The sequence below is a fragment of the Cryobacterium sp. M23 genome, from assembly GCF_002929655.1.
GTDB lineage: Bacteria > Actinomycetota > Actinomycetes > Actinomycetales > Microbacteriaceae > Cryobacterium > Cryobacterium sandaracinum.
In genome coordinates this window covers 56,293-113,963 of record NZ_PJJV01000080.1, presented here as the reverse complement: position 1 = coordinate 113,963, position 57,671 = coordinate 56,293, and the positions used below count along the sequence as shown (strand labels likewise).

General features: G+C 68.7%; 46 protein-coding genes and 1 riboswitch (2 of these 47 only partly in view). Of the genes, 25 read left to right on the top strand and 21 right to left on the bottom strand.

Annotated elements, in window-relative coordinates; genetic code table 11:
- Window positions 1–1,134 carry the 3' portion of a stealth family protein gene (locus CXY82_RS14375; RefSeq protein WP_104171521.1) on the top strand. It extends 597 nt beyond the left edge of the window, so 1,134 of the gene's 1,731 nt are visible here — the last part of the coding sequence; its start codon lies off the left edge, out of view; its stop codon occupies window positions 1,132–1,134.
- On the opposite strand, the gene CXY82_RS14370 is transcribed toward CXY82_RS14375, so the two are convergent.
- Window positions 1,064–2,002, bottom strand: coding sequence for a phosphodiesterase (locus tag CXY82_RS14370; protein ID WP_199180978.1), 939 nt, complete (start codon window positions 2,000–2,002; stop codon window positions 1,064–1,066). The two genes, CXY82_RS14375 and CXY82_RS14370, sit on opposite strands and share 71 nt — an antisense overlap.
- A gap of 283 nt (window positions 2,003–2,285) precedes the next feature.
- On the opposite strand from CXY82_RS14370, the gene CXY82_RS14365 reads away from it, so the two are divergent.
- Genes CXY82_RS14365 through CXY82_RS18140 form a run of 3 tightly spaced genes read left to right on the top strand, consistent with a single transcriptional unit; the run spans window position 2,286 to window position 6,710 of the window.
- Window positions 2,286–3,137 (top strand): phosphatase PAP2 family protein, encoded by an 852-nt coding sequence (locus tag CXY82_RS14365; protein ID WP_104171520.1) that lies wholly within the window; start codon window positions 2,286–2,288, stop codon window positions 3,135–3,137.
- A 55-nt stretch (window positions 3,138–3,192) separates the two neighbouring features.
- Window positions 3,193–4,446 carry a type III polyketide synthase gene (locus CXY82_RS14360; protein WP_233193928.1) on the top strand — a complete coding sequence of 418 codons (1,254 nt, stop codon included), beginning with the start codon at window positions 3,193–3,195 and terminating at the stop codon, window positions 4,444–4,446.
- A gap of 20 nt (window positions 4,447–4,466) precedes the next feature.
- The gene (locus tag CXY82_RS18140) at window positions 4,467–6,710 is read left to right on the top strand and encodes an FAD-dependent monooxygenase (RefSeq protein ID WP_233199359.1); all 2,244 of its coding nucleotides are present in this window, start codon (window positions 4,467–4,469) and stop codon (window positions 6,708–6,710) included.
- Window positions 6,711–7,265: 555 nt separating this feature from the next.
- Here the strand turns inward: CXY82_RS18140 and CXY82_RS14340 are convergent.
- The 4 genes from CXY82_RS14340 to CXY82_RS14325 all read right to left on the bottom strand — a co-directional run bounded on the left by CXY82_RS14340 (window position 7,266) and on the right by CXY82_RS14325 (window position 12,720).
- Window positions 7,266–9,317: a glycogen debranching N-terminal domain-containing protein gene (locus CXY82_RS14340; protein ID WP_104171519.1), complete on the bottom strand. Its 2,052-nt coding sequence runs from the start codon at window positions 9,315–9,317 to the stop codon at window positions 7,266–7,268.
- Window positions 9,318–9,454: 137 nt separating this feature from the next.
- Window positions 9,455–10,363, bottom strand: a complete 909-nt coding sequence (locus tag CXY82_RS14335; RefSeq protein WP_104171518.1) for a carbohydrate ABC transporter permease — start codon at window positions 10,361–10,363, stop codon at window positions 9,455–9,457.
- Window positions 10,360–11,454 (bottom strand): carbohydrate ABC transporter permease, encoded by a 1,095-nt coding sequence (locus tag CXY82_RS14330; protein ID WP_104171517.1) that lies wholly within the window; start codon window positions 11,452–11,454, stop codon window positions 10,360–10,362. Before CXY82_RS14330 ends, CXY82_RS14335 begins: the two co-directional genes overlap by 4 nt.
- A 6-nt stretch (window positions 11,455–11,460) precedes the next feature.
- Window positions 11,461–12,720, bottom strand: coding sequence for an extracellular solute-binding protein (locus CXY82_RS14325; protein WP_104171516.1), 1,260 nt, complete (start codon window positions 12,718–12,720; stop codon window positions 11,461–11,463).
- A gap of 212 nt (window positions 12,721–12,932) precedes the next feature.
- Here CXY82_RS14325 and CXY82_RS14320 point away from each other — a divergent pair, with 212 nt between their 5' ends.
- The 4 genes from CXY82_RS14320 (at window position 12,933) to CXY82_RS14305 (ending at window position 18,592) form a co-directional block, all read left to right on the top strand.
- Window positions 12,933–13,982 carry a LacI family DNA-binding transcriptional regulator gene (locus tag CXY82_RS14320; RefSeq protein WP_104171515.1) on the top strand — a complete coding sequence of 350 codons (1,050 nt, stop codon included), beginning with the start codon at window positions 12,933–12,935 and terminating at the stop codon, window positions 13,980–13,982.
- A gap of 16 nt (window positions 13,983–13,998) precedes the next feature.
- Entirely contained in the window at window positions 13,999–14,847 is an 849-nt protein-coding gene (locus CXY82_RS14315) for an SDR family NAD(P)-dependent oxidoreductase (RefSeq protein WP_104171514.1), read from the top strand.
- Between the two features lie 63 nt (window positions 14,848–14,910).
- Window positions 14,911–16,824: a methyltransferase gene (locus CXY82_RS18135; RefSeq protein ID WP_233199358.1), complete on the top strand. Its 1,914-nt coding sequence runs from the start codon at window positions 14,911–14,913 to the stop codon at window positions 16,822–16,824.
- A gap of 316 nt (window positions 16,825–17,140) precedes the next feature.
- Window positions 17,141–18,592 (top strand): NAD(P)/FAD-dependent oxidoreductase, encoded by a 1,452-nt coding sequence (locus tag CXY82_RS14305; RefSeq protein ID WP_104171513.1) that lies wholly within the window; start codon window positions 17,141–17,143, stop codon window positions 18,590–18,592.
- A 556-nt stretch (window positions 18,593–19,148) separates the two neighbouring features.
- Here CXY82_RS14305 and CXY82_RS14300 read toward each other — a convergent pair.
- The 3 genes from CXY82_RS14300 to CXY82_RS14290 form a co-directional block, all read right to left on the bottom strand.
- Complete coding sequence (locus tag CXY82_RS14300; RefSeq protein WP_134542476.1) at window positions 19,149–19,865, bottom strand: Pr6Pr family membrane protein; 717 nt, start codon at window positions 19,863–19,865, stop codon at window positions 19,149–19,151.
- A gap of 155 nt (window positions 19,866–20,020) precedes the next feature.
- A complete protein-coding gene (locus CXY82_RS14295) occupies window positions 20,021–20,290 on the bottom strand; it encodes an acylphosphatase (protein ID WP_104171511.1) in 270 nt (89 codons plus the stop codon).
- 317 nt (window positions 20,291–20,607) lie between these two features.
- The gene (locus tag CXY82_RS14290) at window positions 20,608–21,630 is read right to left on the bottom strand and encodes a LacI family DNA-binding transcriptional regulator (RefSeq protein WP_104171510.1); all 1,023 of its coding nucleotides are present in this window, start codon (window positions 21,628–21,630) and stop codon (window positions 20,608–20,610) included.
- Window positions 21,631–21,836: 206 nt separating this feature from the next.
- On the opposite strand from CXY82_RS14290, the gene CXY82_RS14285 reads away from it, so the two are divergent.
- The 7 genes from CXY82_RS14285 to rraA all read left to right on the top strand — a co-directional run bounded on the left by CXY82_RS14285 (window position 21,837) and on the right by rraA (window position 31,366).
- On the top strand, window positions 21,837–23,873 hold the full coding sequence (locus tag CXY82_RS14285; protein ID WP_104171509.1) for a beta-galactosidase: 2,037 nt from the start codon (window positions 21,837–21,839) through the stop codon (window positions 23,871–23,873).
- Window positions 23,870–24,832 carry a carbohydrate ABC transporter permease gene (locus CXY82_RS14280; RefSeq protein ID WP_104171508.1) on the top strand — a complete coding sequence of 321 codons (963 nt, stop codon included), beginning with the start codon at window positions 23,870–23,872 and terminating at the stop codon, window positions 24,830–24,832. The genes CXY82_RS14285 and CXY82_RS14280 overlap by 4 nt, the downstream gene beginning before the upstream one ends.
- A complete protein-coding gene (locus tag CXY82_RS14275; protein WP_369827914.1) occupies window positions 24,829–25,746 on the top strand; it encodes a carbohydrate ABC transporter permease in 918 nt (305 codons plus the stop codon). Before CXY82_RS14280 ends, CXY82_RS14275 begins: the two co-directional genes overlap by 4 nt.
- 54 nt (window positions 25,747–25,800) lie before the next feature.
- On the top strand, window positions 25,801–27,132 hold the full coding sequence (locus CXY82_RS14270) for an extracellular solute-binding protein (protein ID WP_104099344.1): 1,332 nt from the start codon (window positions 25,801–25,803) through the stop codon (window positions 27,130–27,132).
- Window positions 27,133–27,145: 13 nt separating this feature from the next.
- The gene (locus tag CXY82_RS14265) at window positions 27,146–29,494 is read left to right on the top strand and encodes an alpha-galactosidase (RefSeq protein ID WP_104171507.1); all 2,349 of its coding nucleotides are present in this window, start codon (window positions 27,146–27,148) and stop codon (window positions 29,492–29,494) included.
- A 186-nt stretch (window positions 29,495–29,680) separates the two neighbouring features.
- On the top strand, window positions 29,681–30,796 hold the full coding sequence (gene menC, locus CXY82_RS14260) for an o-succinylbenzoate synthase (protein ID WP_104171506.1): 1,116 nt from the start codon (window positions 29,681–29,683) through the stop codon (window positions 30,794–30,796).
- Between the two features lie 105 nt (window positions 30,797–30,901).
- Entirely contained in the window at window positions 30,902–31,366 is a 465-nt protein-coding gene (gene rraA / locus CXY82_RS14255) for a ribonuclease E activity regulator RraA (protein ID WP_104171505.1), read from the top strand.
- 246 nt (window positions 31,367–31,612) lie between these two features.
- Here the strand turns inward: rraA and CXY82_RS14250 are convergent, their stop codons facing one another.
- Complete coding sequence (locus CXY82_RS14250) at window positions 31,613–32,212, bottom strand: hypothetical protein (protein ID WP_146069143.1); 600 nt, start codon at window positions 32,210–32,212, stop codon at window positions 31,613–31,615.
- Window positions 32,213–32,380: 168 nt separating this feature from the next.
- Between CXY82_RS14250 and CXY82_RS14245 the strand changes: the two genes are divergently transcribed.
- From CXY82_RS14245 to CXY82_RS14235, 3 genes are all read left to right on the top strand, one after another.
- On the top strand, window positions 32,381–32,818 hold the full coding sequence (locus CXY82_RS14245) for an NAD(P)H-binding protein (protein ID WP_104171503.1): 438 nt from the start codon (window positions 32,381–32,383) through the stop codon (window positions 32,816–32,818).
- A 99-nt stretch (window positions 32,819–32,917) separates the two neighbouring features.
- Window positions 32,918–33,238, top strand: a complete 321-nt coding sequence (locus CXY82_RS14240) for a hypothetical protein (protein WP_104171502.1) — start codon at window positions 32,918–32,920, stop codon at window positions 33,236–33,238.
- A 138-nt stretch (window positions 33,239–33,376) separates the two neighbouring features.
- Entirely contained in the window at window positions 33,377–34,177 is an 801-nt protein-coding gene (locus CXY82_RS14235) for a nuclease-related domain-containing protein (protein WP_104171501.1), read from the top strand.
- Window positions 34,178–34,206: 29 nt separating this feature from the next.
- On the opposite strand, the gene CXY82_RS17410 is transcribed toward CXY82_RS14235, so the two are convergent.
- Window positions 34,207–34,377, bottom strand: a complete 171-nt coding sequence (locus CXY82_RS17410) for a hypothetical protein (protein ID WP_158251979.1) — start codon at window positions 34,375–34,377, stop codon at window positions 34,207–34,209.
- 116 nt (window positions 34,378–34,493) lie between these two features.
- On the opposite strand from CXY82_RS17410, the gene CXY82_RS14230 reads away from it, so the two are divergent.
- Window positions 34,494–35,285: a nuclease-related domain-containing protein gene (locus CXY82_RS14230; RefSeq protein ID WP_158252202.1), complete on the top strand. Its 792-nt coding sequence runs from the start codon at window positions 34,494–34,496 to the stop codon at window positions 35,283–35,285.
- Window positions 35,286–35,443: 158 nt separating this feature from the next.
- Entirely contained in the window at window positions 35,444–37,405 is a 1,962-nt protein-coding gene (locus tag CXY82_RS14225) for a hypothetical protein (protein WP_104171499.1), read from the top strand.
- Between the two features lie 220 nt (window positions 37,406–37,625).
- Here the strand turns inward: CXY82_RS14225 and CXY82_RS14220 are convergent, their stop codons facing one another.
- The 3 genes from CXY82_RS14220 to CXY82_RS14210 form a co-directional block, all read right to left on the bottom strand.
- The gene (locus tag CXY82_RS14220; protein ID WP_104171498.1) at window positions 37,626–38,063 is read right to left on the bottom strand and encodes a phosphohydrolase; all 438 of its coding nucleotides are present in this window, start codon (window positions 38,061–38,063) and stop codon (window positions 37,626–37,628) included.
- 272 nt (window positions 38,064–38,335) lie between these two features.
- Window positions 38,336–38,409, top strand: a riboswitch (cyclic di-GMP riboswitch).
- An 843-nt stretch (window positions 38,410–39,252) separates the two neighbouring features.
- Window positions 39,253–40,056 (bottom strand): ice-binding family protein, encoded by an 804-nt coding sequence (locus tag CXY82_RS14215; RefSeq protein WP_104171497.1) that lies wholly within the window; start codon window positions 40,054–40,056, stop codon window positions 39,253–39,255.
- A 296-nt stretch (window positions 40,057–40,352) separates the two neighbouring features.
- Window positions 40,353–40,985 carry a vWA domain-containing protein gene (locus tag CXY82_RS14210; RefSeq protein ID WP_104171496.1) on the bottom strand — a complete coding sequence of 211 codons (633 nt, stop codon included), beginning with the start codon at window positions 40,983–40,985 and terminating at the stop codon, window positions 40,353–40,355.
- Between the two features lie 507 nt (window positions 40,986–41,492).
- Here CXY82_RS14210 and ppsA point away from each other — a divergent pair.
- Complete coding sequence (gene ppsA, locus CXY82_RS14205) at window positions 41,493–43,883, top strand: phosphoenolpyruvate synthase (RefSeq protein ID WP_104171495.1); 2,391 nt, start codon at window positions 41,493–41,495, stop codon at window positions 43,881–43,883.
- Between the two features lie 135 nt (window positions 43,884–44,018).
- Here ppsA and CXY82_RS14200 read toward each other — a convergent pair whose 3' ends face one another.
- The 5 genes from CXY82_RS14200 to CXY82_RS14180 all read right to left on the bottom strand — a co-directional run bounded on the left by CXY82_RS14200 (window position 44,019) and on the right by CXY82_RS14180 (window position 49,259).
- Window positions 44,019–44,405, bottom strand: a complete 387-nt coding sequence (locus CXY82_RS14200; protein ID WP_104171494.1) for a hypothetical protein — start codon at window positions 44,403–44,405, stop codon at window positions 44,019–44,021.
- Window positions 44,406–44,738: 333 nt separating this feature from the next.
- Window positions 44,739–46,043 carry a maleylacetate reductase gene (locus tag CXY82_RS14195; protein ID WP_233199357.1) on the bottom strand — a complete coding sequence of 435 codons (1,305 nt, stop codon included), beginning with the start codon at window positions 46,041–46,043 and terminating at the stop codon, window positions 44,739–44,741.
- Between the two features lie 7 nt (window positions 46,044–46,050).
- The gene (locus CXY82_RS14190) at window positions 46,051–46,755 is read right to left on the bottom strand and encodes an alpha/beta hydrolase (protein ID WP_104171493.1); all 705 of its coding nucleotides are present in this window, start codon (window positions 46,753–46,755) and stop codon (window positions 46,051–46,053) included.
- 8 nt (window positions 46,756–46,763) lie between these two features.
- Window positions 46,764–47,738, bottom strand: a complete 975-nt coding sequence (locus CXY82_RS14185) for a ring-cleaving dioxygenase (protein WP_104099468.1) — start codon at window positions 47,736–47,738, stop codon at window positions 46,764–46,766.
- 474 nt (window positions 47,739–48,212) lie between these two features.
- Complete coding sequence (locus CXY82_RS14180) at window positions 48,213–49,259, bottom strand: sigma-70 family RNA polymerase sigma factor (RefSeq protein ID WP_104171492.1); 1,047 nt, start codon at window positions 49,257–49,259, stop codon at window positions 48,213–48,215.
- A 185-nt stretch (window positions 49,260–49,444) separates the two neighbouring features.
- Here CXY82_RS14180 and CXY82_RS14175 point away from each other — a divergent pair, with 185 nt between their 5' ends.
- Entirely contained in the window at window positions 49,445–50,296 is an 852-nt protein-coding gene (locus CXY82_RS14175; RefSeq protein WP_104171491.1) for a hypothetical protein, read from the top strand.
- A gap of 62 nt (window positions 50,297–50,358) precedes the next feature.
- On the opposite strand, the gene CXY82_RS14170 is transcribed toward CXY82_RS14175, so the two are convergent.
- Window positions 50,359–50,643, bottom strand: coding sequence for a glutaredoxin family protein (locus CXY82_RS14170; RefSeq protein WP_104171490.1), 285 nt, complete (start codon window positions 50,641–50,643; stop codon window positions 50,359–50,361).
- A gap of 269 nt (window positions 50,644–50,912) precedes the next feature.
- Between CXY82_RS14170 and CXY82_RS14165 the strand changes: the two genes are divergently transcribed.
- Both CXY82_RS14165 and CXY82_RS18130 read left to right on the top strand, forming a co-directional pair.
- Window positions 50,913–52,538 (top strand): diguanylate cyclase, encoded by a 1,626-nt coding sequence (locus CXY82_RS14165; RefSeq protein WP_158252201.1) that lies wholly within the window; start codon window positions 50,913–50,915, stop codon window positions 52,536–52,538.
- Window positions 52,539–52,888: 350 nt separating this feature from the next.
- Window positions 52,889–54,553 carry an ADP-ribosylglycohydrolase family protein gene (locus CXY82_RS18130; protein ID WP_233199356.1) on the top strand — a complete coding sequence of 555 codons (1,665 nt, stop codon included), beginning with the start codon at window positions 52,889–52,891 and terminating at the stop codon, window positions 54,551–54,553.
- Window positions 54,554–54,581: 28 nt separating this feature from the next.
- Here CXY82_RS18130 and CXY82_RS14155 read toward each other — a convergent pair whose 3' ends face one another.
- The gene (locus CXY82_RS14155; protein ID WP_104171488.1) at window positions 54,582–56,291 is read right to left on the bottom strand and encodes a BCCT family transporter; all 1,710 of its coding nucleotides are present in this window, start codon (window positions 56,289–56,291) and stop codon (window positions 54,582–54,584) included.
- Between the two features lie 137 nt (window positions 56,292–56,428).
- Here CXY82_RS14155 and CXY82_RS14150 point away from each other — a divergent pair, with 137 nt between their 5' ends.
- Window positions 56,429–57,079 carry a cob(I)yrinic acid a,c-diamide adenosyltransferase gene (locus CXY82_RS14150; RefSeq protein ID WP_104171487.1) on the top strand — a complete coding sequence of 217 codons (651 nt, stop codon included), beginning with the start codon at window positions 56,429–56,431 and terminating at the stop codon, window positions 57,077–57,079.
- A 164-nt stretch (window positions 57,080–57,243) separates the two neighbouring features.
- On the opposite strand, the gene CXY82_RS14145 is transcribed toward CXY82_RS14150, so the two are convergent.
- Window positions 57,244–57,671, bottom strand: the 3' portion of a protein-coding gene (locus tag CXY82_RS14145; RefSeq protein ID WP_104171486.1) for a PTS glucose transporter subunit IIA. It continues 73 nt past the right edge of the window; only the last 428 of its 501 coding nucleotides appear in the window; its start codon lies off the right edge, out of view; its stop codon occupies window positions 57,244–57,246.

The following is a 57,671-nucleotide window of genomic DNA, read 5'->3' as shown; positions in this document are numbered from 1 at the left end:
GCGGAGGCCCGCGAGACCACAATCGATCTCTTCGGGCGCAGCTGGCGCACCCTGCAACACATGTTCGACGACCTGGCCAGCGACGTCAGTTTCGACATCGACATGGTCTTCTCCTGGGTCGACGGCTCGTCCAGTGATTTTCAGCGTGAACGGGCCAAGCGCATGCAGGCCTATGTTGTCGGCGACGGCGACGATTCGGATGCCCGTTTCCGCCAGATCGATGAGCTCAAGTACGCCCTCCGCAGCGTCTACATGTTCGCGCCCTGGGTGCGCCGCATCTTCATCGCCACGGATTCGCCGGCTCCGGTGTGGCTGGCGGAGCACCCGCGCGTCACCATCATGCGCAGCGAGGATTTCTTCCCTGACCTGAGTGTTCTGCCCACGCACAACTCGCACGCCGTTGAGAGCCAGCTGCACCGCATCCCCGGACTGGCCGAGCATTTCCTCTATTCCAACGACGACATGTTCTTCGGCCGCCCTATCGGACCGGAACTGTTCTTCTCTCCGGGCGGCGTGACCAAGTTCATCGAGGCATCCACCCGGATCGGCCTCGGCGAGAACAACACCAGCCGCAGCGGCTTCGAGAACGGCGCCCGGGTCAACCGCGCCCTGCTGCGCGATCGGTTCGGCAAGGTCACCACGCGGCACCTCGAGCACACTGCGGCGCCGCTCCGCAGGAGTGTGATGCAGGAACTCGAAGCGGAGTTCCCCGGCGATTTCGCCCGCACCGCGGCCAGCCAGTTCCGCTCAGCGACTGATATCTCGGTCACGAACTCGCTGTACCACTACTACGCGCTGATGACCGGGCGGGCGGTCGAGCAGACCCAGGCGCGCTCGCTGTACATCGAAACCACGCTGAAGCTGGCACTGCGTCAGATGAACGCCCTGCGCAAGCGCCGCGACCAGGACATGTTCTGCCTGAACGACGGCAGCAACCCGGAGATCTCCGACGAGGTTCGCCGCGCGGCCGTGACCGACTTCCTCGAACGTTACTTCCCGATAGTCGCCCCGTGGGAACGCGAGAACCAGCTCGTTCCCGGCCAGGCCGGGCACACGCCGCCGTCTAGTGCAGAACCGGGATCGGTGTGGTCATCGGGGGTTCGCGGAACGTTGGCAGAGTACCCGCGGGCATGATCCGGATGTTGTCGCCGGCGAGCCGTCGCGCACTTTCCGTCGCGTCGACGTAGTCCAGCGCCGGGTAGTCACCCAGCGGAACGACCGAGTGCAGCACCGTGTCAGCGAACACATGCACGAGGTTGAAGGTGCGTGCCCCGTCGCGGCCGCGCGTGCCGCCGACCGGAACATTCAGGTCCTGGGTGTAGCAGGTGGCCGACGCCACCGACACCGGAATGCCCGCGAACGTCGCGGTCGAGGAGTAGTGCAGGTGCCCGGCGAGGATGCTGCGCACATCCGAGCCGCGCAACACCTGTGCAAGACGGGCCTGGCCGCGCAACTCGACCGACACGGCCAGGTCGAGCACGCTCGGCACGGGCGGGTGGTGCATGGCCAGAATGGTGCCGTCCGGCGCCGGAACGCTCAGCTGGCCGGCCAGCCAGCGCAGTTGGTCGTCGGTCACGGCGCCGTGGTGGTGGCCGGGAACGGAGGTGTCGAGCGTGATCAGGCGCAGGCCGCCGATGTAGTCGACGTGGTCGATCGGCTCGGTGGTCGCCGGCTCGTTCAGCAGCGTGCTGCGGAACGCCGCCCGATCGTCGTGGTTGCCCATCACCCAGAAGACGCGGGCACCGAGCCGCGCCGCGGCCGGCTCGACGATCCGTTGAGCGGCCCGGTAGGCATCCGGTTCGCCCTTGTCGGCCAGGTCGCCCGTGATGATGATGGCGTCGGGTCGGCCGGAGGAGGCTTCGACCTCCGCGAACAGCTGCGCGAGATGGGCGGTGCTGTCGACCTGGTCGTACAGGCGCCCGCCGTTCGCAAGCAGGTGGGTGTCGCTGAGGTGGAGTAGAAAATGATCCGGCTTGGGGTATTCGGCCGTTCGAATGTTCACGGAGCATCCATTCGTTGGGGCTAAGAGCTCTTCGAAGAGTTGGCTGACTCTACCCTGATTATTTGAGCAGCATGAGCTGAACCTTAGGTGAATGCCAGGCGAACACAGTGAAGAGCCCGGGTGTTTCGCCTTCGGGCCCGTCGTCACCGCGAGATCAGGACGTGGTCTCCTTCGTACCCTCTCGAGCCTGCAACGGCTGCTCGGCCGAGGTGGCTCACCGAGGGATGGGTCAGGCCCGAGGTCCGAACGGAGTCAACCGCGCCGCCGCGTGCGAAGCTAGAGCGTGCGCACCTCTTCGTCGATCAGCCCCGTTCGCTACCTGGTGGGGGCGTTCGTCGCAATCATCCTGTTCGCCGGGCTCTACCTCTACTTCGTGCGCACCCTCTCCGGCCAGACCATGGACCAGCTCGCCTTCGACGGCGCGGAGTTCGGACGCCGCAGCGTCACCCCGCTCGCGCAGGAGTTGCTGGATGCCGTTCCGCTGGTCTCCGTCATCGCCGGACTGCTGCTCACCGGGGTCGTGACCGTCGTTCGGCGCAACGGCAGGACCCTGATCGTGGCCTGTGGGGTAGCGCTGGCCGCCGTGTTGAGCACTCAGCTGCTGAAGATCATGCTCCTGACCCGGCCGGACCTCGGGGTGGAGGGCTACGACGGCAACTCGTTCCCCTCGGGACATACAACGGTGGCGGCGGCATCCGCTCTCGCCGTCTTCCTGGTCGCGAGTCCACGTGCCCGCGGCCTCGCCGCCCTCGGCGGTTCCGGCTTCGCCATCCTGGCCGGGGTCGCCACGCTGGCGAACGGCTGGCATCGGCCCAGCGATGTCATCGCGGCTCTGCTCGTCGTGGCGGTCTGGGGTTGCGTGGCCGGTCTGGTGCTGACCCGCGGCCCGTGGTCGATGGGCGGTGCACCGCGCGGCGGGACGAACGCCCGCCCGCCCAGAGTCGACCGCCTGCAGCTGCGCATCCTGATCCCGTTCGCCGCGGTCGCGGTCGCCGCGTTCCTGGTCACGTACTTCCGCGCGTTCGGCGATACCCCGGGAACCCTCATCGCGTACATCGGCGGCGTCACCGCGATCGTTGCCGCGGGGCTCGGGATCGGGCTCACGGGCATCCGTCTGTTCGCCCCGCTGCCCTGATCTGACGGCATTTACGGGGGTGTGCCGGGCCGTGCCCACGTGTAACACTGGGGCTATGCCCGTCACTCTTAGAGCGCTCCAGACCGTGGTCCCCCCGACAGTACTGATCCAGGATCAGGTGCGCGACATCTTCGCCGCCCAGCCGGGACTCAGCCGCCTGGCCCAGCGCCTGGTGACCGCGTCGTTCAACCTGTCCGGGATCGACACCCGGCACACCGTCATTGACGAGCTCACCCTCGACGGGGCGTCGTCCGATCCCCAGTTCTTCGACGCCGCCACGCAGGAGCTGCTCAAGCCGAGCACCCGGGTGCGCAACGAGCTCTACATCGTGGAGGCGACGAAGCTGTTCGTCGAGGCCGGGCGGCGGGCCCTCGAGGCGTGCCCCGGCATCGAGGCCTCGGACATCACGCATGTGGTTACCGTGTCGTGCACCGGGTTCTACGCTCCGGGACCCGACTACATGCTCGTGCGCGAGCTGGGCCTGAACCCCGCGACCCAGCGCTACCACCTCGGCTTCATGGGCTGCTACGCGTCGATGCCCGCCCTGCGCACGGCGAAGCAGTTCGTCGACGCCGACCCGAACGCCGTCGTGCTCGTCGTCAGCGCCGAGCTGTGTTCGCTGCACCTGCGCGCCTCGGACGACCCGGACACGATCGTCGCCTCCTCGCTGTTCTCGGATGGAGCTGCGGCTGGGATCGTCAGCTCCCGCGCCCCCGCGGCGGGCGAGAAGGCCCTCAACCTCGACCTGTTCGAGACCGTGATCACGCCTATCGGCGAGGGGGACATGGCCTGGAAGATCGGCGACGAAGGGTTCGAGATGATCCTCAGCACCTACGTGCCGCACATCATCGACCAGCACATCGAGGGGGCGCTGGCACCCCTCTTCGCGCGGGACGTCGCGCTCAGCGCAGTGTTGGCGCCGGCGCTTGTGCCTTCCAGGGTGCCGTCGCTCCTGCCTGCCGGGGTGCCGGAGGGTGTCTCGGCCGGGTCGGTCGCAACCCTGGTCGCACCGGTTGACGTCGCGCCGGTCACCACACCGGCCACCGCGATCGCGCACTGGGCGATCCACCCGGGCGGGCGCAGCATCCTGGACAAGACCGAGGCGAAGCTCGGGCTGAGCGAGGCGCAGCTCGTGCCCTCGCGGGAGACTCTCCGCACCTACGGCAACATGAGCAGCGCGACGATCCTGTTCGTGCTCAAGGCCATCCTCGACTCCCCGGCCACGGATGACGGCGAGCGGGTCTGCGCGATGGCGTTCGGCCCGGGGCTCACGGTCGAATCCGGGCTGATGACCGTCACCGCCGGGTAGCGGAAGTGGGCATCCCGTCGATGCATTTCCCTTCGGCGCGCCGATCGTCGCGGAGTCGTCCCTTCCTGGGCGTCTCGTCGCTGCGCGTTCCGTCGCTGCGCCGGCGCGCGAGTGACGCCGTCGAGCTCATGGACGACCCCGACTGCGACCCCGACAAACTCGCCAGCACCTACGCGAACTTCCGGTTTGTGAACGCCGTGGTGTCGGGGTGGCGCGGGATGTACCGCCGCGATATCCGGCCATTGCTGTCGAGCACTCGGGAGAGCACCCTGCTCGATGTCGGCTGCGGCGGCGGCGACGTGGCGCGGGCGCTGGCCCGCTGGGCCGCCCGGGACGGCCTGCGCCTGCGCATCACGGCCGTTGACCCGGATGCCCGCGCCCACGCCTACGCGACGAGCCTGCCCCCACTGCCCGGACTGACGTTTCGGCGGGCGCTCAGTTCCGATCTCGTCGCAGAAAGGCGCCGGTTCGACATCGTCGTCTCCAACCATGTGTTGCACCACCTCACCGGCGAACAGCTCGGCGGACTGCTCGCCGACTCGGAACGGCTCGCCGCGCACCGGGTGCTGCACGCCGACATCGAACGCAGCCGGTTCGCGTACCTCGGCTTCGGGCTCGGCACCTGGCCGCTCTTTCGCCGGTCGTTCATCCGCGACGACGGGCTCACCTCCATTCGCCGCAGTTTTACGGCGGCCGAGCTGCGCGAGGTGGTGCCGCCCGGGTGGCAGGTGACGCGGGAACATCCGTCGCGCCTTGTGCTGCGCCGGGTGGTGCCGGCCGGACCGGCGTCTGCCGGGCTCGCGTCGGCTGTGTCGGCGTCTGTGTCGGCTGGGTCGGCGTTGGCTGGGTCGGTTCTTGCTGACACGGTGCCTGCTGGGTCGGTTCTTGCTGAGTCGGTGCCTGCTGGGTCGGTTCTTGCTGAGTCGGTGCCTGCGAGCGTGTCCTTTCCGGTCAGGAGTGACCGGCGCAACGGGCACTCTCGACCGGAAAGGGAACCTGAACGCGTGCACGTGCACGAGCGGGGGCAGGCGAACGCCAGCGGGGCACGGGTTCGGGACGTGATCGTGGTCGGCGGGGGACCGGTGGGCATCCTGCTCGCCGGACTGCTGGCGGTGCGCGGTGTCGACGTGGAGGTGATCGAGCAGCGAGGCAAGCCGTCGCTGCGATCCCGGGCCATCGGCATCCACCCGCCGTCGTTGCGGGCACTGGAGCAGCTGGGTGTGGCGGAGGAGGTGCTCGCCCGGGCGGTGCGCATCCGCGGCGGTGTGGTGCGCTCGGACGGGCGCACGCTGGGCCGGCTGGCGTTCACCGAAACCGTCGACCGGATGCAGAGCGTGATCTCTCTGCCGCAGTTCGAGACCGAGGCCGTGCTGCGCGCGCGCTTCGCCGAACTCGCGCCCGGCCGGCTGCGCGGCGGCGTAACGGTGACCGGGGTGTCCGAGCGCGGTGATCGGGTCGCGGTCGAGACGGCTAAGACAGTCGAGACGGCGAAGCCAGGCGGGACGCACGGGACGGTCGAGGGGATCGGGACGAGCGGGACGGGCGAGGGGGGCGTGCCTGCCGGCGAGACTCTCGAGGCTCGCTACGTGGTCGCCGCCGACGGCGCCCGCAGTCTCGTGCGCGACCTACTCGGCATCCGCTGCACCGCGCGCACCGGCGGCGAGACGTATCTGATGAGCGACTACCCCGACACGGGGGAGCATCCCGGGGAGGCCGTGCTCTTCTTCGAGCGGGGTGGTGTGGTCGAGTCGTTCCCGTTGCCGGGAGGCCGACGCCGCTGGGTGGCCATGACCCCGACCCTGCAGACCGATGCGACGTCCGACGACCTGGCTGCGCTCATCCGTGCCCGCACCGGCACGCAGCTGCCTCCGACGACCGCGGCGGCCAGCGCCTTCTCGGTGCAGCAGCGCCTCGCCACGAGACTTGTAGCGGGACGGGTCGTGCTCATCGGCGACGCGGCGCACCAGATCAGCCCGATCGGCGGGCAGGGCATGAACCTCGGGTGGCTCGACGCGCTGCAACTGGCCCCGGCGCTGGAGCGGGCGCTGCGGGATCCGGAGGCCGCTTCAGGCGTGCTCGGGGATTACGACCGCCGCCGCCGGCGCAGCGCTCGGATGGCCGCCCGGCAGGCCGACTTCAACATGGCGATGGGCGGACCCGTGCAGGGGCTTCGCCTGCGCGCGCGGAACGGCCTCGTGCGCGCCCTCGCGGCGCCGCCCGCCAGCGCCGTGCTCGCCCGCGCCTTCACCATGCGCTGGCTGTAGCTCGCCGCCGCCGCCGGCGCGCCCGCTCGACTCGATCGGCCCGGTGCGCTGGGGCTAACTCAGGAGAAACGTGCGGATGGTGTGGCCGACTCGCAGAACTCCGCGCAAACATGCGAAAATCTGCGGGGGCGCGGCCGCCGCTCGCCGGAATCTCCTGAGTTGGCCACGACGTGTGCGCGGCTGCTGCTGCTGCCCGATTCGGGGTGCAGGTCGGTCCGTGCGCACAACTCCTCCAATTCGGCGGAGCTGCGGCACGGATGCCCGGGACGCCTGGGCGGTTCCGGGCACGCACCGGAATTGGCGGGAGTTATGCACCGGGGCGACGGATGACCCGGGCCGGCCGGGTGATGCGGGCTGGGCGGGGCTGGCCCGGTCGGGCAGGTCGTTGGGGCTAACTCAGGAGAAACGAGCGCACGGTGCGGCTGGCCCGCAGAATCATGCGGAACTTCGCGGGGCTGGGACCGCTGCTCGTGGAATCTCCTGAGTTAGCCACGGAATGGAAGGCTCAGCTGGGTGTGCATGGCGAGCCGGGCCGGCCGACGGGCCGGGCCGCGGCTAGCCGACGCGGGCCGGCGCCGGCGGGGTCCGGAGGCCGCGCACTGCAACGTCGCCGACGACCGCGGGGATGATCGGGGTGGAGGTGACCTGACCGGTGACCGGATCGGGTTCCAGGCCGAGCACGGTGCCGAGCACGGAAACCGCCGCCGCCGCCGACCAGGCCTGCGGGCGGCAGGCGGCCGGGTAGGGCACCGCGGCGGCAACCAGGGAGGACGCGTCGCCCGAGTGCAGTTCCGGCATGCGGTAGTCGAATGATTCGGCCGCCGCGAGCAGCCCCTCGATCAGGATGCCGGCCTCGGCACCGAAACCGGCGCGCCCCAGGCCGGCGATCGCGATCGCGGTGTCGTGGGTCCACACCGAGCCGCCGTGGTAGCTCAGCGGCCAGTAGCCGACGGAGTCCGTCGACATCGTGCGGAGACCGTAGCCGGAGTTCAACTCCGGGGACACGAGCCGGGCGGCCACGAGGGCGGACTCCTCCGCGGAGAGCAGCCCGGTTCCGAGCAGGTGGCCGATGTTGCTGGTCACGGTGTCGACCGGGCGTTTGAAAGCGTCGAGGGCGACGGCCGGGTAGCGGCCGGCGGGCGCGTCGATCCAGAACGAGTCCCGGAACCGGGTCTGGAGCGCGGCCGCCCGGGTGCGCCAGGCGTCGCCGCCGGCCCTGCCGAAGGCGTCGAGCAGTTCGGCGCCGCCGATATAGGCCTCGTAGGCGTAGGCCTGCACCTCGCAGAGGGCAATCGGTCCATCGGCGAGGCTGCCGTCGCGCCACTGGATCGAGTCGCCGGAGTCCTTCCAGCCCTGGTTCGCGAGGCCGTGGCCGGTGATGTCGACGTATTCGAGGAACCCGTCGCCGTCGCTGTCGCCGAAGTCGCGCATCCAGCCGAGGGCCGCTTCGAGGGCAGGCAGCAGAGCCTCGACCTCTTCGGTGGCCAAACCCCAGCGGTAGGCGTCGCGCAGCAGGCAGATCCAGAGCGGGGTGGCGTCGACGGTGCCGTAGTACAGCGGCGGCAGCGACAGGCTCTCGCCGGGCATCGAGTACACATCGGGGCGCAGTTCGTGCATGATCTTGCCGGGCTGCTCCGCGGTCTCGGTGTCGCTCTTGGTGCCCTGCAGCTGCGCGAGCAGGCGCAGCGTGGAGCCCGCGATCTCGGTGCCGAGCGGCAGCAGGAAGCGCGCCGCCCACAGGGAATCCCGGCCGAACAGGGTGAAGAACCAGGGGGCGCCGGCGGCCAGGAACGGCTCGGCCGAACTCGTCGTGGTGGCCATCCGCAGACCGGTCAGGTCGTCGAGCGCACGCGCCACCCAGCGTCCGAGGCGCGCATCGCCGGAGCGCACCGACACCCCGGACCACTCCGGCAGCCCCGATGCGGCCTGCACCACGGTGGCCGCGTGCGCGATCTCGACGGTCCACTCCACGGTGACGCTGCTTTTCGCGGGCACGGTGACCGACCAGGTGCCGGTGACCTCGGTGTCAGCCTCGGCGGTCGAGCCGACCAGCACCCCGTCGTCGCTCACCCCGACCAGCGCCGCCACGGTGTCGGTCGACAGACGGATGCCCCCGCTCGCCTCCGTCACAACGACATCCGGTGCCGCGGGCAGGTCCACGCCCCCGAAAGCGTCGCGCTCGGCGGCCCCCGCGAGGCCGGCCTTCACGGTCTGCATATCGGCGAAATCGGGCGTCAGGCGCACGGACACGGTCGTGTCGACAGCCTGCTCGAGTCCCGAGATGATCTCGATCCGTTCGGTCAGGCGCCCCGCGGTGACCGTGCGGGTGACTTCGAGCCGCAGCCGGGGGTCGGCGGTGCGGTCGTCGAGGTGGCGGAGCAGCGACGTGAAGGTGACCTCTCCCGCGCCGCGCTGGGCGTGTCCGATCGCTTCGCCGGTCCGGCCGCCGATCAGCAGGGACCAGCCGGAGAGGATCCGGGTGTCCGCGTGATACAAGCCGTGGATGGGTTTGTCGGTCTGGCCGTCGGACCGCGACCACGCCTGGGTCGGGGCCGCCAGAACGATGGCGGAGTCATGGAGCAGAGGCTGGACGGGGTGAGAGAACATGAGCGAGGTACGACTCCAGAGGGGGTTGTGGTGCGGATCTGCAGAAGGAACAGAAGGAACAGAAGGAATGGAAGTAGAGAAGGAACAGAAGGAACGGAAGTAGAGAAGGAACGGAAGGAAGAGGGTGGAGAGAAGGACTACTCCTTCACCGCCCCATCGGTGGTGTTCATGATGCGTTTCTGGAAGATGAAGAACATCACCGCGACCGGGATGGTCATGATCGCCGCCGCGGCCAGCTTGAGTGGGTATTGCGTGCCCTGGCTGAGCTGCCCGGAGGCCAGTGACGCCACGCCCTTGGTCAGCGTCGTCAGCTCGGGGGACTGCGTGGCCACGATGAAGTGGGACAGCTCGTTCCAGGACCCTTGGAACGACAGGATGATGATGGTCACCAGGGCCGGCCGGGCCATCGGAAGAACGATCGACCAGAACACCCGGAAGGTGCCGGCCCCGTCGATGCGGGCCTGCTCCTCCACACTCGCCGGAATCGACTCGAAGAAGTTTTTCATGATGAAGACGCCCGCGGCATCCGTGAGCAGCGGCACGATCATTGCAACGTAGGTGTCGTAGATGCCGAGCTGGTTGATCACCAGGAACTTCGGGATCAGGAGCACGACCCCGGGCACGCTCATCACGGCGATGAGCAGCGCGAAGATCACGGTGCGGCCCCGAAAGTGCAACCGCGCGAGGGCGTAACCGGCCAGGGAATTGAAGAAGACGCGGCCGAGGGTGACGAAGACGGTGACGATGGCGGAGTTCTGGAACCAGACCGGGAAGTCCGAGTTGAGGAACAACCTCTCGTACGCGGCCGTGGACCAGGTCTGCGGCAGCAGCGACATGGGATTGCTGGCGCCATCGCCATCCGTTTTGAAGGAGGTGGCGACCTGAATCAGAAACGGGGCGATGTAGATCATCGCGAGCACGATCAGGATCGCGTAAAGCAGCGATCGGCCGGCGATCGCGCGGGTCGGCAACTGTTCCCGGCCCAGGGCGCGCAGGCGTCGGGAGGGAGAGACGGTGCGCTCGCGGGTTCTCACCGTGGTGCTCATTTCGAACCTCCGGATGTCGGAATCGGCAGATACGGACGCATCCGCCGGTTGGAGACCTTGCGTTCGGCCAGCAGAGCGCGCTGGAACAGGGTGAAGGCCACGATGATCACGAACAGGATGAACGCGATCGCGGCGCCCTGGCCCCAGGCCTGGTTGGTGAAGGCGGCCTGATAGGAGAGATAGGCCGGAGTGAGCGTGGTCTTGCCTGGTCCACCCTGCGTGCCGGTATAGATCTGGTCGAAGACCTGCCAGGCACCGATCAGGCCGAGGGTGAGCACGGTGAAGAGGGTCGGTCGCAGCTGGGGCAGGGTGACCCGCCAGAACCGCTGCCAGCCGTTGGCGCCGTCCATCATGGCGGCCTCGACGACGTCGCCGCTGAGGTTCTGCAACGCGGCGATGAACAGCAGCATGAACGTACCGCTGGTGGTGAACACGGCCATCAGGATGAAGGCGCTCATGGCCACGGATGGCCCGGCGAGCCACTCCCAGAAAGAGATTCCGAGGAACGTGTTGCCGGTGAGCGCGACCGGGCCGGTCTCGACGCCGAACGCTCCGAGGATGTTGTGCAGCACGCCGCTGGGGTCGTTGAACCAGTTCGGTCCGTTGACGCCGATGAACGCCAGCAGTTTGTTGACGGCGCCGCTGGCGCTGAACAGGAACAGCCAGAGCACCGTGATGGCCACCGAGCTGGTCACCGACGGGAAGTAGAACGCGGTGCGGAAGAAGCCGCGGCCGCGCAGGATCTGCCGGTTGACCAGCACGGCCAGCAGCAGCGACAGCATGGTCTGGGTCGGCACGACCAGGAGGACGTACCAGGCGTTGTTACGCAGCGCCGTGCCGAAGTCCTGTTCGGCCAGGCCGCCGCCGCCGACCAGGGCGGAGTAGTTGTCGAGGCCCACGAACGACACTGTGCCGCTGAAGGGGCTGCCGCGGCCGTTCCAGTCGGAGAAGCTGACCCAGAGGGCCATCAGCACCGGGATGACCAGGAACAAGCCGAGCAGGATGATCATCGGGGCGGTGAAGAGCCACCCCGAGGCGGTCTCGCCGCCCCGGATATTCGAGCGGCGAGCCGTGCGTGCAGGCGTCGACATGGTGGACTACTTCAGCAGTGCTTCGAGGTTCTTCTGCACGGAATCGAGAATCGCTTGCGCGTCCCCGGTCTTCAGCGACTCGAGCTGGGCGTTCAGGTCGCTCGTGACATCCGCGGCGCCCTGCACGTTGGGCACGCCCTTGGCGTAGTCGGCGCCGTCGAGGAAGGCCACCAGGGTGGGGTTGGCGCTCTTCCAGTCTTCGGCGGCCGACTTGATCGAGGGCATCGGGCCGAATTCTTCCGAGAAGGTGAGCTGGGCATCCTTGCTGGTGAGCTGTTCGACGAGCTCGAGCGCGCCGGCCTGGTTGGGGCTGTCGGCGGCGATGCCCCAGCAGTTGGTGAACTGCAGGGTGCCCTGGCCCTCCGGGCCTGCAGGCAGCTCGGCGACCGTGTAGTTGACGTCGGGGAAGTCGCTCTTCATCGCGCCCGTGATCCAGTTGCCCTCGATGGTCATGGCCGAGAGCTGCTTGCCGAACGCCTCGCCACCCCAGCCGGCACCGATTTCGCTGGCGTAGCTCATCACCCCGTCGTTCAGGAGGGTCTGCGCGTATTCGAGGCCCGCGACGTTCTCCGCGCTGTTCGCGGTGACCTCGGTGTTGTCTTCGCTCATCAGGCTGCCGCCGGCCTGGGCCATGAACGCGCCCAGACGGGCGTATTCGCCGCCGAGGGCGAGTCCGACCTGGCTGTCGGTCGTGAGCGTCTTGCTGACGGCCGCGAGCTCGTCCCAAGTGGTGGGGATGTCGGCATCCGTCAGCCCGGCCTGAGCCCAGAGGTCGTCGTTGATGATCAGACCCAGGGTCGAGAAGTCCTTCGGCGCGCAGTAGAAGTCGCCCTCGTACGTGAAGGAACTGACCAGGCTCGGGTAGAAGTCGTCCTTGTTGGCCAGATCGTCGCCGTAGGCCAGGAGCGAGCCGTTCGAGGCATAGCCGGCGAGCGCATCCGTCGACAGGTAGAAGACGTCGGCGGGCTTCTGGGCCGCGAAGCCCTGGGCGAGCTGCTGGTTGAGGTCGCTGGCGACGCTGACCTTGGCGTCGGTGCCAGAGGTCTCGGACCAGGCGGCCACGGCGGCGTTGACGGAGGCGGTCTCGGCGTCGCCGCTGGAACCGATCAGAATGTTGAGCCCCTCGGTGGAATCGCTCGTGAGCTCTCCGCCCGAATCGGCGGTGTCGCCGCCGAAGCCGGATCCGGAACCGCACGCGCTGAGGGTGAGGGCGCCGGCCACGGCGAGCCCGGTTCCGATCAGCCAGCGGGAGTTGCGTCGTTGCATCTTGTTTCTCCTTGAGTCGCGCATCGATGCGCGTTTGCTTGTGTAAAGGTCACGATAGCTGAATTTATTTGAACGATCAAACTTTTTTTTGATCGATCTAATCACCGTGTTTCCGCGATCCGTCGAGACGCGGTATTCTGTGCAGAACAATATTTGATCGTTCAATTCACGGGGGCAGGCGCGTCCGGCAAGGGCGTGGGGCAGGAGCGGCGATGGGTGGGTTCCCCACGGTGACGGATGTCGCGCTCGCGGCCGGCGTCTCCCGGCAGACCGTCTCGAATGTGATGAATTCGCCCGGCATCGTGCGCACCGACACCCGCCAGCGGGTCGAGGCTGCCATCGCCGAACTCGGGTACCGGCCGCACGCCTCCGCCCGCCGGCTGCGCACGCGGCGCAGCTCGACCATCGGCATCCGGCTGGACCCGATGATCGACGGCATCTCCGGTTCGGTGCTCGACCGGTTTCTGCACGCCGTGACCGAGCAGGCCGACGCCCAGGGGCTGCGGGTGCTGCTGTTCACGGCCACGAGCCCCGAAGACGAGATCATCCAGTTCCGGCGCCTGAACGACGGAGCGGATGTCGATGGTTTCGTGCTCACGTCGACGTTCGCCGGCGACCCACGCACCCGATGGCTGATCGAGAACGGCATCTCCTTCGTCACCTTCGGGCGGCCGTGGGGAGTCGACGATATGAACGACCCGCAGCACCTGTGGGTGGATGTGGATGGCTGGTCCGGCCTGCACGCCACCACGCGGACACAGCAGGAGACCGGAGCCCGGCGCATCGCCTACATCGGCTGGCCCAGCCCGTCGGGCACCGGCGACGACCGCCGACGAGGCTGGTACGACGCGATGATCGAACGCGGCGACGTTTCGGAGCGGGACTTGGCCGTGCTGGAGATCGTCACCACTGACGGCGTCAGCCAGGGCACCGCGGCCATGCAGCAGTTGCGGCAGAACGCCGGCCAGATCGATGCCGTGCTCTGCGCGAGCGACTCGCTCGCCCTCGGGGCGATGATCGCGAACCCCGAGCGTGTGCCGGTCACCGGCTACGACAACACCCCCATCGCCGCCGCGATCGGGCTTTCCAGCGTCGACCAAGCAGTGGACGAGGTGGCCGCCGGAGTGCTCGAACTGCTCACCGGCGAGTTCGGCGGCAAGGTGCACGGAGCCCCCGAGTCGGCCGAACCCCGGCACCGGATGGTCACGCCCCGGCTGGTCGTGCGCGAGTTCGCCGCCATCCCAATGGACGTGCCGCGGTAGCCGCTAGCATGGCGCCATGACTCTCCCCGAGGTTGTCGGACTCCCTGTTTCTATCGGTGTCCCCGTCCCTCTCGCTTTCGCCCTGCCCGACGCGTGGAACCTCGCCGGTCGTACGGCCCTGGTCACCGGGGCCGGCAGCGCCTCCGGGATCGGATTCGCCGCGGCACGGATGCTGGGTGAGCTCGGTGCACACGTCGTGCTCACCGCCACGACCGAACGCGTGCACGAGCGAGCGGCCGAGCTGACGGAACGGGGCATCGCGGCATCCGGCATCGTCTGCACTCTCCACGCCGAGGTCGGCGCGCTGGTGCTCGCCGACTCCCTCGCGACCGCCGGGCTGGCGCCCACGATTCTGGTGAACAACGCGGGCATGGTCGCGGTCGGCGACGCCGAGATGCTGCACGGCGACGTGAGCACCACGTTGCCGGACGAGTGGGACCGCGGCCTCGCGATCAACCTATCGACCGCCTTCCACGCCACGCGCACCGTGATCGGCTTCATGCACGCGGCGGCCTGGGGGCGCATCGTCACAGTGTCCAGCGTGTCAGGGCCGGTGATGGCGTCGCGCGGGGACCTGACGTATGCGGCCGCGAAGGCTGGTCTGGCCGGGCTCACCCGGGCGCTCGCCGTGGATGAGGCCTGGCTCGGCATCACCGCCAACGCGGTCGCACCGGGCTGGATCGAGACCGGGTCGCAGCTGGAGAGCGAGGCAGTCGAGGGCGCGCTCGTGCCCGTCGGGCGCAGCGGCACGGCTGCCGAGGTGGCCTCCGTGATCGCCTGGCTGGCCTCGCCCGGCGCGTCATACGTCACCGGCCAGACGATCGTCGTCGACGGCGGTAACAGCGTGGCGGAGGAGCGCCGGTAGCGGCGGCCGGTCCGGTAGACGGTGCGGCAGCCGGTCCGGCAGCCGGTGCAGTTGAATAGACGGGTGACTTCTGCACTGATCGACCGGCTTCGCGCCGACCTCGCCGCCGCCAACTTCTCGGTCTCGGCCCTCACCGGCCTGTGGGGGATCGAAGCGGATGCCGCGTTGCGCCGCAACCAGCGGGTCCCGGCGCTGCGGGGGCTGGACGGTCTCCGGGAGAGGCTCGGGCACGCCGAACCCTGTGCCACACTGGCTCGCCTGTTCGTGCTCGGCCTGCCCGTCGACCGTGCGGATCTCGATGCCGCCCTCCCCGCGCTGGGTGCCGCCGGGGCCGAGAAGCTCGGCCTCGCGGTATCCGTCGACGCCGGTGTCGACGCCGATGTCCATCCGAGTGTCGGCCCTGTTGCATCCGGTGCATCCGTTGCGGCCGGCACCCTCCGCCCGCTCCTCGAACTGCGGCCCTACAGCTTTGTCGACGCGCATGGCGCCGGAAGCTGGTGGATCGTGTCCGACCCGGGAGAGCTCGCACTCGGCCACCCGCTCGGCGAAAGCCATGTGCTCGGGGTGGGTGGGGCATCCCTCACGTTGACCGGGCTACTGATCCCGACCCCGGTGGCCAGCGCCCTCGACCTGGGCACCGGATGCGGAATCCAGGCCATGCACGCGTCCCGGCACGCCGACCGGGTGGTAGCCACCGACATCTCGGTGCGAGCCCTGGAGCTTGCCGCGCTCAACGCGGAGCTGAACGAGATCGGGAATATCGAGTTTCGCCTCGGGAGCCTGTTCGAACCGGTCGCGGGGGAGCGCTTCGACCACATCATCTCCAACCCTCCGTTCGTGATCACCCCGCGTGTGCCGGGTGTGCCGGCCTACGAATACCGCGACGGCGGCCTGGTCGGCGACGCGCTCGTCGAGGCGGTCGTGCGCGGCGCTGCCGAACATCTCACCCCCGGCGGCGTCGCCCAGCTGCTCGGGAACTGGGAGTACCACGCCGGCCAGGATGCCTTCGAGCGTCTGGCCGCCTGGCTCGCCGCCCCCGTCACTCCTGTCACTCCTGTCACTCCTGTCACTCCTGTCACTCCCGTCACTCCCGTCGCCCCCGTCGCATCCCCTGCATCGCCAGCTTCCGCCGCGCTGCGCCCTGACGAATTCGACGGAGATTTTGCCCCAAACAGCCCGAATTCGGCGCGTTTGGCCCCTCTGGGAGCAGAATCTCCGTCGAATTCGCACACGCCCGGGGCGGAGGGTGCCGCCGGGGCCGAGGGTGCCGCCGGGGCGGAGGGTGCCGCGGGGGCCGGTGCCGAGGGTGCGCACGGGGGCCAGCAGGAGACCGCGCAGGCCACGGATGCCGCAGCACTCGACGCCTGGATCATCGAACGCGAGGTGCAGGCCCCCACGCTCTACGCCGAGACGTGGATCCGCGACGGCGGCACCCGCTCCGACACCGCCGACTTCGACCGCCTCTACGGGGCCTGGCTCGACGACTTCGCGGCGCGCGGCGTGAGTCAGGTCGGCTTCGGCTACATGCTGCTGCGCCGCCCGGCCGCCGGCACCCCCACCTTCCGTCGGCTCGAACGCCTCCCCGGCACCCTCGGCCACAATCCGGGAGGCATGGGCAGCCATCTTGCCGCTTGCCTCGCCGCCCACGACTGGCACGCGGCAACGGATGACGCCCGCCTCGCCCGCGCGCGGCTCGCCGTCGCATCCGATGTCACCGAGGTACGGCACTACTGGGCCGGCCAGGAGGACCCCACCCTGATGACGCTGCACCAGGGCACCGGCTTCGGCCGGTTGATCGCGCTGGACACCGGCCTCGCCGCCCTGGTCGGCGCCTCTGACGGCGAGCTCGACGTCGGCTCGATCGTCGCTGCGCTGGCCCAACTGCTCGACGTCGATGAGCGCGAGCTCGCCGCGGACCTGCTCCCGCGCGTGCGGGAGCTGCTCGAGGACGGCTTCCTGCAGCATCCGCTCGCCTGACGTGCTGTGTGCTGCCATCGTCTGCTGCCAGCCACGTGCTGTGAGCTGACGCGCTGACGAGGACCCCGCCCGCCACCAACGCACGCTAGACCGCCACCGCGTCACCGGCGAACGCAAACTCGGAGATTTTCGCGAAACGCCGTATTTCAGGGCGCCGGATGCCGCGTGTCGCGACAATCTCCGAAGTAACGTGCGCACACCCCACACCCCACCCCCCCCGACCGGCCACTTCACCCGGCTCTGCGGTAGCTTGGTCGTACTGCCCGGCCCGCTCGGAGAGGAGGACGTCGGCGCCATACCTGGCGCCGACACAGCGATGAAACGACGAACCTTTCTGCTCGGCTCAGTCTCCGGCCTGAGCCTGGTCGCGCTCACCGCGTGCGTGACGCCGACTCCGCGGCCCTCGGCATCCGTCACGCCCAAGTCGACGTCGACACCCTCACTCGTCCCAAAGCCGGCGGCCATGCGCCGCACATCCTGGTCGGCCGACCCGTTCGCCCGCGGCTCCTTCAGTTACCCCGCGGTGGGCGCCACGCCCGAGCAGCGCGCCGCGCTCGGCCAGCCCGTCGACGACCGCCTGTTCTTCGCCGGTGAGGCCACCTCCACCGACGCGCCGGGCACGGTGCAGGGCGCCCGCGATTCAGGGAAGCGCGCCGCCCGCGACGTGCTCGCAGCGGCGAGCCCGGGGGAGCGCATCGCCGTGATCGGCGCCGGAATCGCCGGACTCACCGCGGCCCGAGACCTGCAGGACGCCGGCTTCGACGTGTTCCTGGTCGAGGCCCGCGACCGCATCGGCGGCCGCATCGACACCGTCACCGACAAGGACTGGCCATTCCCGATCGAGCTCGGCGCGGCTTTCGTCCGGCGCACCGGCCAGACCACCCTCGACGAGGACCTCACCGACCGCGGCGTCACCACGGCCCCCTTCACCGATCCGCCGGAGGCCCGCACCGCGGCCGGCACGGTCGTGGAGGTGCCCGACACCGGCGCGCAGGCGGTCGCCACGGCGCTGGCCTGGGCCGCCGAGCAGCCCACCGACGTGTCCATCGCGCAGTCCCTCGCCGATTCGGGGGCCTCCAAGCTCTCGACGACGGATGCCGACACCGGCGTTTCCGACGCCGACTGGCTCGACTACCAGATCACGGTGGTGCTCGACCCACTGGCAGGGGGCCCCGTTCCGGAGCAGTCCTCCTGGTACTCGGACGCCAACGCTCAGGCCGACCCTGACACCGACCCCGGCGAGGACCGTATCGTGCTGGGCGGCTTCGCCACCCTGCTTACCGACCTCAGCGACGGCATCGACGTGCTCGGGTCGAGCGTGGTCACCAAGATCGCCTACAGCGACGCCGGCACCAGCCTCCGGCTCGGCACCGGCGAGTCGCTCTCCGCCGACCGGGTCGTCGTCACCGTGCCGCTGGGGGTGCTGAAGACCACGGTGATGGAGTTCGACCCGCCGCTGCCCTTCACGCACCGCGGCGCCATCTCGGCCCTGGGCATGGGCACGCTCGACAAGATCTGGCTGCAATTCGACGAGCCGTTCTGGGACACGGATGCCCCGCTCTGGTCCACGGTCGGCGGCGACGACGACTTCCGCGTCTGGATCAACATGGTTCCGCTCACCGGCGAACCGGTGCTGGTGGGCCTGGTTGCGGCGGAGACCGCTCTGCGCCTCGCGGAGGTCGACGACGACGAGTTCCTCGCCGCCGCCCTGAGCAGCCTCGAGCCGTTCTACTCGGCCGTGCCGACCGACAACCCGACCCCGGAGTAGGTCCGCACCACGCCGCTCCCCGAATCCCGGGCCGGCGCCTCGCGATTGTCAACCCGTCTTAATTCTGAGATTCGTGGTGTACTCACCTGCCAACGTCCAGTTGATGAATTCTGGCTCCCATTCGGGGCACGTTCTCATGCAGTCGCAGCCCGTCGTGGTGCAGCGCCCAGAGGTCCAGTCGTTACCCTGACTGGCCTTGCCGACGGATTCCTGACGGTGGATGCCCCCGTTCCAGGCCGGGCTCGTCCCGCCGGCCATCCCAGTGCGGTCGTCACGACCGTGCGATTGCTGTGCTCCCCATGGATATCCTCCTCGACATCGACCGCGAATCCGTCGTCCTTCTGGACGTCGACCCTGACCTGCCCTGTGAAGGCACTCACCACATTCGTGGCCTGAGCGGGCACCAACCCACCGCCCCCGGCGCCTACCTGGCGGTCTCGCAGTGCTGCGGCCCCAAGGTCGTGCAGTGCACACACTCGGGTCCTCGCGATGCGGGCATCCGGGGTGCTCTACTGCGGCGCCTGCCGGGGCGAGCACCTGACCAGCGAATACACCTTCACGCCGCTGTAGGTTCGCGCCCCTGCGCCCGCGGGGGCAGCCGCGACGTGGCCGTGAGTACGGCGGCGATCGCGGTGAAGAGCAGCAGCGCGACAAGGCAGTAGATCACGGTCTCGAGCGGGCCGCGCACCTGCACCGGGTCGAGGAAGAAATACGGGTACCACCCCACGATCGACCCGCGGATGAGCGTGAACACTCCCCAGATCGAGGGCACCACGAGAACCCAGACCAGGATTTTCCAGGGCAGGCGGGCCTTGCCGGCATCCGTCAGCCAGTCAAGGAGTGCGATCGTGGGAATCCAGAAGTGCAGCAACTGGCTCGACCAGGGCACCTCGATCGTGTAGTCCAGCGAGGAGGACTGGATGACGATGGACAGGAATACGATCCCGGAGACGGTGATGTAGGTCGTCACAAGCAACCGGAACCAGCTCAGCCAGGGTGGGTCGCTCGTGTGCCGAAATGCGACGAATGCGGCGGCGGCAAAGGCGACGATCGCGGCCATGCCGCTCTGCACGGTGAAATAACTGAAGTAGTTGTAGATCTGAAACGTGGCGAAACCGAGCACGTAATCGAAGTAGCCGGCGAGGGCCACCACGCCCAGGCCGGCGAGGAGCAGGCGGCCGATGCCGAACCCGCGGCGCACGGTGTGCACGGGGGGCGTCCGAGAGGTTCGGGCGAGGGCCCGGCGTACGGGTGCCGCAGTGAGTGCGCGCACGCCCGATTTCGTCGCCGCCGAGTGAACGCGCTTCGGGGGGTCCGTCCGAGCGGGATCGGCAGCTCGCGCGCACATGCTCCCACGCTACGCCAGCCGGTCGGGTGCCCGCTGACCTCGGTATCAACCGGATGCCGCCGCTCAGCCGGCCGTTCCGCTCAGAAGCCGATCCGGAACCCGGTCTCGCCGAGCGGCGGAATCGTGGTGACCTCGACCGTCTCGACCCGGGCCGACGGCGGGCCGTGCTGCAGCCACGAGAGCATCACCCAGACGGTTGCCGCGTCGCCCTCCAGCTCGACCTCCACCGCGCCGTCCCCGCGGTTGCGCACATGCCCCGCGAGCCCGAGTCGGCGCGCCTCGGTCTGGGTGTGGTAGCGGAACCCGACTCCCTGCACCACCCCGCGCACGACAACCTGTTTGCGAACCATGCTTCCATTGTGCCCCGCCGCAGGCGAGCCCGCATCCATCGCCCACCCGGCCCGTTCACCAACCCGCGCTGTGGCTGACTCAGGAGATCCAGCGCGGGCATCCGTCGTGCACCGAAAATCCCACGGAAACACGCGGATGCCCCTAACCGGCCCGAGCATTCTCCTGAGTTAGCCACGCGGGGTGGGGGTTAGCCACGCGCGGTGGGCACGCGGGGTGGGGGTTAGCCACGCGCGGTGGGGGAGACGCGCAGTCGGAGTGCTCCGGCCAGCCCGAAGCCAGATGCTGCCGCCATGGCCCTGCGCCGCCAACCCCCGATTCAGGCGGAGTCACGCCAGACGATCGGAGTCTCGAGCAGGATGCCCTCGGCCGGCTGCTCCTCGCCGCGCAACTGGCCCAGCACGCACTCGGCCGCCCGCTCACCGAGGCCGAAGGCGGGCTGGTGCACGGTGGACAGGTGCGGCTGTGTGCGCAGCGCCCAGGAGCTGTCGTCGAAGCCGACGATGCCGACGTCTCCGGGAATGGTGCGCCCGGCATGGCGCAGAGCCTCTATGGCTCCGGCCGCGACCGCGTCGGAGGCGGCGAACACGCCGTCGATCAGCGGGTCACGCTCGAGCAGCGCACGCATGCCGAGGGCCCCGTCGGTGAAGGTGTACAGCGGAACGCGGGCCACGAGAGCCGGGTCGAAGCGGTCGCCGAGGGCATCCGTGAAGCCGGCCAGACGGTCGGCGCCGGAGTCGCGGTCGAGCGCGGCGGCAATCATGCCGATGCGCGTGCGGCCGGTCTGCATGAGGCGTTCGGTGATGGCGCGCGCCGACGCCCGGTTGTCGATGCCTACGAAGGGAAGCTGGCGCAGGTCGGGCGGATGTCCCACGAAGGCGGCCGGAAGGCGCAGCTTCTCGATCACCCGGGTGATCGGGTCTTCCTGGCGAGCGGAGACGATGACGACCCCGTCGACGAAACCGCCGCTGAGGTAGCGGGCGACGCGCTCGGTATCGCGCTGGGAGTCGATGACCAGGCTGACCATCTGGTAGTCGGCGCGGGAGAGCACGGTGTTGGCGCCGAGTAGGATTCCGCCGATGTTGGGGTCGTCCAGGAACAGGGAGTGCGGCTCGTGCACGATGAAACCGACGGCCTCCGAGCGCTGCATGACCAGGCTTCGGGCGGCGTTGTTCGGCACATAGCCGACCTTCTCGATGGCCGCCTCGATGGCGATGCGGGCCGACGCCGAGACGTAGGGCTCGTCGTTCACGACCCGGCTGACCGTGCCGCGGGAGACTCCGGCTTCCACGGCGACGTCGTGGATCGTCGCGCGTTTGCGTCGAGACGGGATTGTCACCATTTGATAACTGTAACGCTCCCGCACACACTCCGCGCTTGACACGACCGCCGGGAGATACATACTCTGTGTACGTTCACAGAAAACCCAACGGCGAGTTTTGCTCGCGACTCTGTGCACGTTCACAGAACAGTTAGCACAGAGTCGTCACCACGGTGTCGTCACCACGGTGTCGTCACCACGAAGTGCACGCCACAGTCAGGGAGCACATGAACTCGCGAGCAGCCACCTCGAACGGTGCGGCCCCGGCCCACCCGTTCGTGCACGAGGGCATCGCCTACGGCTGTGACTACAACCCGGAGCAGTGGGGTCCCGAGACCTGGGCCGAGGACGTGCGCCTCATGCGCGAGGCCGGCGTCGACCTGGTGGCCATCAACATTTTCGGCTGGTCCCACCTCGAGCCGCGTGCGGGCGAGTACGACTTCGATACCCTCGACACGATCATCGAGCTGCTCCACGCCAACGGGATCCGGGTCAACCTCGGCACCGGCACCTCGTCGCCGCCGCCGTGGCTGACCACACTTCACCCCGAGATCCTTCCGGTCGCCGACGACGGCACGACCCGTTTCCCCGGCGGTCGCCAGGCCTGGTGCCCGAGCTCGGCCGTGTTCCGTGAGCACGCGCTGGCCCTGGTCGAAAAGGTCGCCGAGCGGTACGGCCACCACCCGGCCATCGCCCTCTGGCACGTGTCCAACGAACTGGGCTGCCACAACGCGCTCTGTTACTGCGACGACACCGCCGCCGCGTTCCGTCTCTGGCTTCAGGCGCGTTACGGCACCATCGATGCTCTCAACGCAGCCTGGGGTACCTCCTTCTGGAGCCAGCGGTACGGCCAGTGGGCCGAGATCCTCACCCCGCGGCTCACGCTGTCCAGCCACAACCCCGGCCAGGTGCTCGACTTCCACCGGTTCAGCTCCGCCGAACTGCTCGACTACTATCGCCGCGAGAGCGCGGTGCTGCGCCGCCACTCGAACGTGGCCGTGACCACCAACTTCATGGTCACCGCGCACATCCGCAACCTCGACTACTGGTCCTGGGCCGGCGACATGGACATCGTCGCCAACGACCACTACCTCGACCACCGCCTCGCCGACCCGGCCACCGAGCTCGCCTTCGCCGCGGACCTCACCCGCGGGCTCGCCCAGGGTGAGCCCTGGCTCCTGATGGAACAGGCCGCCGGTGCCGTCAACTGGCAGCCGCACAACCTGGCCAAGGCGCCCGGCGAAATGACCCGCAACTCCCTCGCCCACGTCGCCCGCGGTGCGGACGGCGTCTGCTTCTTCCAGTGGCGCGCCTCCCCGCAGGGGTCGGAGAAATTCCACTCCGCCCTGGTGCCCCACGCCGGCACCGACACCGTGCTCTGGCGCGAGGTCGTGGCCCTGGGCGCAACCCTGGATCGTCTTGCCGAGGTCACCGGCAGCCGGGTCGTCGCGGATGCCGCGATCATCTTCAGCTGGGAATCCTGGTGGGCAGGCGACGGCGAATCCCGTCCGTCCCACGCGGTGCGCTACCTCGACCAGGTGCACGCCGCCTACGCGGCCCTGCACGAACTCGGCGTCACGGTCGACATCGTCTCCCCGGATGCCGACCTCTCGGGCTACCGCCTCGTCGTCGTCCCGTGCCTCTACCTGGTCTCGGACGCGCAGGCCGAGAATCTCAACGCCTACGTCGCCGCCGGCGGCCACGCCCTGATCACCTTCTTCAGCGGCATCGTCGACGAAGACGACCGGGTGCGCACCGGCGGTTACCCCGGCGCGTTCCGCGAGATCCTCGGCATCACGGTGGAGGAGTTCTCTCCGCTGCTGCCCGGCCACGTTCTCGCTCTCGACACCGGCGCCGCCGCGAGCCTGTGGAGCGAACGCCTGCGCGTCGACACCGCCGAGGTGGTCGCGAGCTACATCGACGGGCCGCTGCCCGGCATCCCCGCCATCACCCGCAACCGGCACGGAGGCGGCACCGCCTGGTACGTCGCCACCGCGCTGGAGGCCGGCGCCCTGCGCGACGTCCTGCGCAGGATCGCCCAGGAGGCCCGGGTCACCGCGGTCGGCCCGGAGCGCACCGGAGCCATCGAGGTCGTGCGCCGTGTGAGCTCCACCCACAGCTATCTGTTCATCATCAACCACGGTTCGGGCGACGTCGAGCTTCCGGCCGCCGGCCACGAGCTCGTCACCGACGAACCCGTCGGTCGAATCGTGCGCGTGCCGGCCGGAGCCGTTCGCGTGATTAGAGAGGACCCCTCATCATGAGCGCACCTGCCGTTCCCCTGACGGATGCCCCGGGCAGCGCTGCCCGAAAGAGGCCCCGCGCCGCCAAGCCAGCCAAGGCCCCCGGAGCGAAGCCCCGCGTGCAGCACACGGGCGCGATCCTCGCGTTCGTGCTGCCGTTCGGCACCCTGTTCGCCCTGTTCTACCTCGTCCCGATCGGCTACGCGATCTACCAGTCACTGCTCGTGATCGAGCGCGAGGGCACCTTCGGCCAGGCCACCGAGGTCTTCGGCGGACTGACCCAGTACATCCTGGTGTTCCAGAATGGGCCGTTCTGGGAGTCGATCACCCGGGTGCTCGCCTTCGGCGCCGTGCAGGTGCCGATCATGCTCGGTCTCGCGCTGCTGTTCGCCCTGTTGCTGGACTCGCCGCTCGTGCGCGGCAAGAAATTCTTCCGGCTGGCGTTCTTCGTCCCCTACGCGGTCCCCGGCGTCATCGCCGCGATCATGTGGGGCTACCTCTACTCACCCAATCTGTCGCCGTTTCGGGCCGTCACCGAGAACATCAACTTCCTCTCGGCCGACCTCGTGCTCTGGGCCATCGCCAACGTCGTCACCTGGGTGTTCGTGGGGTATAACATGCTCATCATCTACTCCGCGCTGCTGGCGATCCCGACCGAACTCTACGAGGCCGCCCGCCTCGACGGCGCCGGCCAGCTGCGCATCGCCTGGTCGGTCAAGATTCCGCTGATCATGCCGGCGATCATCCTGACCGCCATTTTCTCGATCATCGGCACCCTGCAGCTGCTCGCCGAACCGCAGGTCTTCCGCAGCTTCAGCTCGGCCGTGACCAGCACGTTCACCCCGAACCTGACGGTGTACTCCACCTCGTCGATCCCGAACTTCAACCTGGCCGCCGCGTTCTCCGTTGTGCTGGCCCTGGCCACGTTCATCCTCTCCTTCACGTTCCTGAAGTTCACGCAGCGTAAGGAAGCCAAGTGAGCACCCTGACCCCCACCACCCCCGCCAAGCCGGCTCGCGGCATCCGTTCAACCGAGGCGAAGGCACCGCGCGCCCAGCGCGAGAGCCCGTTCGCCCGGGTCAGCGCCATGGTCGTCATGGGCGTCTTCACGATCTACTTCCTGGTGCCGATCTGGTGGCTGCTGGTCGCGGCCTCGAAGAACCGATCTCAGTTCAACAGCACGAACCCGCTCTGGTTCGCCGACTTCTCCCTGTTCGAGAACATCGGAAACCTGGTGGCCTACCGCGACGGCGTCTACCTCAAGTGGATGCTCAACAGCGCGCTGTACGCCGGTGGCGGTGCCCTCGTGGGCACGATCATCGCCGGAATGTGCGGGTACGCACTGGCCAAGTACAACTTCCCGGGACGCGAACTGATCTTCAACGTCGTGCTCGGCGGGGTGCTCGTACCCGCCACGGCGCTGGCGCTGCCGCTGTTCCTGATCTTCAGCCAGATCAGCCTGACCAACACTTTCTGGTCGGTGTTCCTGCCCAGCCTGGTCAGCCCGTTCGGGGTCTACCTCTCCCGCATCTACGCGTCGGCCAGCGTTCCCGACGAACTGATCGAGGCCGCCCGCCTCGACGGCGCCGGCGAACTGCGCACCTTCTTCACGGTCTCGGTGCGGATGATGGTGCCGGCCCTGGTCACCGTCTTCCTCTTCCAGTTCGTCGCCATCTGGAACAACTTCTTCCTGCCGCTGATCATGCTGCGCGACGAGACCCTGTTCCCGGTCACGCTCGGCCTCTACGCCTGGAACTCGCAGGTCAACCAGATCCCCGTGCTGCGCGATTACGTTCTGATCGGCGCCCTGCTGTCGATCATCCCGCTGATCATTATCTTCCTGCTGCTCCAGCGCTTCTGGCGAAACGGCCTCAGCGCCGGTTCGGTGAAGTAGCCGGCCTCACCCCCCTAGCTGCACCACCCCCACCCCCAAGAGAAAAGAAGAACAATGCAGATCAAGAAGAGAGCAGCCGCCGTCGCCTTGCTCACCGCAGCCACGGTCGTTCTGACCGGCTGCGCGTCGGGCTCGAGCACGTCCGGCGGTGGCGACGCCGCCGCCTGCGAACCCTCCGAGGGCAAGGTCGACCTCACGTTCACCACCTGGATCCCCGGGATGGAAGACGTCGCCGCAGTCTGGAATGAGGAGAACCCCGACGTTCAGGTAAAGGTGCAGACCGGCCCGAACGGCAACGGCGGAACGTACCAGAACTTCTTCAACCAGCTCAAGGCCGGCAACGCGCCCGACCTCGGCCAGATCGAATACGACGCCCTCCCGAACTTCCGCGTTCAGGACGGCCTGATGGACCTCGCCGCCTGTGAGGGTGTTCTCGACGCCAAGGACGACTTCGTGGACTGGACCTGGGGACAGGTCAACTTCGGTGAAGAAGACGCAGCCTACGCGGTGCCACAGGACGCCGGGCCCATGGCGATGTTCTACCGTGCCGACCTCTTCGCCGCCAACAACATCGCGATCCCGACCACCTGGGAAGAATTCGCGGTTGCCGCCGAAGCCGTGCGCGCCACCGGCGGCTACATCACCAACTTCTCGCAGAGTGACATCAACCAGTTCGCCGGATTCGTCTGGCAGGCCGGGGGAAGCTGGTTCGAGAACGACGGCGAGAACTGGACCATCGACCTGACCAGCCCCGAGTCGGTCAAGGTCGCCGACTACTGGCAGGACCTGATCGACCGCGACCTCGTCTCGACCAACCCGCCGTGGACCGACGAGTGGAACAACGCCTACAACACCGGATCCAACTGGACCTGGAACTCCGCAGCCTGGGGTGCGAACTCCATCGCCAGCGGCGCTCCGGACACCGCCGGCAACTGGTCCGTCGCCCTCTCCCCGCAGTGGGCTGCCGGCGAGAACGCCGCCGGCAACTGGGGTGGCTCGTCCACCGCAGTCTTCAAGGGCTCCGAGCACCCCTACGAGGCGGCCCAGTTCGCGCTGTGGCTGAACACCTCTGACGAGGCGCTCACGATGCTGAACAAGTCGGCCAACCTGTACCCGGCCGCCAAGAGCGGCCTCGAACTGCCGGCCCTCAAGGAAGGCGTCGAGTTCTACGGCGGCCAGGCCATCTACGACGTGTTCGCCGAGGCATCCGATCACGTCTCGCCCGACTTCATCTGGGGCCCGACCATGACGCAGGTCTACAACGACACCTCCGACGGCTTCAAGGGTGCCGTCACCGGTAGCGGAACTCTGACGGATGCTCTCACGAGCGCCCAGCAGAGCACCATCGACGCTCTCGAGGCTCAGTCGATCCCGGTCACCAAGTAGCATCAGCTCCACTGTGTCGATTCCCTACCTCCGTGCCGCGGGCACCAGCCTTGTGCTGGATGCCCGCGGCACGGGCGTACCCGTCATCGTGCACTGGGGTGCCGACCTGGGTGACCTGAACGGTGAACTGCTGGAAACGCTGGCCGACGCATCCGTGCCGGCCATCTCGCCGAGTTCGATCGACGTGCCCCTGCGGCTCTCTCTACTGCCCACCCTCGCGGCGGGCTGGAGCGGGCGTCCGGGCGTGAGCGGGTTCCGGCCCGGTGGGCGCGGCGGCGTGGCCCTCGATCTGCGCCTCACCGAGGTTCAGTCGGGCGGTGTGCGGGCGGGCGTGCCGTCTGCCTCCGGCCGCACGCTGCCCGGCACACAGGCCCTGACGATCTTTCTGACGGATGCCGCGGCCCGGGTGGCCGTGCGCACCGACCTCGAACTCTCGGTCGAGGGTGTGCTGCGACTGCGCCACACCCTCACCAACACCGGTGACGACCCTGCCTCCGCACCCTTCGAGCTTGGCTCGCTCGACGTCATCCTGCCGGTGCCCGACCGCGCCGGGGAACTGCTTGACTTCACCGGGCTGTGGACCCACGAGCGTCGGCCGCAGCGCAGTACGCTCGGCCACGGCGTGTGGAGCCGGGAGTCCCGTCACGGCCGCCCCGGCCACGACGACTCCTATCTGATGGCGGCCGGAACGCCCGGGTTCGGCTTCCGCACCGGCGAGGTATGGGCCACCCACTTGGCCTGGAGCGGCGACAAACACGTCTGGGCCGAGAACAGCGCGCTGGGCTACTCGGCGCTCGGCAGCGGCGAGCTGCTGGCTCCCGGCGAGCTGAGAGTGGCCCCCGGTGCGAGCCACACCACCCCGTGGACGGTGGCTGTGTACTCGGCTGCCGGGCTGGACGGGCTCTCGGCGCGGCTGCATCCGTGGGTCCGTTCCTGGTCGACCATCACCGGGCACCGCCCGGTCGTGCTGAACACCTGGGAGGCCGTGTACTTTGACCACGACCTGCCGACCCTGGCCCGCCTGGCCGACGCGGCGGCCGTGGTCGGGGTGGAGCGCTTCGTGCTCGACGACGGCTGGTTCACCGGCCGCTCGGACGACCGGCGGGCCCTCGGAGACTGGTTCGTCGACCCGGTCACCTGGCCCGGCGGATTGCACCCGCTGATCGAGCATGTGCACGCGGCCGGCATGGACTTCGGTCTCTGGGTCGAACCCGAAATGGTCAGCGCCGACTCGGACGTCGCCCGCGCGCACCCGGAGTGGGTGCTCGGCGGGGTGGACGCGGCTGGTGTCGGTGGTTCTGGGGCCGGTACTGGTTCGGCATCCGTCGGTGTTTCGTCGCCGGCGCTGACCTGGCGGTTCCAGCGCGTGCTCGACCTCGGCAACCCGGATGCCTTCGGCTGGGTGTTCGCCCGCCTCACCGCCCTGCTCAACGAGTACCCCATCGCCTACCTGAAGTGGGACCACAATCGCGACCTGCTGGCCGGCTCCTCCCACCGGCAGACGGTGGCGCTGTACCGGCTCATCGATGCCGTGCGTGCCGAGCACCCGGGCGTCGAGATCGAGTCCTGCGCGTCGGGGGGAGCCCGGGTCGATCTCGGAATTCTCGAGCGCGTCGATCGGGTCTGGACCAGCGACACCAACGACCCGCTCGAGCGGCAGCAGATCCAGCGGTACTCGAGCGTGCTCCTACCACCGGAGTACCTCGGCGGGCATCTCGGCGCGGCCACCGCACACACCACCGGGCGCACCTCCGAGCTCAGTTTCCGGCTGGCGACCGCCCTGTTCGGCAGCGCCGGCATCGAGTGGGACCTGACCCGCGCGAACGAGGCCGAGCGGGTGCAGATCGCCACCTGGATCGCCCGCTACAAGCAACTGCGGCCGCTGCTGCACTCCGGTGTCGTCGTTCGGGCCGACCCCAGCGACCCGGCCATCGAGCTGCACGGCGTCGTCTCGCCCGACCAGAACTCGGCCCTGTTCGCCCAGGTGGCGCTCGCCGCCCCGCGCGCGGCGCTGCCGGAGCGGATGCGGTTCCCCGGTCTCGCGCCCGAGCGGCGCTACCGGGTGGCACCGCTTTCGCTCGGCGCGCCCCCGCGCACGATCCAGGATGCCCCGCCGGCTTGGCTGGCGGAGCCGGGCTCGTCAGGTGCCGCCGGTGCTTTTGGTACCGATGGTTCAGTGACGCTCACCGGGGCTGTGCTCGCTCTCGTCGGGCTGCCCGCGCCGCTGCTCGCCCCGGAGCAGGCCGCGCTCTTCACGGTCGACGCGGTCGACGGCCTCCGCTCAGTAGTCACCGACCAGGCATCCGTCACCCGGGCCGTCAGCGCACCGAGACTCGCCGATTCTGCCGAGAGTCGCCTCTAGAGTGGGTCAACTCGGCACAACCGGCGACTCTCGGCGCACATGGTGGGCGGTGCAGGTCGTGGCAGGTTTCGCCCGGTTGCGGTCGGGTTGCGGCACCGAAAAACCAGCCCCGGGCAGTACCCTCATCGAAGCACTCGCCTCGGGGAGACCGCCTCCGCGGGTTACCCTCGCACCGAAGGAACTGTCATGAAAATCGAGAACATTGAACTGCGGCGCGTGCACATTCCCCTCGTGCGGCCCTTCCGCACCTCGTTCGGCACGTCGTCCGAGCGGGCGGTCACGATCGTGCGGGTGACCACCGCGGATGCCGAGGGCTGGGCCGAGTGCGCCGCCGATACGAGTCCGCTCTACAGCTCGGAGTTCCTCGACGGCAGCGACCTCGTCATTCGCGATCACCTGATTCCGAGGCTGCAGGCGCTCGGCGACCGGCTCACCGCCGAACGCGTCGCCGGGGCCGTGGAGCCGGTGAAGGGGCACGCGATGTCCAAGGCCGCGCTGGAAACGGCCATCCTCGACGCGCAGCTGAAGGAGGCCGACATCTCGTTCGGCGGCTACCTCGGCGCCGTGCGCGACACGGTGCCGGCCGGTGTGTCGGTGGGCATCATGGACTCGATCGACGAGCTGCTCGAGGCCGTGGCCGGCTACCTGGAGGAGGGCTACCTTCGGATCAAGCTCAAGATCGAGCCCGGCTGGGACCTCGAGCCGGTGCGTGCCGTGCGCGAGCGCTTCGGCGAGGAGCTGCTGCTGCAGGTCGACGCGAACACCGCTTATACCCTCGCGGATGCCCGTCACCTCGCCGGGCTCGACCCCTTCGACCTGCTCCTGATGGAGCAGCCGCTGAAGGAGGACGACCTGCTCGGCCACGCCAACCTGGCGAAACGGATCAGAACCCCCATCTGCCTCGACGAGTCGATCGAATCGGCCCGGGATGCGGCCACGGCCATCACCCTCGGTGCCTGCAGCGTCATCAACGTCAAGCCGGCGCGGGTGGGCGGCTACCTGGAGGCCCGTCGCATCCACGATGTGGCGGCCGCGCACGGTGTGCCCGTCTGGTGCGGCGGAATGCTTGAAACCGGCATCGGCCGGGCGGCGAATGTGGCCCTGGCCGGGCTGCCGAACTTCGTGCTGCCGGGGGACACCTCGGCCTCCAGCCGATACTACGAACAGGACCTGACCGCGCCGTTCGTGCTCGAGAACGGGCACCTGCGCGTTCCCACGGGACCGGGCATCGGCGTGGAGGTGCTGCCCGATGTGCTGGCCGGCGTCACGGCATCCGTCACCGACATCGGATTCTCGACCTGACGGCCGACGGATGTCCCGCAGCGCCACCCGCAGCGAAGCGAGCCTGAGCGAGCAGCTAGCCTGAGGGAGAAAGCCTGCACCGCACCGGACCCCTGGAGGACACCAATGCTGTTGACCGCCGACCTGTACGACCAGCGCGGGGAAGACCTGCAATCCGTTTCGCTCCAGTTCCTGAACCTGGGTGGCTTCGCCCGGTTCAGCGGCCCGATCCGCACCGTGACCTGCTTCGAGGACAACGCCCTGCTCAAGTCGGTGCTGTCGACGCCCGCCGCCGGCGAGGTGCTCGTCATCGACGGCGGCGGCTCGCTGAACACGGCGCTGATGGGCGACATGATCGCCGACCTCGCGGTGCAGAACGGCTGGGCCGGCGTGGTGATCAACGGTGCGATCCGCGACCGAGTGGCCATCGGGGGGATGCCGCTGGGCGTGAAGGCCCTCGGCAGCAACCCGCGCAAGAGCTCGAAGGCCGGCGCTGGAGTCACGGATGCCGTCGCCCGGTTCGCCGGCGTGACGTTCACCCCCGGCCGCACGATCTACTGCGACGAAGACGGGATCCTCGTCGAGCGGTGACGCCCAGCGGACGCGACACAGCACGCGCCCGGGCAAGACGCGCGGCGCCACCCGAGGAACCTCACTCAGGTGGAGCCGCTGGTGCGGGGGCCGACGTCATTGTTGTTCGTTCTGCGTACGCCGTTTCGAACCTACTCCACAACGGTACTTCGTCACCGGTCGCCCTGTCACCATCTGCGAGCTAACGATTCGTACCGACCCGGCGGCGCAGCGCCGCCCGGGCCGGCAACCTCGGCTCAGCTCGGCTCAGCGCGGCGTCGGGCGGTTGGAGCTCACGACCTGGCTGCGCTCGGTGAGCTCGACGACGCGCTTCGTGCCGTCGTCGAGGGTGACCTCCACCTCGAAGGCGTGGTCGAGCGCTCTGCTGCGGCGGAAGTCCGTCACGGTGCCACTGCCGACCTCGGCCAGGGCCGCCTGTCCGGCAGTCGTGCGGTCGACGCTTGCGAGTTCCGCAGCGGTCAGCACGCGGGGTTCGACCACGGATGCCGCGTCGCCGCTCCAGCTGGGTGCACTCACCCACACGACGGTGAAGGTCTCATCGAGCTGAACCGCGACCTCGACGCCGTTCGGAAGTCGGGTGTCGACCGTGTAGGACTCGGAGGACTCGGAAAGCGCGTGAGACTCGGCGGGGCCGCGCTGGGCATCCGTCACCGTGGCTGGCCCGACCTCGGTCAGGGCCGCGCGACTCGCACGCGCCAGCTCGGTGTCGGTCAGGGTGGTCTCGTCGTCGCCGAGACCCGTGGCGGCCGCGATTCCGGCGGCACCGGCACCCACGGCGACCGTGGCGGTCACCGCAGCCGCGATCCAGGTTGACTGTCGGATTCCGGGCACCCTGATTGCATTCACACCCCCAGTCTGGGGGGCTGCGGGCGGCTTGGATGCCACCGTGCCTGCCGCCGCGCCCTCGACCGTGTCAATTTGCCTTAGTGGCTAAACTAAATGCATTCGATGAAAGGCGTGACTCATGTCCGGCTCCTCTCCCACCCCGGCTCACGATGACTCCACGGGCATCTGATGGGCCGCATCCTCGTCACCGGTGCCTCCGGAACCGTCGGACGGGCCGTGGCCGCGGCGCTCGCGTCCACCGGCGAGAGCGTCATCTCCGCGGTGCGGAACCCGGCCGGCTCCGAATTGGCCCTGAACCCGCCGGCCGGCACGCCCCGTACCTTCGATTTCTCCGACCCGACCGGCTGGGCCGGCGCCTTCTCCGGAGTCGACCGGTTGTTCCTGCTGCGCCCGCCCGCGATCGCGAACGTGGCGGACACCCTGATCCCGGTGATCGACACGGCGCTGGCGCACGGCATCCGCCAGATCGTCTTTCTCTCCCTGCAGGGTGTTCAGTTCAACCCGGCCACTCCCCACCACGCCGTGGAGAAGCACCTCCGGCGTCGGCGGGCTCCGTACACGTTTTTGAGACCGAACTTCTTCATGCAGAATTTGTCGACCGTGTAACGTGACGGCATCCGGGAGCGCGGCGAGATCTATCTTCCGGCGGCCAGGGCGCGCACCGCATTCGTCGACGCCCGTGACATCGGGCGCGTCGCCGCGCGGGTGTTCACCGAGCCGGGGCACCTCGGCAGGGCCTACACGCTGTCGGGCGAGCAGTCGCTGGATTACTACCAGGTGGCGGACATCCTCTCGGAGGTGCTCGGGCGGCGCATCGTTTATGCGCGGCCGAGCGTCGACGACTACCTCGCCCGGTTGGCCGAGCAGGGCGCAGAGGCCGACTTCATCGCCGTGCAGAAGATGATCTACCGGGTGGTGCGCCTGGGGGTTTCCGCGTGCCCGAACCGGGTGATCCGGCGGCTCTCGGGCGATCCGGCAACCACCTTCCGGCAGTTCGCCACAGACCACCGCGACGTCTGGTCATAGGCCGCACCGGTACCCGCATCGGCACCGGCATCGCGGGCGAACCCGGTGCGCCAGTCGCCACGCCGTCGACACCCCCCTTCGGGGACTGCGTACTCCCCCTCCCCAGTCGCTAGATTCGAGTCAGCAAAGGGGATTGCGATGACGCTGGACAGTGCCACGATGCAGGAGAGCCTTGCGGCGCAGTCAGTCACCGAGCAGCTGCTGCGGGTTCAGGGGAGCGTGCCCCGACGGTCGCGGTTCGCGGGGTTCTTCGGTCTATCCCCGCACGGCGCTGACAGCATGTCCTGGTATCTCGGGGCCAAAGGAGAGATTGTGGTGGGCTCCATCCTGGCGACGCTGCCACCCGAGTGGACGGCGTTGCGCGCCGTGCCCGTCGGCTCCTCGACCGCCGAGATCGACCACCTCGTGATCGGACCCGGCGGAATCTTCACGATCACCACGAAGCACCACCCGAGCAATGACATCCGTGTCGCTCGGGACACGCTGCGGGTCGACGGCGAGTCCGTGCCGTATTTGCACAACGCCGCATCCGAGGCCGAGCGCGTCACGAGCCTGGTGCGAGAACGGATGCCGCTGGTCGCGCCCGTGCAGCCGGTGATCGTGTTCGTAGACCCTCGGCTGCTCACCATCGAGCAGAAGCCCGAGCAGGTCAAAGTGCTCGACGCGGACGAACTGCGCCGGTGGCTGGTCAGGCTCCACCCCGTGCTGTCGGCCGGTGAGGTGCAGGAGGTGGCGGACCTTCTCGACAGCCCGCACGTGTGGCACGTGCTGCCCGACACCACCCCCGATGATGCGCGCGAGCGGTTCACGGCGCTCGATACGCGGGCGCGATCGGCCGGCATCCGACGGATGCTGTGGGTCCTGTTCGCCGCGGCGGGCGCCATCGCGGCCGGTTACGTCGTGTTCCGGCTCATCGAAGCCGCGCTCGCGACGGCCTGAGCCGGAACGACGCTCCCGAAGCGGGGGGCCTACTCGGGCAGGCGGCGGCGGAACTCGTCCGTCAGCGCGTCGAGCGCGGTGCAGATGGCCACCAGAGACTCCTCCACCCCGCGGGGTGCCGCGGCATCCTCTTTGATCGTGTTGATGTGGGTTTCGAGCAGCCCGAGCTGGGTTTGCACGACCTTCATGTTGTTTACCATCCGACCATCGTAGGTGGCCGGTTCGGGCCCGTCCCCAGTGGGAGTGCCACCCGTTGGGGTGAGCCGTTACAATCGTCGGTGGGGGACCAGAAAAGATGACGTTGGAAAGTACCAGAATGCGCCAGCGCTTCGCGGCCCAGTTCATGATCGAAAAGCTGCTGCGCGAGCAGAGCGGCACTCCTCCACGAACCCTGTGGGCCCGGTTTCTGGGGCGTTCCCCGCTCGGCGTGAACTGTGAGGGCTGGTACCTGGGCGCCCAGGGCGAAATCGTGGTCGGCGAAAAGTTGGCGACGCTGTCGCCGGAGTGGGCGGTATTCCACGCGCTGCCGATCGGCGGACACGGCTGGGACATCGACCACGTGCTGGTGGGCCCCGGCGGCGTCATCACCATCAATACCAAACAGCACCGCCGCCAGCGCGTGCTCGTGGAGGAACGCAGCGTTCTGGTGGACAGCCGGCCGGTGCCCTACCTTCGTCACGCGAAATTCGAGGCGGAACGGGTCACGACGTTGCTGGAAGACCGCCGTCCGCTCCCGACTCCCGTGATTCCCCTGGTCGTCCTCGTCGGTGCGCGCAGCATCGACGTGCGGTCATCGCCGGTGCCGGTGACGGTTCTCGATGCCGCCGAGCTCGTTCCGTGGCTGACGTCCCTGCCGATCGTGCTGGGCCCGGCGGATCGTCTGCGCGTCATTGAACTGCTCGACGACCCCGACATGTGGATCGATGTGCCGCTGGGTTCCGGCGAGGGCCTGATCGAAAGCTTCTCTCGGCTCGACTCCGAGGTGCGCGCCGCCGCTCTGCAGCGCACGGTGCTGTTGCCGCTCGAGCTGGCGGTGGCAGCGGTGGCCGCCTTCATCGTGTTGAACTCGGCGACGACGTTGGCCGTGGGGATACTCGCGTCCCCGTGATCCCCCGCGACAACCCCCGCGACAGACCCCGTGAGACCATCGGAAAACACATGATATCGGGCTCCCTACACCCTGAACCTTAACGCTCGGGATCATTCTCACAGGCGACAGGCGTACCCTTGTCACACAGCTTCTCACGAAGGCTGGAAGGGGAGTCAGTGGTGTACATCCGCGTGCAGACCAGCGTCGCGGTGCAACAACTCGCTAACGGTCTGCACGATGCGGGCCGTGATCGTCCCTGGGTTGTGGTGTCGTCGCCGTTCGGCACCACCCTGCCCGAAATCGGAATCGACCAACTCGCCGGCCAGATCGGCGACGTCGCGCGCGTCTTCCTGATCGAGACGGGCGAGCTCACCCGCCAGCTCGGCGATCTGCTCCCGGCCCAGTTCCAGGTTTACGGCAGCGCCGGGCGTTCCTTCCCCGTCGGCGACGCGTTCGCCGACCTGGCCCGTTCCCGGCTTCGGTTCACGCACGGCGACCCGCAACACGCCACCGATCAGCTGGTGACGGATGCCCTCGCCCACGCGCATCAGGCCGGCCTCTTCGCGCTCGCCCCGGCATCCGTAATCACCGTGGACGGCACCGTCAAGGGGTTCATGCTGGGCGGTTCCCGGGCCCTGGTCGAACTCGACGGCGGCGGCATGGCCACCGTCTGGCAGGAGCTGACCTACCCGCCGGTACCCCTCGACTGGACTTTGCAGACCGGTCAGCGCATCCAGGGCGCGCTCGACGCACCCACCCATCGTCTCAATGTCGAGATCAAGCCGCCCTCCGTGACCACGATCGCGAAGCGCTACCCGCACGGCAGCATCACGCTCGCTCTGGTGCAGAAGGTCAGTGCGCAGCGGGCGGTTCTGGCCCTGCACCCGCACCTGGCGCTCACGATCACCCGGGCCGATATCTCGGCCAACCCGCTTGACAAGGTCGATGCCCTGCTCTCCGAGGGTGACGTCGTGGCGGCCCGGGTCATCCACCTGCCGAGCGGTGCCCTGCACCTGTGCCTGAGCGACGTCGACGACGACGAAACCGTTCTGCCGTCGCTGTGTGCCGTGCGGAATGGACCTCCCTGGCTGCAGGAAAATCGTCCGCTGCTGCCTCAGGTCGAGGAAGACGCAGGCGCCGCCGCAGTGGTCGAACTCGACAGCCAGCCCGCGCTCGTGGGTGCCTCCGCATCGGCCCGCCGCGCCGCGGAGGTCGCCCGTATCGGCATTTCCGGCGGTTCCGGCGTTTCCGGTGCTGCCGGGGTCTTCGATGCGGCCGGCGTCTCCGGGGTCACGGTACTGATCACAGCAGGCCCGACATCGGACCGCCTTCACCCGCGCCCGTCGCCGGGGCCGGGCCGCGTGCACGCCCTGCGTCCGGTTACGACGGGGGCCACCCCGTTCCGGGTCACGCCCACGCCCATTCCCGCGCCACACTCCGCGCTGCAATCGACCCAGCTGTCCCTCGCCGAGGCGAAGTCTCGCATCATGCGGCTCGAGAACCAGCTTTCCGAGGCCGGCGCCACCGATTCCGACCTCGCCAAACTGCGCGAGCAGGCCCGCTCCGCGCAGTTGCAACTGCGCGATGCCCTCGTCGAACTCGCCACCCTGCGCCACACGGTCGCGGAGCTGCGCGACGACCAGCGGGCCCAACGACGGATGCTGCGCGAATCCCGCCGCACCGTCCCCACCCACTCCACGGTCAGCGAATACGAGTCGCGGCGAGCCGCCTGGGAGGAACCCTCCGGCTGGGTGCGGCATGAGATCCTCCTCGCCTGGGTCGACCGGGTTCCGGAGTCGGACCGCGAGGAATGGAAGCTGCCGCACAGTTACGTGCTGGGGGAGCGGTTCACCGAATCTCTCGCCGGGCTCGACGACGGCCAGCTGGCCAAGGCGTTCAAGGCATCCGTCGACGTGCTCACCGGCCGGGTGAAGACCCTCAAGGGGCGGCACCTGCACGCGCTGCGCCAGGGCGCAGGGCCGGCCGACCCGCACCTGCTGCGCTGGGATGGCGCCCGCTGCATGCGAGTCTCGATCGAGCAGAACACCCCCGCCGCGCGCCGAATGCACTTCTGGCAGCTCCCGGATGGCGGCATCGAGCTGGGCCGCATCGTCACCCACGACGACATGGAAGCCTAGGCCTCGACCTGGACGGACTGCATCAAGCCCATCGTCCGGACGGATTCCTACCCGCTGGTGCACGGGGGTCACTGAGTCACCGGCTGCCGACGGTGTTGGATGACGGCACTGAGGCCGACGCGGGTCAACCCGCAGCAGGGGTCAACCCGCAGCAGGAGTCAACCCGCAGCAGGAGTCGACCGCAGCGTGGTTCGACCGCAGCAGGGAGCCCCGAGCCGGCCTAACCCAGCGCCGCCAGCGCCGACCCGTATTTCGCCGCGAGCCTCTTCTGGGCGCTCGCGTCCAACTGTTCCACCCGCCAGGGCTCCAGGTTGTCGGCGATGTCGGCGCGCTTCACGGCGAGAGCGATCGGGTTGGCGCGAATGCCGGCGTAGTAGTCGGCGTCGCTGACGGCATCCGTTCTGGTGAGCACCGTGACGGCCTCGACCACACCGCCCGGGATGCCCGCTTTGAGCAGGTCGTGGCGGGTGATGTTCGAGTCTTCGAGCACATCGTGCAGCCAGGCGGTGGCCTGCTCGAGGGGATCGTTGAGGCGCTCGGAAACGCGACGGGGATGGTCGATGTAGGCGGCGCCGAGCTTGTCGACCTGGCCCAGATGTGCGGTTGTGGCGATTGTTTTTGCCGCGGCGACGTAGGCATCGGCTGTGGTGACCGTCATGGAGTCCCCCCTCTTAGCATTACGACAGAGCAGTGTGAGCGGCTCCGCCCACGACTGCAACGTTAGCCCGGGCCTTCGCCCGTTGCTAGGAGTTCGGCGCCGGGAAAGCGCGCCTCGGCATCCGTCACCCCGAGTCTGTGCCGGACGCACCCCTCGATTTGGGGGGCCCTCGAGCGGCGAAAGTTTTAGCCTCGCCGGTTGCGCGCCGAACCTGGCTGATAGGTTTCTCTCAGGTGACCGACTGGTCGCTGGAGAGACGGTCACCTTCACGTCAATCGCAAGGGCACACCCGTCGTGAGGCGGGGTCGCAAAGGCACGGAACCCTCGGGTCAGCCGGCCTACCGAATGAAAAGGAACCGCCCCAGATGAACCTCACCTCCCTCGAGGCCGACACCAGATGCGGCCGTTCAGCCTCGTCTCTGTCGTCTCGTGGCGCGGTGGACACACCTCCGTTTTGTCGTCCCCTTGGGTAGGCGCACGACTGCAACGGTGGAAGCCGGGCGAGATTAGGGATCTCGTCCTGATCTGGCAGTGCGATCGGGAATCGATTCGGGTTCGGTTCCCGATCGCATGCTTGTTTCACACCCTGGCACTGCCCGCGCTGAGAAGCCCGGCTCGCCGATCCGAGAACGACTGACTCACCCGGGAACACCACTCTCAATGACTGCACCGACGCAGGCACTGAACCGCACATATGCAGAATCAAGGACCGGTAACAGAACCCGCCGCCGAGGACCTCCGTGCACGCCGGGCCCCTCCCGGTCAACCGGGCCTCTTCGCCGCTCCGATCGCCGAGGCTGGAAGGTTGTGGCGGCCCCGCCGCTGACCCGGCGGGTCACCGCGCCCAGGCTCGTGTTCGGACTGTTCAACCTGCGCTGCTGCGCGGGTGCTGCGCCACTGCGCCCGTGGCGCGCCTCCAGCGCAGCGGCGTAAACCCCGCGCGGGGTTCCGCCGCCGCCCGTGAGCCGCCCATCGGCATCCGTCGTGAGCGGAGCCGGTGTGTTCGTGGCTAACTCAGGAGATGCGAGCGGATGCTGCCCGGCAGCCCCGGAAACGCGGGAAAGTTTCGGCCGCGGTGGCGGTTTCTCCTGAGTTGGCCACACTCGCACGGGCGGCTGTGGACTGGTGTCCGAGAACCGGGCGACGACGGATGCCGCCGAACCGGTTCCCGAATACGGCCGACCGGTGGTTACAGGGCCGGCTTCGTCACAGAGTTGCTCTGCAACGTGACGGCGGTCTGGGCCAGCAACCGGCCGGTGATCGACGCGCCGGTCTTCATCGCGATCATGGTCTTGCTCAGGATCGTGCCCTCGAAGTGCGCGGTGGTGCCGACCGAGACTGCACCGGCGGTCTGCCAGTACACGTTCTTGGCCTGCACTCCGCCGAGCAGGGTCACGTTCTTGGCCGAGGCCTGGTCGATGTTGCCGGCGATCTGGAACACGAAGACGTCGTCCGGGCCGCCGGTGAGGCGCACATCACTGGAGACGGTCACGTCGGTGTTCCACTTGTAGAGGCCGGGCTTGAGCGTGAGACCGCCGATTTCGCCGGCACCCAGGTCGATGAAGTCAGGGTTCGTGCGCCCCGCCGCGTCGGAATAGGCGATTTCCATGTCACCGACGGATGTCCTCAGGAAGCTCGGGTCCGTCACCGCGCACGGCGGACCGGCGGCGTCGACAGTGAAAATGGTGCCGGTCATGACCTCAGGGCAGGTCAGCAGCACCGCGGCGCCGGTGATCGGGCTGGCCCCGACGTTGCCGTTGACTGCGGACGCGTAGACGTTCGTCACGCCGGTCTTCGACAGGATCGCGAAGGAGTCCGCCGTGCCGAGCTCGACCGGACTCTGGGGGAGTGAGCCGGCGACGGCCGCTCCGCCCAGTCCGGCGCTGCCGACGCCGACCACGGCGACGACGACAAGCAGTGCCAGAACCCGCTTCCGGGCCGTGGATGCGCGGGCTAGGGACGTGCCGACGGATGATTCGTAGAAGTGGAACATGGTGGTCCTTCCTTTCGCCAGTCCCGCACGATGCGGGTCTGGGGCAGGGCCACTGTGGGAGCGGTCCCCGACGCTACACGTCGGGTTTCTTCGCGCCGGCAGGGCCTATCAGGGCCGACTTCACCCCGAATAAAGCCCCTGGTCCCACGGCAAACAGGCGTCCTCCACGCACACCATCGCACGCCCCACGGGACCGCTTCCAACGAATCGAATCTGTCTGAATCCCAGACTAGGGGTAGTTTTCACGCACTCCGCCAACAGGGGTTCCGGCCTCCTGAACTTCACCCAATCGTTGCCTACACGCCATCACCTCCGGCTTCGGTGCGCTCCTCGAAGGTGAAGCCGCGCTTCTCCTTCTTGCGCACATCCGTCACGTAGCGACCGAGGTTCGCGCTCATCGCGGCGACCTCGCCCGACGCGGCAGCGAAGGTCATGGAGCTGGCGGAGTCGAAGCCGAGTGCGGCCCCGGTGAGCACGGCGTCCTGGTTGGCACCGAGGAACACGAAGTCCCAGCTGTACGATTCGGTCTGCCGGTTGATCAGCGCGCGCACGGCATCCGCGGAGTATTCGCTGCTCGAGTTCTCGCCGCCGTCGGTCACGACCACGACCTGCACGGTGCCGGGACGCGCGTGCTCGGGCAGCACCCGCAGCGTCTCGCCGAACTCCGTGACGGCGATGCCGATCGCATCGTGCAGCGCCGTCATGCCGCGCGGGTCGAGCTCGACGATGATATCGCTCGGGTCGGCGAGGGTGCGGGTGTGCTCGATTTCGTCGTCGAAGGTCACGATATCCACGGTGAGCAGGCCCGGCTCGGCGGCCTGTGCGGCGAGCATCGCGGTCAGGCCGCCGACCATGTCGTCACGGATGCCGGACATCGAGCCGCTCCGGTCGATCACGAGAAGCAGAGCGGTGTAGTTGGGATCAGTCATCTGTACCTCCTGGTTGAGGCTCCCTCGCGGGGAGTACTTCAGAGTCTCAGGAGCCACTGACAGTGCCGGCGGCGGTGCGGCGGTGGTGCGGTGCGGCAGTGGTGCGGCGGTGGTGTGGTGCGGCTCTGGCCATCCGCTGCCGAGTTCGACACCTTCGGTCGAGTGCGACAGGTCTGCGGGCCGAACTCGACCGGAACTGTCATTCTCCGCGAGCCCGCAGGCCTGCGCAGCCTGGCAAGCACGGATGCTCGACGTCGAACCAATTCGACGGAGATTCTGGCGAAAAAGCGGCTTTCCGGTGTGTTTGGGATGGATTTTGGCACAATCTCCGTCGAATTCGTTCGGGGCGCGGTTCAACGAGCCGGAGACACTTTCGGGGGGAGTAGGTTGCCACCACGTGGCCCAATCCGCGTGACACGCGGCCACTCGGCCACGCGGCCACGCGGCCACGCGGCCGTAGGGCCGTAGATCACCGGGTCGCAGAACTCACTGAGGGGTGGAAGAACAATGCTCGAGAGCAGTGTGGTGTGGTTCAACGAGATCGGACTGGGTGACATTCCGCAGGTCGGCGGCAAGAACGCGTCGCTGGGCGAGATGGTGCGTGCCCTCAGCGATGATGGCGTGAAGGTGCCCGACGGATTCGCGACGACCGCGAACGCCTATCGCGCGTTCATCGCGGCGAACGGGATCGAGCCGGCACTGCGGCGCCAGCTCGACCTGTTCCACGACGGCCGCGCCTCGCTGCGCGTCACGGGCGAGGCCCTGCGCGAACTGTTCCTGGGGGGTGAGTTTCCCGCGGTCATTGCCGACGGCATCCGTGCCTCGTATCGGGAACTGTCGGAGAAGGCCGGGCACCCGAACCTGCCCGTGGCCGTGCGCAGCAGCGCCACCGCCGAAGACCTGCCCGACGCCAGCTTCGCCGGCCAGCTGGAGACGTTCCTCAACGTGACGGGCGAGCGCGATCTGCTCGACGCCTGCCGCCGCTGCTACGCCTCGCTCTTCACCGACCGGGCGATCAGTTACCGCGAGGTCAAGAAATTCGACCACCTCGAGGCGGCGCTCTCGATCGGCGTGCAACGGATGATCCGAGCCGACGTCGGCGGCTCCGGGGTGATGTTCTCCATCGACACCGACACCGGCTTTCCGGGCGTGGCCGTGATCAGCGCCGCCTGGGGGCTCGGCGAAACGGTGGTGCAGGGCACGGTCAATCCCGACAAATACCTGGTGTTCAAGGCGCTGCTCGACCAGCCCGACTGCACGCCCATCATTGAGAAAACTCTCGGCGAGAAGGCCCGCAAGATGGTCTACGCAAAGGGCGGCAGCGCCCGCACCCGCACCATCGACACCCCCGATCGCGAGCGACAGGCGTTCGTGCTGACCGACGCGGAGATCGTGAAGCTGGGCCGTTGGTCCGTGATCGTGGAGAACCACTACGGCCGGCCGATGGACATGGAATGGGCCAAAGACGGCCTGACCCGCGAACTGTTTCTGGTGCAGGCGCGCCCGGAGACCGTGCACTCGCAGGCGAGCGGCACCCGGTTCACGGTGAGCACCCGGACCGAGACGGGGCCGCTGCTGGTGACCGGGGTCGCGATCGGCGACAGCATCGCGAGCGGCGTGGCCTGCGTGATCAAGGACCCCGCCGACATCGAGAAGTTCGTCGACGGCGCCATCCTGGTCACCGAGATGACCGATCCGGACTGGGTGCCGATCATGACCCGCGCGGCCGGCATCGTCACCGACCACGGCGGTCCCACCAGCCACGCCGCGATCGTCAGCCGCGAGCTGGGCGTGCCGGCCGTCGTCGGCACCGGGATCGCAACCGACACGCTCACGGATGGCCAGATGATCACGATCTCCTGCGCCGAGGGCGACGAGGGCTACGTTTTCGAGGGCAAGCTGGCTTTCGAAACCGAGGAGATCGACCTTGGCACCGTACCGAAGACCCGTACCAAGGTCATGGTCAATATCGCCAGCCCGGCCGCCGCCTTCGAGTGGTGGCGGTTGCCGGCCGACGGCGTGGGGCTGGCCCGGATGGAATTCATCATCAACAACCTGATCAAGATCCACCCGATGGCGCTCGTGCACCCGGAGCGGGTCACCGACCGGGCCGCCATCCGTCAGATCGAGGAGCTCACCCGGGGATATATGGACCCGAAGGAATACTTCGTGCAAACGCTCGCACTCGGTATCGCGAAGCTGACCGCGCCGTATCATCCTGACCCCGTGATCGTGCGGATGAGCGACTTCAAGACCAACGAATATGCGCACCTGATCGGCGGGTCGGTCTTCGAGCACTCGGAGGAGAACCCGATGCTCGGCTTCCGTGGCGCCTCCCGCTACTATGACGAGCGCTACCGGGAGGGCTTCGCCCTCGAGTGCCGGGCGATCAAGCAGGTGCGGGAAAAGATCGGCTTCGACAACGTGATCGTAATGGTGCCGTTCTGCCGCACCGTGACCGAGGCCGACCGTGTGCTCGCGGTGATGGCGGAGAACGGGCTGGTGCGCGGCGAGTCCGGGCTACAGATCTACATGATGTGTGAGATTCCGGCCAATGTGATCCTGGCGGAGCGTTTCGCCACCCGGTTCGATGGCTTCTCGATCGGCTCCAACGACCTTACCCAGCTGGTGCTGGGCGTCGACCGCGACGCCGAAGACCTCGCCGCCCTCTTCGACGAACGCGATGACGCCGTGAAGCAGATGATCCGCGAGGCCATTCAAAAGGCCCACGCCGCCGGGATCAAGATCGGCATTTGCGGGCAGGCGCCGAGCAACTACCCCGACTTCGCGGCCTTTCTGGTGGAGGAGGGCATCGACTCCATCTCGCTCAACCCGGACAGCTTCCTCAAAACGGTGGGCCGAATCGCGCAGGCGGAGCGGGACCACGACACGGCGTAGGAGGGATGCGCCGGACAAGGGACACGCCGTCGGAGGGGCGCGGCGGCGGAGGGCGCTTTGTCACGGGGGAGAGGCGGCAGCAGAAGACGGATGCCGGTGTGCGGCATCCGTCGCCGTGTGACGTGTTCGGTGTGGTTAGCGCTCGGCCTCGTCGAAGTCGTCGAGCACGGCCTGCTCGTATGCGGCCTCGGCGGCTTCCGCCTTCTCACGGGCGTCGGCGACGCGCACGCTGATCTCGTGCTCGGATGTGCGCAATCGTTCGGCCGCCCGCGGGCTGGCCGTGTCGAGCAGGTCCTCGAGGGTGTCGGGGTCGAGGTGCACGGCAGCCAGCGCGTCGACTTCGGACCGGGCGACGGCGGCCTTGCTCCGGAGGATGCGCAGCCTCGATTCCTGCGCGAACTTCCGCGAGAGGCGGTCGGTGGCCTCCGCGGGGGTCCGTTCGACGGGAACCATGCTCTGCTCGGACCCGTTCTGGTTGGTGTTGTACCGCTCGGCACCGTCACCGCTTTCCGTGTAGCTCATCGTGTCTCCCTTTTTCCGCTGGCAGCCTAGCGCGAAAGGTGTCTGTGGCAAATGGAACCGGCGGGCGGGGCCTGCGGGGTGCGTGTTGGCGTCGGCGGGGCCACTCCCTCGTGACACTCGACCGCACATGTCGGTTTTGGCGGTGGAGGCCCGCTGCTGCGCTGAGAGTCGCCGTTGCTGCCCAGCGTCGCCGGTAGAGCGGCGTCATTGGGCAGAAACGGCGACACTGGGCGGTTCGCGGACGAGACGGACCGCCGAGTGATCGGAACGCGGCCCGAGGAGACGGCCTGAGCAGACGGCCTGAGCAGACCGCCCGCACCGCCCGCCCAGCGGCTAGCGCCCGCCCGGGGCGGCGCCGGACCAGGCATTCCGCAGCAGCAGAGTCAGGTCGTCGGGGGTGACCGCGCGCGGGTTCGACGCGGGAACGGCCGGCAGGATCAGTGCCACGGCCCGGGCGATGTCCGACTCCTGAAACCCGAAGTCCCGCAGCGCAGTCGGTGCGTGCAGGCTGTCCCGCAGGGCGAGTAACCCTTCGACGGCGGTGCGCGAGCCCAGGGCGGCGGCTATCCGCGCCTCGGCCTCGGTGGCGGCGGGCGCGTTGAGGGCGACCACATGCGGCAGCACGATCGCGTGCGTCTGCGCGTGCGGCAGCCCGAAAGCCCCGCCCAGCACGTGACAGATCGTGTGATGCAGGCCCGAACCGGTGCTGGAGAACGCGCTCGCCGACAGATACGCGCCATAGAGGGCATCCTTCCGGGCGGCCAGGGCTCCGTGGATGCCGCCGCCCCCCAGAACCGGATCGCTCTCCGATGTGTCCGAGCCGGCCGCCTCCGCGGTGTGCGGGCCGGCCCCGGGAGCCACGGCGATTCGCGGCAGGGCGTGGGCCAGCATCCGGATTCCCTCAGCGGCGAGCAGCGCGCTGACCGGGTTCGCGCCCGGGGCCCAGAGGGCGTCGACGGCGTGGGCGAGGGCGTTCAGCGCGCTGGACACGCTCAGCTCGCGGGGGAGGGACAGCGTGAGGTCGGCGTCGTAGATCACGGTGCCGGGCAGGACCCTCGGATCGAACCCGGTGGTCTTCACCCCGTTTTCGACCAGCCCCCAGACCGCGGTGGCCTCCGAACCGGAATAGGTGGTGGGCACCGCCACGATCGGCAGTCCGCCGGTCCGCTCGCTGCGCAACGCGAGAATCTTGGCCAACCCGATCGCCGACCCGCCGCCGAGGGCAACGATCACGTCGACGCGAGCCGCCTGGGCCGCCCGATGGGCGCGCTCGGCCGACTCCGCCGGAACGTGCTGCACGACCTCATCGAACACCAGCACCGAACGGATGCCGGCGAGCACCGCCGCGGACCGCTCCAGTTCCCGCCGGGTCGCGATCACCATCACGCGCGGGGCGCCGGGGGTGCCGCTGGCGCCGGGGGTGCCGCTGGCGCCCAAGGTGCCCGCCGTAGCGATCACGCTCGCCGTGCTGGTGCCGGTGCCACCGGCCTGCACCGTGCCGCCGGCCTGCACCGTGGCCGGCTGCTCGCCGAGCACCTTGCCGAGCAGCTCGCCGGCCCGCCCGGTGCCGAAGAGCACGCGCTGTCGCTGCGTTCGATACTCGAAATCGAGGCCCGGCCCGACGGGCTGCTCCCTCACGGCACGCCTACGCGCGGGTCTGCATGGGGCGGGCCAGCCAGGCTCGGGCGGCGGCGACATCCGTGGCGGCGATGCCGTGACCGCCGTCGCGCAGCTCGCGGTCGACCTGGGCGCCGCGCCCGAGGAGGGTGGCGGCGGCCCGGTCGGCGCTCGCGAGCGGGGCCATCAAGTCGGAGCGTCCGTTGAGCATCAGCACCGTCGTGTCGGCGAGGTCCGTGGCCAGCGCGCGATCGTCGAGCGGGAACATGCCGGAGAACGCGACGACCCGGTCGAGCACGTCGGGGTGCAGCAGGGCCGTGGCCAGGGCGATGTTGGCCCCGTTGGAGAAGCCCACGGCGATAATGCGGCGCCCGCCGAGGTCGTAGTGCTGCCGGGCCCGGGCGATGAAACCGGCCAGTTCGCCGGCCCGCAGCACCACGTCCTCGACGTCGAACACGCCCTCGGAGAGGCGGCGGAACCAGCGCAGCATGCCGCCCTCGGTGACGCGCCCGCGCGGCGCGAGCACGGTCGCGCCGGGGTCGAGCGCGTCGGCAAGGGCGAGGATCTCCTGCTCATCACCGCCGGTGCCGTGCAGCATCAACAGCACGGGGGCGGAGACATCCGTCGGGTCTGAGCCGGGCGGGCCCGAGTCGCCGGATGCCGTCGGCGAACCCGCCCGGAAAACGTGCACCCAGTCGAGATCGGTCTGTGGGGAGTCGCGTTGCTCGGTCATCGAGGGTCCTACTTCTCCGCGACGAGGGCCGGGTTGTTCTCGCTCGGCAGGGTGATCGGAACGACGGCGCGCTCGATCTGGTCCCGGCTGGGCTCTAGCCACGGCGGCAGCTTGAGCGAGCGGCCCAGTTCCAGCAGTGGCTCGTCGATGTCGAAGCCGGGGGTGTCCGTCGCGATCTCGAACAAGACGCCGCCGGGCTCGCGAAAATAGATCGACGTGAAGTACTGCCGGTCGAGGATCGCCGTCACGCCGTAGCCGCGCGCGACGAGTTCCTGGCGCCACTGCTCCTGCGTGGTCTTGTCCGGCACCCGGAACGCGATGTGGTGCACGCTGCCGCCGGCGGTCAGGCCGACCTGTCCGTTCGGGTCGGCGAGGATGTCCACGATGTTGCCGGGGGCTCCGTCGCCGGCACCCACCCGGATGCGGTCGGTTGTCTCCTCGATCACGTGCATGCCGAGGTCGCGGGTGAGCACCTCGACGGTGCCGGTCGGGTCGGCGACGGTGAGCACCGAGGAATGCTGGCCGCGCACCGCGTACTCGGCGGGCACGGATGCCGAGTCCCACGGATTGCGCGGATCAACCGTCGACGAGGCCACGAGGTCCAGCTGCAGGCCGTCGGGGTCACGCAGGGAGAGGCGTTCCTCGTCGGCGGAGCGGCGCACGAATTCGGATTCGACGCCGAGTTGCCTGAAGTGGCCGGCCCACCAGCCGAGGCTGCCGGCCGGCACCGAGAACGCGGTGGACGTGGACTGGCCCGAGCCGGGGCGCCCGCTGGAGATGCCCGTCCAGGGGAAGAAGGTGAGCAGCGAACCCGGGCGGCCCGCGTCATCCCCGTAATAGAGGTGGTAGGTGCCGGGGTCGTCGAAGTTGACCGTTTTCTTCACGAGCCGCAGGCCGAGGCCGGTCACGTAGAAGTCGATGTTGCGCTGCGGTGCACCGGCAATCGCGGTGACGTGGTGCAGTCCGGAGGTGTGCGGAGTCACGGGGTCCCTTTCTGGCGGGAAGCTGGTCGGTATGCTGTTGGCGTCGGGTCTGGCATGCGCGTTCTGAGCTGCGCAGTCCGGCGTGATGCCGACTTCTATGCAAACACATGTTTCTGTGGATTCATTCCCAGGCTCGTGCAGCTCCCGCGCGAGGGCGAATGCGCCGCTCGGGCCGCCTCGGGCCGGGCCGACGGGACTACTCTCCCGGGCCGACATCCCAGGAACGCTCCGGCAAGTCCTCGAGCCAGTTCCCGACCGAATCGTCGTTCACCAGGGAGATGCTGCTCTCTGCGGGACACGCCAGCCCCGGCGGCACCGAGCACGACGCCTCGGAGATCAAATCCCGGCCTTCGGCGTCCTTCGGCGGTTGTGCACCCGCGTTCCCAAACATCGAACCCCCTCAGTCGGCTTTACCAGTGCGGTCGCCGGGGTCCGGGGCGACAGTTTGAAGGTACGCTCGCGGAGGATTCGCCGTCAAGCACTTCGAGAAACGGATACTGCCGCGAACTTGCCGCCGCCCCGTTCCGCAGTCTCCGCGCTGGCGCTGACCCGCGCCCCGGGAACCCGCCCGGAGGCTAACGGAGGCCGCAGCCGGGCCAGGGCCTGAAGCTCGATCTGCCGCACCCGGTCGCAGGACACACCGAAGTGCGCTCCGATCTCCCGCCGGGGCTTCGGGATGTCGCCGCCGAGGCCGTACCGCATGCTCAGGACGCTGGCTTCGCGGTCGGGCAGGAGGGAGAGGTGGCAGGCGAGGCGCTCCAGCAGGAGGGTGCGGCCGGCGGCGTCGCACGGGTCGAGCGCCGCGACATCCGAAATGGTGTCGCCGAAGGGCACGTTCTCGAGGCCGCTGCCGAGGTCGGCCCAGACCGGGGCGTCGATCGACCGCGGCTGGCCGGTGTGGTTCCGCAGCATCAGGATCTGTTGCGTGGTGAGCCCGCTGGCCTGGCCGAGTTCCGCGATGGTGCCGTCGCGGCCGAACCGCTGCCGCAGCCGGTGCTGCACCTGGTTGAGGGCGGTGAGCGCCTCGACCTGGTAGGCCGGGAGACGGATGGTTCGGGCCTGGTCGGCCAGCGCGCGTTGAATGCTCTGGCGGATCCACCAGGTGGCATAGGTCGAGAACTTGAAACCGCGGGTGTGGTCGAAACGTGGGGCCGCCCGGATCAGGCCGAGATTGCCTTCCTGGATCAGGTCGAGGAGGTCGAGCCCGCGGCCGGTAAAGTGCCGGGCCACGGACACCACCAGCCGGAGATTCGCGCAGATAAGGTGATTCATGGCCCGCCCGCCGTCGGCCGCGAGCCAGCGGAGCTCCTCCCCGAGGTCGGCGGCCCCCTCGCCGGAAGCACCCGGCCGCAGCCGTGAGAGTCTCTCCGCTGCGAGCAGCCCGACCTCGATGCGCTGGGCGAGCTCGATCTCATCCGTCTTGGTCAGGAGCGGCACACGGCCGATCTCGTGCAGGTAGGCGCCCACGGAATCGGCGGAGAAGCGGTGACGGGAACGGGAACGGCTCTCGGCGATGGTCATGCCGGTACCGTAGGCGCGGGCCGGGGTCGGGACCTCGGGGCCGACGCAGCGTGTGCAGAATCACCGCACGGGTCCGGCTGTGCAGGAACCCCGTGCGCCGACCGACCTCGAACGGGGAGTTTCGCTCGGGGCCGGGATCGACGATGATGAGCGGGCAGAGCCGTATCGAGTGGAGGGACGCGACTATGAGTGATGCAGAGTCAAACGATTCCGGCGAGAACTTTCTGCCCGACAGTGGCGGCGACAGCGGTGGCGACAGCGGCGACAGCGGCGACAGCGGCGGCGTTAGCGGCGGCGTCAGCGAGAGCGAGGTCGACGGCTACGAGGTCTACAACCCGCCGGCGGACCGCTTCCTCACCGCCCAGATGTGGTGGATAGCGAGCGAACTGGTGCGGCGGCATCCGCATCTCCGCATCTCCGGGGTGGAAGTCGACGAGGCCGACCGCCTCCTGATCGTGCATGACGAGCAGGACGGCATGAGCGTGCAGTGGGACCTCGAGGGCGGTTGCAAATTCCTGGTCAACGGGGTCGTGCAAAAAATCAGCTGGATCCAGATGCTGGCCGCGCTCAACCCGCACACGATCGTCAAGCGTATCGAGGTGGCGACCGGACTCGGCATCCCGAAGACCACACCGGCCACGTCCGCCCGGGCGCTGACCTACCGGGTGATCGCCAGCGCGCTGGCCACCGCGACCAACGACCGGTACGAGTGGTACGCGGTTCCGGCGCCCATGCTGCACGACGAAGATCCGGAGAACCCCGGATGCGAGTTCTTCCGCGACTTCCCCTCCACCGTTCGGGCGCGGGCCGAGTGTGTCGCGATGACCCTCGATGAGTTCGAGGCGGGCGGTCGCAGCGTGTACTTCTTCCAGCCGTTTTGGGCGCTGCTGCGCGACCTCGAGCCGATCGCGATCTTCGACTCTGCCGGGGTGGTACACACGACCTCGGGCGCCACGGCACTGATGCCCCTGTATGAGCGGCTCGACCGCAAGCTCGCGCTCGTGACCGCGCACGTGCTCGCCGACTACTTCCCCTGAACCGGGCGCAGGCACTCGGGCAGGCGAGCCGGCCCCCGCTGCGGAGAGGGCAAGCGAGCCGGTTAGCGGATGCTGCCGAGCTGGGTCAGCTTCGCATGCAGAGTCGAATCGCTGGGCTCCACCACGTGGGTGCCGTCCGGGAACAGGATCACCGGGATCTGGGTGCGGCCGCTGATCGCGTGGGCACGGTCGGCGCCGTCCCCCACGAGCAGGAGGTCGACGTAGTCGTAGTCGACGTTCCGCGCGTCGAGCAGTTTCTTCGAGCGGCGGCAGTCGCCGCACCACTCCGCCCCGAACATGGTCAGGCGCTGGGCGTCGGAAGCAGGGGGAGCGGCGAGGTCGGTCATGAACTCATCCTAGGTCGGCACCCTGAGTGCCCCGCGGGTCGGCGTGCGTGCGCCTCGTTTTGGGGCAGAGGGCCATCGTCGATGCCCTCGAGAACCGGTTTTTTGAGGCAGGCCGACTGCTAGGTTCAGTCTGAGCACGAACAGTTGGGGGACTGAACATGCATTCAGACCAGGATGCCGCACACGACTCAGGGGGACAACCGGCCATCGACCTGCCACGACCAGCAGCGCCTCATGCAGCGCCGGCGCCAGAATCAGCGCCAGAACCGGTGCCAGAATCCTCGATCGACGACCTCCTCGCCGACTGCGAGCGATCGAGCGCGAGCGGGAGCCATCTCGACGGTGTCGGGCAGGCCGAGGCGGTGCTGGCCCGGGCCGGCGCGACGCTGCTGCAGCAGGCGCAGGCCCGTGAACTGCTGGCGCTGCATCGGCTGCGACTGGGCGACTATGAGGCATCCGTTCAGCAGGGACTGTTGGCGCTGGAGTTCCTGGACGGCACCGGCGATCTGCTGCGGCAGTCCAAGGTGCACTGCACCCTGGTACTGGCCTACAGCGACACGGGGCTCTACGAACCGGCGCTGCGCCACGTGCTCGCGGCAGTGGAGACGGCCCGCGGCAGTGGCAGCGCCCTGGCCGAATTCTGGGCGCTCAGCCGTTCGTCGATGGTGCACGAGGGCATGGGCGAGTCCGAACGGGCGCTCGAACTGGGGCGGCAGGCGCTGGGCCTCACGCGCACGATCGACGACCCCGAGGCGCGGTTCGTGGGTCTCAACAACCTCGGTGACACCTGCCTGATCCAGGCTCAGCGGCAGAGCGCACAGGGCATGAACGTGGAGATGGGCCTGAAGCAGGCCCTCCTGCTCGTGCGGGAGGCCGTGGCCGTGGCCCACGCCCAACGGCACAACTTCTACGAGAGCATCGCCCGCACCAACCTGGTCAGCATCCTGATCGAACTCGGCGAGCACGAAGAGGCCCGCGAGCAGGCCGGCCGGGCCCGCCGTCTGGCGAAGGCGCACGGGTTCCGCAGTCTCGAGGAGAACAACGACGCGCAGCTGGCCGAGGTGGCCAGGGCCGAGGGTGACCTCGATGGGGCAACCGCGATGATGAACGCCCAGCTGCTGGTCGCCGCCCTCGACGACGATCCGGCTCTGCACATCAAGCTGCAGCAGGCCTTGTTCGAGATGCACAAGGAGTCCGGCCGGTTCGAGCAGGCGCTCGGGCACTTCGAGAAGTTGCACGCCCTGATCCTGAAACGCACGACCGAGACGGCCGGCATCCAGTCCCAGATGCTGATCAACACCCTGGGGATCGAGCAGGCCCGCCACGAGGCGGAGCGGTCGCAGCTCGATGCGGCGCGGCTGCGCATCCGTGCCGACGATCTGGACCACCAGGCGAACACCGACCCGCTGACCCGACTGCCCAATCGCCGGGCGCTCGACCGCCAGCTGCCGCCCCTGATGGGCCGCTCCCGTGACACCCGGCAACCGATCTGCGTGGCCATGATCGACATGGACCACTTCAAGCGGGTCAACGACGAGCACGGGCACGCCACCGGCGACCAGGTGCTGAACGCCATGGCCACCCTGTTGCGCGCCGTCACCCGGGACAGTGATATGGCCGTGCGCGTGGGCGGCGAGGAGTTCTTGCTCGTTTTCGCGGACACCACCCTGGAGTGTGCCGAGCAGGCGTGCGAGCGCCTGCTGGCCTCCGTTCGCGGCTACCACTGGGGTGCCCTGGCGCCCGATCTGGCCTGCACCGTGAGCGTCGGCCTGGCCGAACTCTCCCCGGACGAGACCGTGGCGGACTGGCTCGCGCGCGCCGACGCGGCCCTCTACCAGGCCAAGGATTCCGGCCGGGACCAGATGGTTACCGCCGTGGTGCTGTCGGCGGCGTAGAACCCGAGGAGCCCCCCATCCGAAGACCCGCATCCGGAGCCCCGTGCCCGGCCTTGAACCAAGTCGACGGAGATTTTGCCGAAAAGGGTCGGTTTGAGGCCGAAAACAGGGTTTATGGGCAAAATCTCCGTCGAATTCGTTAGGGGCGGAGGTGCTGCAGGGCCGCGGGCGGGGAAACGAACGACCCCCGATTCACGGCCGGCACTGACCCTCGAATGCGGCGGCGACGGATGCGGCGTTTCGCCCGTAGGCTCGACGCGGGGGTTTGTGCCTCGGGGGGCCCGGAAAACGGGCCTGCCGGAGCCCGACTTCATTGGCTGCACGACCGCACGATTGCACGGGGGAAACGCTTGAAACTGACGTCCGCACAACTGGACCGCGCCGCCGGCGTTCTGCTGGGCATGGCCTGTGGCGACGCCCTCGGCGCCGGCTACGAGTTCGGCCCGCCGCTCGCGAGCGACGCCGTGGTCACGATGAGGGGCGGCGGCGGGTTCGACTGGGCTCCCGGAGAGTGGACCGATGACACCTCCATGGCCGTGCCGATCGTCAACGCGATCGCGGCCGGTCAGGACCTCCGCGACGAGGCCGTGCTCGACGAGATCGTGGCTGCCTGGGTCGAGTGGGCCCGCACGGCACCGGACGTGGGCAACCAGCTGCGCGCGGTGCTCTCCCGAACCGAGCCCACGGCATCCGCGGTGCGCGTCGTCGCCCGCGCCCATCACGACCGGCACGGCCGCAGCGGCGGCAACGGTTCGCTCATGCGCACGGCGCCCGTGGCGCTCGCCTACCTCGACGACCCGGTGGCGCTCGCCGGCGTTGCCCGCACGATCAGCACGCTTACCCATTATGAAACGGATGCCGGCGACGCCTGCGTGCTCTGGTGCCTGGCCATTCGGCACGCGGTGCTCGAGGGCACCCTCGACGTGCGGGTGGGCCTCGACGCCCTGCCCGCCGACCGCCGCGCGCTCTGGGAGGCGCGCTTCATCGTGGCCGAGGCCGGCGTTCCCTCCGACTTCAGCCGGAACGGCTGGGTCGTGGAGGCGCTGCAGGCGGCCTGGTCGGCGATCAGCCAGCCGCGGAGCGCGCCGGGTGGCGCTTCCGGTGCGGGAACCGTCTCCGCCACCCCTGCCGGGCACCTGCAGGACGCCCTCGAGATCGCCGTGCGCGGCGGCCGCGACACCGACACGGTCGCCGCGATCGCCGGTGGGCTGCTCGGGGCGCGCTATGGCGCATCCGCGGTGCCGGCCGCCTGGCGCCGCATCGTGCACGGCTGGCCGGAGGGACTGCGCGCCGACGAATTGGTGCGCCGCGGTGTGCTGGCCGCCCGCGCCGACGGTGGGCGGTCCCGGTGGTCGGGCGTGTCGAGGTCCCCGGGGCTGGCCGAGCGCCGCGACCGGGCCAGCCCCGACCGGAACGAGCCTGGTGCAGCCAAGCGCCGCGACCGGGCCAGCCCCGACCGGAACGAGCCTGGTGCAGCCAAGCGCCGCGACGTGGCCGTGCTCGACCGTCGGTCCCGCAAAGACCGTGCCGCCACCACTTGGCCTACCGCCGATCACCTGCCCTACTCCACCTCCGGCGACATTTCCACCTTCGTGCGGCACCCGCACGACGATGGCGTCTGGCTCGGTGCGATCGGCATCCTGGGTGACCTGCCAGCGGAAATCGACGCCGTCGTGTCGCTCTGCCGGGTCGGCCGCACCCAGGTGCCCGGCCGCATCCGTGCCGAGAACAAGGTTGCGGTCTGGCTGATCGACGAGCCCGCAGAGAAGGCCAACCCCAACCTCGACTTCGTGCTCACGGACACCGTCGATGTCATCGCGGCCCTGCGCGCCGAGGGACGCACCGTGCTCGTGCACTGCGTGCAAGCGGTCAGTCGCACGCCCGCGGTCGGTGCGCTCTACGCGGCGAGACACCGGGGGATCCCGATCGAGCAGGCGCTGCGCGAGGTGACGGATGTCCTGCCGCACGCGCATCCGAACATCGCGTTCCTGCAGGCGCTCGCGTCTGAGGCTTGAGCGATCGGCCTGCAAAAACAAGCCGGTCTCAGGGTCGAGGGCCATCCGGGTCGAGGGGAGACGCGGCATCCGGTTGCGCGCCCAGGTTGATGCTCTCCGCGGTCGGATTCGTGAACGGGACCGCGCCGAGCGCCTCCGAGGAGGTGCGCACCGGGCCGACGGTGCGCTGGCGCAACGGGTCACGACGCAGATCCACATAGAGCGACACGCACAGCCCGATGATGATCAGAACGAACGGAGTCGCCGCGAGGATGGTGAACGTCTGCAGGGCACCCAGCCCGCCCACGAACAGCAGAACCGCAGCGACGGCGCCGGTGAGGGTTGCCCAGAGGATCACCAGCGGCTTCCAGGGCTCCTTTCGACCGCGACTCGACAGCGTCCCGAGCACGAGAGCGCCCGCATCCGCCCCGCTGACGAAGAACACGGCGGTGAGCACCATCACTACGAGAGCCGAGCCGATGAAGAACGGATACTGCTGCAACGCCGCGAAGAAGCCGGCCGCCGCACTGCCGGTGCCGGCGATGTCGACACCGTTCAGCTGCAGGTTCAACCCCATGCCGCCGAAGACGACGAACCACAGGATGCTGACCCCCGTCGGCACCAGAAGCACGCCGAGAATGAACTCACGTATGGTGCGGCCGCGGGAGATCCGGGCGATGAAGGTGCCTACGAACGGGGTCCAGGAGATCCACCACGCCCAGTAGAAGATCGTCCAGCTCGCCAGCCACTCCTCGCCGCCGAACACCGCCGAGTGGAAGCTCATCGGTACGAGATCGGCCAGATAGACGCCGATCGACGACGGCAACAGGTTCAGGATGAAGACGGTCGGGCCGACCACAAAGACGAACACGACGAGTAGGGCCGACAGCACCATATTGGTGTTGCTCAACCACTTGATGCCTTTCGCCACCCCGCTCGCCGCGGAGAACACGACCCCCACGGTCAGCACGCAGATAATGATGATCGGCACGACCGTTCCGGGTTCCTCCTCGAATTGCCCGGAACGAAGCAGTGAGACACCGGCCGCGATCTGCAGTGCGCCCAGACCGAGCGACGTCGCCGAACCGAACTGGGTGCAGATGATCGCCAGGATGTCGATCGGCTTGCCCCAGCCCTTGCCCTCGATCCGTTCCTTGCCGAACAGGGCCTGAAACGGAGCGCTCATCAGGTTGCCGCGGCCCATCCGGTAGGTGGAGTAGGCCAGGGCCAAGCCGACCACCGAATAGATCGCCCACGGATGCAGACCCCAGTGGAAGAAGGTGTACGCCATGGCCGCGTTGGCAGCCTCCGGGCTGTTCGCCGCCGCGTCGACGAACGGCGGCGGCGTCGCCAGGTGGGTGACCGGCTCGTACACGCCGAAGAACATCAGCCCGATCCCCATGCCTGCACTGAACATCATGGACACCCAGGAGACCGTCGAGAACTCGGTGCTCTGCCCGTCGCGGGAGAGCGGAATGCTGCCGTACCTCCCGAAGGCCAGCACCAACGAGAAGATGACGAAGCCCGACGCCCCGAGAATGAACAACCAGCCGAGGTTGCCGGTTACCCAGCCGAGAACGGATGCCGAAACGTCACCCACGGCCTCGGTGAACAGCACCCCGACCAGACAGATCACCACGATGATGCCGGCGGAAACGCCGAAAACCGTTTTGTCGATGGTGCCCAGGCCCTCTCGGTGCGGTTCACTGACCGCGTCCCCGAGTTCCGACTCGATGCCATCTGCTGATTCCTTGGACATATCGCTCCTCGGTGATCGAACACCCGTCGATCGGACAGTTCCCGTCACGTCACTGCCGCCAAAGGTGCGAGAAGAAAACTGCTTGCGGCTCGCCTAAACGCTACGCGGATGGCGCGGCGATTACTATAGTGGCCGCTATGGCTGACCTCGGAGAATTCGAACCGGCCCAACCGGCCCTCTACACCGGCAAGGGCGATTCCGGCCGCACCACCTTCGGCCGGCACGGCGACGTGGCCAAGACCGACGTGCGTGTCGCCGCCTACGAAGCCTGCGACGAGGCCAACGCGGCCGTCAGCTTTGCCATGGCTGCCGGTGGCCTGCCCATCGAGGTGACCAGTACGCTCGCCAGCGTGCAGAACGACCTGTACGATTTGGTGGCCGACCTGTCCGTGCCCCTCGACGACCCCGAGCCGGCGCCGGCACGCATCCGCGAGTCGCACCTTGCCCGGCTCGAGCGTGCCGTCGATCACTTTGCGCAGCAGGCCGCCGACCTGAGCGGCTTCGTTCTCCCCGGCGGAACGGTCGCAGCCGCACTGCTCTACCAGGCGCGTGGCGTCGTGCGCCGTGCCGAGCGAGCGGTGTGGGTTGCCATCGACCTGCACCCGACCTCCGTCGACCCGCTCACCGCGCGGTACCTGAACCGGCTGTCGTCCCTGATGTTCGTGCTGGCCCGGGGAGCCAACGCCGAGCACGGCGACGTGATGTGGGTGCCCGAGGCTTCGGCTCGGGCGATGGCGCAGGAAGAGGTTGGCGACGACCGTCCGGAAACGGGTGCCGGCGGCGCCTGACGGTGCTGCTCTCCGAGATCGGCGACGCGGCCGCCCGCGTAACCTCCGACCTGGCCGCAGGCGAGCCGCAAGCGGCAGCACGATGAGCACGAGTACCAGCACCAGTACCAGCGCCATGAATCCCCCGGCGGATGCGTCCGCGGTCGACGGTCAGCGGTGGGCGCTCAGCGCGTGACGGTCAGGAAGGTGTCGCCCGACTCGAGCTGGGCGCCGGCCGTGACGGCATCCGCCAGCGTGATGTTCTCCGCCTTCTGTTCGAGGATGATCACGGGCACGATCGGGTTGCGTCCGGTGGCCTCGATGGCCGACACGTCCCAGGTGACGATGATGTCGCCGGCAGAGACGTGGTCGCCCTGCTGTGCGCGCAGGGTGAAGCCCTCGCCGTGCAGTTCGACGGTGTCGATCCCCAAATGCACAAGCACACCCAGACCGTCGGGGGAGACGATCACGTAGGCGTGCGGGAATACCTTGAGCAGCGTGCCGCTGATCGGGGCGATGGCGTCGACCACGCCGCGGGGCGGGTCGATCGCGGCGCCCGGGCCCACGATGGCCTGGGCGAAGGTGGGGTCGGGCACCTCGGCGAGCGCCACAG

Excerpts from the sequence above, each read along its gene's own strand:
- CXY82_RS14335 (WP_104171518.1), bottom strand. The coding sequence starts at position 10,363 with ATGAGCACCACGGTGAGAACCCGCGAGCGCACCGTCTCTCCCTCCCGA.
- menC (WP_104171506.1), top strand. The coding sequence starts at position 29,681 with ATGAAAATCGAGAACATTGAACTGCGGCGCGTGCACATTCCCCTCGTG.
- CXY82_RS14330 (WP_104171517.1), bottom strand. The coding sequence starts at position 11,454 with ATGTCGACGCCTGCACGCACGGCTCGCCGCTCGAATATCCGGGGCGGC.
- CXY82_RS14285 (WP_104171509.1), top strand. The coding sequence starts at position 21,837 with ATGAACTCGCGAGCAGCCACCTCGAACGGTGCGGCCCCGGCCCACCCG.
- CXY82_RS14200 (WP_104171494.1), bottom strand. The coding sequence starts at position 44,405 with ATGAGCTACACGGAAAGCGGTGACGGTGCCGAGCGGTACAACACCAAC.
- CXY82_RS14315 (WP_104171514.1), top strand. The coding sequence starts at position 13,999 with ATGACTCTCCCCGAGGTTGTCGGACTCCCTGTTTCTATCGGTGTCCCC.
- CXY82_RS14360 (WP_233193928.1), top strand. The coding sequence starts at position 3,193 with ATGCCCGTCACTCTTAGAGCGCTCCAGACCGTGGTCCCCCCGACAGTA.
- CXY82_RS14245 (WP_104171503.1), top strand. The coding sequence starts at position 32,381 with ATGGGCCGCATCCTCGTCACCGGTGCCTCCGGAACCGTCGGACGGGCC.
- CXY82_RS14175 (WP_104171491.1), top strand. The coding sequence starts at position 49,445 with ATGAGTGATGCAGAGTCAAACGATTCCGGCGAGAACTTTCTGCCCGAC.
- CXY82_RS14295 (WP_104171511.1), bottom strand. The coding sequence starts at position 20,290 with ATGGTTCGCAAACAGGTTGTCGTGCGCGGGGTGGTGCAGGGAGTCGGG.
- ppsA (WP_104171495.1), top strand. The coding sequence starts at position 41,493 with ATGCTCGAGAGCAGTGTGGTGTGGTTCAACGAGATCGGACTGGGTGAC.
- CXY82_RS14340 (WP_104171519.1), bottom strand. The coding sequence starts at position 9,317 with ATGTTCTCTCACCCCGTCCAGCCTCTGCTCCATGACTCCGCCATCGTT.
- CXY82_RS14215 (WP_104171497.1), bottom strand. The coding sequence starts at position 40,056 with ATGTTCCACTTCTACGAATCATCCGTCGGCACGTCCCTAGCCCGCGCA.
- CXY82_RS14290 (WP_104171510.1), bottom strand. The coding sequence starts at position 21,630 with ATGGTGACAATCCCGTCTCGACGCAAACGCGCGACGATCCACGACGTC.
- rraA (WP_104171505.1), top strand. The coding sequence starts at position 30,902 with ATGCTGTTGACCGCCGACCTGTACGACCAGCGCGGGGAAGACCTGCAA.
- CXY82_RS14180 (WP_104171492.1), bottom strand. The coding sequence starts at position 49,259 with ATGACCATCGCCGAGAGCCGTTCCCGTTCCCGTCACCGCTTCTCCGCC.
- CXY82_RS14170 (WP_104171490.1), bottom strand. The coding sequence starts at position 50,643 with ATGACCGACCTCGCCGCTCCCCCTGCTTCCGACGCCCAGCGCCTGACC.
- CXY82_RS14270 (WP_104099344.1), top strand. The coding sequence starts at position 25,801 with ATGCAGATCAAGAAGAGAGCAGCCGCCGTCGCCTTGCTCACCGCAGCC.
- CXY82_RS14150 (WP_104171487.1), top strand. The coding sequence starts at position 56,429 with ATGGCTGACCTCGGAGAATTCGAACCGGCCCAACCGGCCCTCTACACC.
- CXY82_RS14305 (WP_104171513.1), top strand. The coding sequence starts at position 17,141 with ATGAAACGACGAACCTTTCTGCTCGGCTCAGTCTCCGGCCTGAGCCTG.
- CXY82_RS18140 (WP_233199359.1), top strand. The coding sequence starts at position 4,467 with ATGCATTTCCCTTCGGCGCGCCGATCGTCGCGGAGTCGTCCCTTCCTG.
- CXY82_RS14320 (WP_104171515.1), top strand. The coding sequence starts at position 12,933 with ATGGGTGGGTTCCCCACGGTGACGGATGTCGCGCTCGCGGCCGGCGTC.
- CXY82_RS14280 (WP_104171508.1), top strand. The coding sequence starts at position 23,870 with ATGAGCGCACCTGCCGTTCCCCTGACGGATGCCCCGGGCAGCGCTGCC.
- CXY82_RS14230 (WP_158252202.1), top strand. The coding sequence starts at position 34,494 with ATGCGCCAGCGCTTCGCGGCCCAGTTCATGATCGAAAAGCTGCTGCGC.
- CXY82_RS14190 (WP_104171493.1), bottom strand. The coding sequence starts at position 46,755 with ATGACCGAGCAACGCGACTCCCCACAGACCGATCTCGACTGGGTGCAC.
- CXY82_RS14235 (WP_104171501.1), top strand. The coding sequence starts at position 33,377 with ATGACGCTGGACAGTGCCACGATGCAGGAGAGCCTTGCGGCGCAGTCA.
- CXY82_RS14325 (WP_104171516.1), bottom strand. The coding sequence starts at position 12,720 with ATGCAACGACGCAACTCCCGCTGGCTGATCGGAACCGGGCTCGCCGTG.
- CXY82_RS17410 (WP_158251979.1), bottom strand. The coding sequence starts at position 34,377 with ATGGTAAACAACATGAAGGTCGTGCAAACCCAGCTCGGGCTGCTCGAA.
- CXY82_RS14210 (WP_104171496.1), bottom strand. The coding sequence starts at position 40,985 with ATGACTGATCCCAACTACACCGCTCTGCTTCTCGTGATCGACCGGAGC.
- CXY82_RS14220 (WP_104171498.1), bottom strand. The coding sequence starts at position 38,063 with ATGACGGTCACCACAGCCGATGCCTACGTCGCCGCGGCAAAAACAATC.
- CXY82_RS14155 (WP_104171488.1), bottom strand. The coding sequence starts at position 56,291 with ATGTCCAAGGAATCAGCAGATGGCATCGAGTCGGAACTCGGGGACGCG.